The 56,052-nt window shown below is 69.7% G+C and carries 54 protein-coding genes and 1 tRNA gene (1 of these 55 only partly in view); 15 read left to right on the top strand and 40 right to left on the bottom strand.

The features are described 5' to 3' along the window. A protein-coding gene (locus ACTIE9_RS03345) for a ribonucleoside-diphosphate reductase subunit alpha (protein ID WP_439564158.1) crosses the window boundary here: on the bottom strand, positions 1-381 show its start. The gene continues 2,103 nt to the left of window position 1, outside the view; the window shows 381 of its 2,484 coding nt (coding positions 1-381); its start codon is at positions 379-381; its stop codon lies off the left edge, out of view. Positions 382-728: 347 nt separating this feature from the next. On the opposite strand from ACTIE9_RS03345, the gene ACTIE9_RS03340 reads away from it, so the two are divergent. Beyond that, entirely contained in the window at positions 729-1,934 is a 1,206-nt protein-coding gene (locus tag ACTIE9_RS03340; RefSeq protein WP_439564157.1) for an MFS transporter, read from the top strand. On the opposite strand, the gene ACTIE9_RS03335 is transcribed toward ACTIE9_RS03340, so the two are convergent. Beyond that, positions 1,931-2,488 carry an NADPH-dependent FMN reductase gene (locus tag ACTIE9_RS03335; RefSeq protein ID WP_439564156.1) on the bottom strand — a complete coding sequence of 186 codons (558 nt, stop codon included), beginning with the start codon at positions 2,486-2,488 and terminating at the stop codon, positions 1,931-1,933. The two genes, ACTIE9_RS03340 and ACTIE9_RS03335, sit on opposite strands and share 4 nt — an antisense overlap. 104 nt (positions 2,489-2,592) lie before the next feature. Between ACTIE9_RS03335 and ACTIE9_RS03330 the strand changes: the two genes are divergently transcribed. After that, a complete protein-coding gene (locus tag ACTIE9_RS03330) occupies positions 2,593-3,363 on the top strand; it encodes an alpha/beta fold hydrolase (protein WP_439564155.1) in 771 nt (256 codons plus the stop codon). A 148-nt stretch (positions 3,364-3,511) separates the two neighbouring features. On the opposite strand, the gene ACTIE9_RS03325 is transcribed toward ACTIE9_RS03330, so the two are convergent. Genes ACTIE9_RS03325 through ACTIE9_RS03310 form a run of 4 tightly spaced genes read right to left on the bottom strand, consistent with a single transcriptional unit; the run spans position 3,512 to position 7,444 of the window. Beyond that, positions 3,512-4,288: a siderophore-interacting protein gene (locus ACTIE9_RS03325; RefSeq protein WP_439564154.1), complete on the bottom strand. Its 777-nt coding sequence runs from the start codon at positions 4,286-4,288 to the stop codon at positions 3,512-3,514. 11 nt (positions 4,289-4,299) lie between these two features. Further along, positions 4,300-5,619 (bottom strand): MFS transporter, encoded by a 1,320-nt coding sequence (locus ACTIE9_RS03320; RefSeq protein WP_439564153.1) that lies wholly within the window; start codon positions 5,617-5,619, stop codon positions 4,300-4,302. A 10-nt stretch (positions 5,620-5,629) separates the two neighbouring features. After that, the gene (locus ACTIE9_RS03315; RefSeq protein WP_439564152.1) at positions 5,630-6,616 is read right to left on the bottom strand and encodes an aldo/keto reductase; all 987 of its coding nucleotides are present in this window, start codon (positions 6,614-6,616) and stop codon (positions 5,630-5,632) included. Positions 6,617-6,625: 9 nt separating this feature from the next. After that, positions 6,626-7,444 carry an alpha/beta fold hydrolase gene (locus ACTIE9_RS03310; RefSeq protein WP_439564151.1) on the bottom strand — a complete coding sequence of 273 codons (819 nt, stop codon included), beginning with the start codon at positions 7,442-7,444 and terminating at the stop codon, positions 6,626-6,628. A 293-nt stretch (positions 7,445-7,737) separates the two neighbouring features. Between ACTIE9_RS03310 and ACTIE9_RS03305 the strand changes: the two genes are divergently transcribed. Beyond that, positions 7,738-8,616, top strand: a complete 879-nt coding sequence (locus ACTIE9_RS03305; RefSeq protein WP_439564150.1) for a DUF4349 domain-containing protein — start codon at positions 7,738-7,740, stop codon at positions 8,614-8,616. Between the two features lie 69 nt (positions 8,617-8,685). On the opposite strand, the gene ACTIE9_RS03300 is transcribed toward ACTIE9_RS03305, so the two are convergent. Both ACTIE9_RS03300 and ACTIE9_RS03295 read right to left on the bottom strand, forming a co-directional pair. After that, entirely contained in the window at positions 8,686-10,059 is a 1,374-nt protein-coding gene (locus tag ACTIE9_RS03300; protein WP_439564149.1) for a sulfatase-like hydrolase/transferase, read from the bottom strand. Positions 10,060-10,159: 100 nt separating this feature from the next. Continuing rightward, positions 10,160-11,200 (bottom strand): LacI family DNA-binding transcriptional regulator, encoded by a 1,041-nt coding sequence (locus ACTIE9_RS03295; protein WP_439564148.1) that lies wholly within the window; start codon positions 11,198-11,200, stop codon positions 10,160-10,162. 201 nt (positions 11,201-11,401) lie between these two features. Between ACTIE9_RS03295 and ACTIE9_RS03290 the strand changes: the two genes are divergently transcribed. Next, positions 11,402-12,301: an ROK family protein gene (locus ACTIE9_RS03290; protein ID WP_439564147.1), complete on the top strand. Its 900-nt coding sequence runs from the start codon at positions 11,402-11,404 to the stop codon at positions 12,299-12,301. 60 nt (positions 12,302-12,361) lie between these two features. Here the strand turns inward: ACTIE9_RS03290 and ACTIE9_RS03285 are convergent, their stop codons facing one another. The 7 genes from ACTIE9_RS03285 to ACTIE9_RS03255 all read right to left on the bottom strand — a co-directional run bounded on the left by ACTIE9_RS03285 (position 12,362) and on the right by ACTIE9_RS03255 (position 20,022). After that, positions 12,362-14,791, bottom strand: a complete 2,430-nt coding sequence (locus ACTIE9_RS03285) for a glycoside hydrolase family 2 protein (protein ID WP_439564146.1) — start codon at positions 14,789-14,791, stop codon at positions 12,362-12,364. Between the two features lie 80 nt (positions 14,792-14,871). Then, a complete protein-coding gene (locus ACTIE9_RS03280; RefSeq protein ID WP_439564145.1) occupies positions 14,872-15,699 on the bottom strand; it encodes a carbohydrate ABC transporter permease in 828 nt (275 codons plus the stop codon). Beyond that, entirely contained in the window at positions 15,696-16,670 is a 975-nt protein-coding gene (locus ACTIE9_RS03275) for a carbohydrate ABC transporter permease (RefSeq protein WP_439564144.1), read from the bottom strand. Before ACTIE9_RS03275 ends, ACTIE9_RS03280 begins: the two co-directional genes overlap by 4 nt. Before the next feature lie 65 nt (positions 16,671-16,735). Beyond that, positions 16,736-18,076: an ABC transporter substrate-binding protein gene (locus ACTIE9_RS03270; protein WP_439564143.1), complete on the bottom strand. Its 1,341-nt coding sequence runs from the start codon at positions 18,074-18,076 to the stop codon at positions 16,736-16,738. Between the two features lie 382 nt (positions 18,077-18,458). Continuing rightward, a complete protein-coding gene (locus tag ACTIE9_RS03265; protein WP_439564142.1) occupies positions 18,459-19,361 on the bottom strand; it encodes a formylglycine-generating enzyme family protein in 903 nt (300 codons plus the stop codon). Continuing rightward, positions 19,358-19,699, bottom strand: coding sequence for a DUF202 domain-containing protein (locus ACTIE9_RS03260; RefSeq protein ID WP_439564141.1), 342 nt, complete (start codon positions 19,697-19,699; stop codon positions 19,358-19,360). The genes ACTIE9_RS03265 and ACTIE9_RS03260 overlap by 4 nt, the downstream gene beginning before the upstream one ends. Next, complete coding sequence (locus tag ACTIE9_RS03255) at positions 19,696-20,022, bottom strand: YidH family protein (protein WP_439564140.1); 327 nt, start codon at positions 20,020-20,022, stop codon at positions 19,696-19,698. Before ACTIE9_RS03255 ends, ACTIE9_RS03260 begins: the two co-directional genes overlap by 4 nt. A 231-nt stretch (positions 20,023-20,253) precedes the next feature. Between ACTIE9_RS03255 and ACTIE9_RS03250 the strand changes: the two genes are divergently transcribed. Continuing rightward, complete coding sequence (locus ACTIE9_RS03250) at positions 20,254-20,688, top strand: nitroreductase family deazaflavin-dependent oxidoreductase (RefSeq protein WP_439564139.1); 435 nt, start codon at positions 20,254-20,256, stop codon at positions 20,686-20,688. 13 nt (positions 20,689-20,701) lie between these two features. Here the strand turns inward: ACTIE9_RS03250 and sufU are convergent, their stop codons facing one another. From sufU to ACTIE9_RS03235, 3 genes are read right to left on the bottom strand one after another with little or no spacing between them, the layout of a single operon-like run. Further along, positions 20,702-21,163 (bottom strand): Fe-S cluster assembly sulfur transfer protein SufU, encoded by a 462-nt coding sequence (gene sufU, locus ACTIE9_RS03245; RefSeq protein WP_439564138.1) that lies wholly within the window; start codon positions 21,161-21,163, stop codon positions 20,702-20,704. After that, positions 21,160-22,467: a SufS family cysteine desulfurase gene (locus tag ACTIE9_RS03240; protein WP_439564137.1), complete on the bottom strand. Its 1,308-nt coding sequence runs from the start codon at positions 22,465-22,467 to the stop codon at positions 21,160-21,162. The genes sufU and ACTIE9_RS03240 overlap by 4 nt, the downstream gene beginning before the upstream one ends. A gap of 34 nt (positions 22,468-22,501) precedes the next feature. Further along, on the bottom strand, positions 22,502-23,497 hold the full coding sequence (locus tag ACTIE9_RS03235) for a DUF389 domain-containing protein (RefSeq protein ID WP_439564136.1): 996 nt from the start codon (positions 23,495-23,497) through the stop codon (positions 22,502-22,504). 51 nt (positions 23,498-23,548) lie between these two features. On the opposite strand from ACTIE9_RS03235, the gene ACTIE9_RS03230 reads away from it, so the two are divergent. Together ACTIE9_RS03230 and ACTIE9_RS03225 are read left to right on the top strand one after the other, a co-directional pair. Further along, the gene (locus tag ACTIE9_RS03230) at positions 23,549-23,848 is read left to right on the top strand and encodes a Dabb family protein (protein ID WP_439564135.1); all 300 of its coding nucleotides are present in this window, start codon (positions 23,549-23,551) and stop codon (positions 23,846-23,848) included. A 10-nt stretch (positions 23,849-23,858) separates the two neighbouring features. Then, entirely contained in the window at positions 23,859-24,419 is a 561-nt protein-coding gene (locus tag ACTIE9_RS03225) for a hypothetical protein (RefSeq protein ID WP_439564134.1), read from the top strand. Positions 24,420-24,434: 15 nt separating this feature from the next. Here ACTIE9_RS03225 and ACTIE9_RS03220 read toward each other — a convergent pair whose 3' ends face one another. The 7 genes from ACTIE9_RS03220 to ACTIE9_RS03190 form a co-directional block, all read right to left on the bottom strand. Beyond that, a complete protein-coding gene (locus ACTIE9_RS03220) occupies positions 24,435-24,974 on the bottom strand; it encodes a YbaK/EbsC family protein (protein ID WP_439564133.1) in 540 nt (179 codons plus the stop codon). After that, a complete protein-coding gene (locus ACTIE9_RS03215) occupies positions 24,971-25,159 on the bottom strand; it encodes a hypothetical protein (RefSeq protein ID WP_439564132.1) in 189 nt (62 codons plus the stop codon). The genes ACTIE9_RS03220 and ACTIE9_RS03215 overlap by 4 nt, the downstream gene beginning before the upstream one ends. A 48-nt stretch (positions 25,160-25,207) precedes the next feature. Next, on the bottom strand, positions 25,208-25,906 hold the full coding sequence (locus tag ACTIE9_RS03210; protein ID WP_439564131.1) for an ABC transporter ATP-binding protein: 699 nt from the start codon (positions 25,904-25,906) through the stop codon (positions 25,208-25,210). Beyond that, positions 25,903-26,826: an ABC transporter ATP-binding protein gene (locus ACTIE9_RS03205; RefSeq protein WP_439564130.1), complete on the bottom strand. Its 924-nt coding sequence runs from the start codon at positions 26,824-26,826 to the stop codon at positions 25,903-25,905. The genes ACTIE9_RS03210 and ACTIE9_RS03205 overlap by 4 nt, the downstream gene beginning before the upstream one ends. Then, positions 26,823-29,609 (bottom strand): FtsX-like permease family protein, encoded by a 2,787-nt coding sequence (locus ACTIE9_RS03200; RefSeq protein ID WP_439564129.1) that lies wholly within the window; start codon positions 29,607-29,609, stop codon positions 26,823-26,825. The genes ACTIE9_RS03205 and ACTIE9_RS03200 overlap by 4 nt, the downstream gene beginning before the upstream one ends. After that, positions 29,606-32,638: an FtsX-like permease family protein gene (locus ACTIE9_RS03195; RefSeq protein ID WP_439564128.1), complete on the bottom strand. Its 3,033-nt coding sequence runs from the start codon at positions 32,636-32,638 to the stop codon at positions 29,606-29,608. The genes ACTIE9_RS03200 and ACTIE9_RS03195 overlap by 4 nt, the downstream gene beginning before the upstream one ends. Positions 32,639-32,752: 114 nt before the next feature. Further along, positions 32,753-35,131 carry an ATP-binding cassette domain-containing protein gene (locus ACTIE9_RS03190; RefSeq protein WP_439564127.1) on the bottom strand — a complete coding sequence of 793 codons (2,379 nt, stop codon included), beginning with the start codon at positions 35,129-35,131 and terminating at the stop codon, positions 32,753-32,755. Between the two features lie 41 nt (positions 35,132-35,172). Between ACTIE9_RS03190 and ACTIE9_RS03185 the strand changes: the two genes are divergently transcribed. Both ACTIE9_RS03185 and ACTIE9_RS03180 read left to right on the top strand, forming a co-directional pair. Beyond that, positions 35,173-36,651, top strand: coding sequence for a phytoene desaturase family protein (locus ACTIE9_RS03185; protein WP_439564126.1), 1,479 nt, complete (start codon positions 35,173-35,175; stop codon positions 36,649-36,651). Beyond that, positions 36,644-37,546 carry an EamA family transporter gene (locus ACTIE9_RS03180; protein WP_439564125.1) on the top strand — a complete coding sequence of 301 codons (903 nt, stop codon included), beginning with the start codon at positions 36,644-36,646 and terminating at the stop codon, positions 37,544-37,546. Before ACTIE9_RS03185 ends, ACTIE9_RS03180 begins: the two co-directional genes overlap by 8 nt. Here the strand turns inward: ACTIE9_RS03180 and ACTIE9_RS03175 are convergent. The 3 genes from ACTIE9_RS03175 to ACTIE9_RS03165 form a co-directional block, all read right to left on the bottom strand. Further along, positions 37,496-38,488, bottom strand: a complete 993-nt coding sequence (locus ACTIE9_RS03175) for a squalene cyclase (RefSeq protein ID WP_439564124.1) — start codon at positions 38,486-38,488, stop codon at positions 37,496-37,498. The two genes, ACTIE9_RS03180 and ACTIE9_RS03175, sit on opposite strands and share 51 nt — an antisense overlap. Positions 38,489-38,626: 138 nt before the next feature. After that, a tRNA-Ala gene (locus ACTIE9_RS03170) sits at positions 38,627-38,702 on the bottom strand. Positions 38,703-38,762: 60 nt separating this feature from the next. Continuing rightward, on the bottom strand, positions 38,763-39,695 hold the full coding sequence (locus ACTIE9_RS03165; RefSeq protein WP_439564123.1) for a hypothetical protein: 933 nt from the start codon (positions 39,693-39,695) through the stop codon (positions 38,763-38,765). 102 nt (positions 39,696-39,797) lie between these two features. Here ACTIE9_RS03165 and ACTIE9_RS03160 point away from each other — a divergent pair, with 102 nt between their 5' ends. Beyond that, a complete protein-coding gene (locus ACTIE9_RS03160; protein WP_439564122.1) occupies positions 39,798-40,505 on the top strand; it encodes a hypothetical protein in 708 nt (235 codons plus the stop codon). 24 nt (positions 40,506-40,529) lie between these two features. On the opposite strand, the gene ACTIE9_RS03155 is transcribed toward ACTIE9_RS03160, so the two are convergent. Both ACTIE9_RS03155 and galU read right to left on the bottom strand, forming a co-directional pair. Next, positions 40,530-41,192 carry a GNAT family N-acetyltransferase gene (locus ACTIE9_RS03155; protein WP_439564121.1) on the bottom strand — a complete coding sequence of 221 codons (663 nt, stop codon included), beginning with the start codon at positions 41,190-41,192 and terminating at the stop codon, positions 40,530-40,532. A 3-nt stretch (positions 41,193-41,195) separates the two neighbouring features. Continuing rightward, positions 41,196-42,086, bottom strand: coding sequence for a UTP--glucose-1-phosphate uridylyltransferase GalU (galU, locus tag ACTIE9_RS03150; RefSeq protein WP_439564120.1), 891 nt, complete (start codon positions 42,084-42,086; stop codon positions 41,196-41,198). Between the two features lie 63 nt (positions 42,087-42,149). On the opposite strand from galU, the gene ACTIE9_RS03145 reads away from it, so the two are divergent. From ACTIE9_RS03145 to mscL, 3 genes are read left to right on the top strand one after another with little or no spacing between them, the layout of a single operon-like run. After that, positions 42,150-42,749: a 5-formyltetrahydrofolate cyclo-ligase gene (locus tag ACTIE9_RS03145; protein ID WP_439564119.1), complete on the top strand. Its 600-nt coding sequence runs from the start codon at positions 42,150-42,152 to the stop codon at positions 42,747-42,749. Between the two features lie 57 nt (positions 42,750-42,806). Then, on the top strand, positions 42,807-43,127 hold the full coding sequence (locus tag ACTIE9_RS03140; RefSeq protein ID WP_439564118.1) for an FmdB family zinc ribbon protein: 321 nt from the start codon (positions 42,807-42,809) through the stop codon (positions 43,125-43,127). A 37-nt stretch (positions 43,128-43,164) separates the two neighbouring features. Next, the gene (mscL, locus tag ACTIE9_RS03135) at positions 43,165-43,599 is read left to right on the top strand and encodes a large conductance mechanosensitive channel protein MscL (RefSeq protein ID WP_439564117.1); all 435 of its coding nucleotides are present in this window, start codon (positions 43,165-43,167) and stop codon (positions 43,597-43,599) included. A gap of 31 nt (positions 43,600-43,630) precedes the next feature. Here mscL and ACTIE9_RS03130 read toward each other — a convergent pair whose 3' ends face one another. Genes ACTIE9_RS03130 through ACTIE9_RS03120 form a run of 3 tightly spaced genes read right to left on the bottom strand, consistent with a single transcriptional unit; the run spans position 43,631 to position 48,004 of the window. Further along, positions 43,631-44,044 (bottom strand): ACT domain-containing protein, encoded by a 414-nt coding sequence (locus ACTIE9_RS03130; RefSeq protein ID WP_439564116.1) that lies wholly within the window; start codon positions 44,042-44,044, stop codon positions 43,631-43,633. Beyond that, on the bottom strand, positions 44,044-44,214 hold the full coding sequence (locus ACTIE9_RS03125; RefSeq protein WP_439564115.1) for a hypothetical protein: 171 nt from the start codon (positions 44,212-44,214) through the stop codon (positions 44,044-44,046). The genes ACTIE9_RS03130 and ACTIE9_RS03125 overlap by 1 nt, the downstream gene beginning before the upstream one ends. Before the next feature lie 31 nt (positions 44,215-44,245). After that, entirely contained in the window at positions 44,246-48,004 is a 3,759-nt protein-coding gene (locus ACTIE9_RS03120; RefSeq protein ID WP_439564114.1) for an AAA family ATPase, read from the bottom strand. Positions 48,005-48,177: 173 nt separating this feature from the next. On the opposite strand from ACTIE9_RS03120, the gene ACTIE9_RS03115 reads away from it, so the two are divergent. Further along, on the top strand, positions 48,178-49,431 hold the full coding sequence (locus ACTIE9_RS03115; protein ID WP_439564113.1) for a hypothetical protein: 1,254 nt from the start codon (positions 48,178-48,180) through the stop codon (positions 49,429-49,431). Between the two features lie 3 nt (positions 49,432-49,434). Here the strand turns inward: ACTIE9_RS03115 and ACTIE9_RS03110 are convergent, their stop codons facing one another. The 3 genes from ACTIE9_RS03110 to ACTIE9_RS03100 form a co-directional block, all read right to left on the bottom strand. Beyond that, positions 49,435-50,085 carry a response regulator gene (locus ACTIE9_RS03110; protein WP_439564112.1) on the bottom strand — a complete coding sequence of 217 codons (651 nt, stop codon included), beginning with the start codon at positions 50,083-50,085 and terminating at the stop codon, positions 49,435-49,437. A gap of 10 nt (positions 50,086-50,095) precedes the next feature. After that, positions 50,096-51,478 (bottom strand): sensor histidine kinase, encoded by a 1,383-nt coding sequence (locus ACTIE9_RS03105; protein WP_439564111.1) that lies wholly within the window; start codon positions 51,476-51,478, stop codon positions 50,096-50,098. A 140-nt stretch (positions 51,479-51,618) separates the two neighbouring features. Further along, positions 51,619-52,464 carry a putative RNA methyltransferase gene (locus tag ACTIE9_RS03100; protein WP_439564110.1) on the bottom strand — a complete coding sequence of 282 codons (846 nt, stop codon included), beginning with the start codon at positions 52,462-52,464 and terminating at the stop codon, positions 51,619-51,621. 106 nt (positions 52,465-52,570) lie between these two features. Here ACTIE9_RS03100 and ACTIE9_RS03095 point away from each other — a divergent pair, with 106 nt between their 5' ends. Continuing rightward, complete coding sequence (locus tag ACTIE9_RS03095) at positions 52,571-53,422, top strand: EamA family transporter (protein WP_439564109.1); 852 nt, start codon at positions 52,571-52,573, stop codon at positions 53,420-53,422. Here the strand turns inward: ACTIE9_RS03095 and ACTIE9_RS03090 are convergent. The 4 genes from ACTIE9_RS03090 to ACTIE9_RS03075 all read right to left on the bottom strand — a co-directional run. Continuing rightward, complete coding sequence (locus ACTIE9_RS03090; RefSeq protein WP_439564108.1) at positions 53,419-54,108, bottom strand: CDP-alcohol phosphatidyltransferase family protein; 690 nt, start codon at positions 54,106-54,108, stop codon at positions 53,419-53,421. The two genes, ACTIE9_RS03095 and ACTIE9_RS03090, sit on opposite strands and share 4 nt — an antisense overlap. A gap of 61 nt (positions 54,109-54,169) precedes the next feature. Continuing rightward, positions 54,170-54,643 (bottom strand): SRPBCC family protein, encoded by a 474-nt coding sequence (locus ACTIE9_RS03085; protein WP_439564107.1) that lies wholly within the window; start codon positions 54,641-54,643, stop codon positions 54,170-54,172. Positions 54,644-54,727: 84 nt separating this feature from the next. Next, on the bottom strand, positions 54,728-55,075 hold the full coding sequence (locus ACTIE9_RS03080) for an iron chaperone (protein WP_439564106.1): 348 nt from the start codon (positions 55,073-55,075) through the stop codon (positions 54,728-54,730). Between the two features lie 131 nt (positions 55,076-55,206). Continuing rightward, positions 55,207-56,052: Glu/Leu/Phe/Val dehydrogenase family protein (locus ACTIE9_RS03075; RefSeq protein WP_439564105.1), on the bottom strand; the 846-nt coding region annotated here is incomplete at its 5' end.

Here is a 56,052-nt window from a genome sequence, read left to right as displayed (position 1 = left end):
GAACCGCGGGTCGAGCAGCGCCTCGTCGACGCCGCGGTGGATGTACTCCGCGAAGTGCGCGCGGTGCAGCTCGCGCAGCTCGGCGGTGTTCTCGTAGTCGCCGAGCACGCGCTTGTAGATGGTCTTGAGGAGGAGACGGGCGGCAACGACGTCGAACGCCGGGTCGTCTTTCACGTTCTGCAGGGCGACCTGGATGACCGCCTCGTCGAGCTGCTGGGTCGAGATGCCGTCGAAGAGTGTGAGCTCGAGCTCGCTCGCGATCTGCGTCACCCACGCGATCGAGTCGTCGAGACCCTCGGCCGCACGCTCGATCGCCAGGTTGATCTTGTTGGCGTCGTACGCCTCACGGCTTCCATCGCGCTTCACAACGGTGATGCTCACGTGGCCACTCTCCCTCTCGCGCCTCCATCGGCGCCCTGCTCATTGCGGTGCTTTCGCGACCGGTGGTGGTGAATAGAACTGGTCAAAAAAGCCCGGATATCCGGGCCGTTCGCGCTGTTCCCCTCGCGCGGTTCCATCACTATATATGCGGGGTCTGACAAAGTTCACACCCAAGATGTAGTGGGCGTGTCGTCCACAACTGTGCATAAGTCGGGCGACTTATCCCCAGCCTGTGGGCAAGCACCGACACGCCGTGCGCAGCCGCGAGATCGCCGTGAATCGGGAGGTGAGCATCCCCTTCTGCACCCGTCAGACGCCCGTGCGGCACGCCGTAGGCTGGAGACCTTGTGAGTGGATACGTCGACCTTCTGAAGACGCCTGGCGTCGCGCGCATCATCGGCGCACAACTGACCGCGCGCATTCCCTCGGGCATGATCTCGCTCGCCTTCCTCATCCACATCGAGAAGATCTTCGACTCCTACGGCGCCGCGGGGCTCGTGCTCGCCGCGACGAGCGTCGGCCAGGCCATCGCCGGGCCGCTCACCAGCCGCTGGATGGGGCGCTTCGGCATGCGCCCCGTGCTCATCACGACACTCGTCATCTGCAGCACGGGCATCGGCCTCATCGCCTTCGCGCTCATGCCCCTCTGGCTGTTCATGGTCATGGGCTTCATCGTCGGCATCTCGACCCCGCCCATCCAGCCCGCTGTGCGCACGATCTACCCGAAGATGGTCACCGGCAAGCAGCTCACCCCGCTGTTCTCGCTCGACGCCTCGGCGCAAGAGATCATCTGGGTGACCGGCCCCGTCATCACCGTGCTGCTCGCCACCCAGGTGTCGAGCGTTGCAGCCATCGCCGTCGCCGGGCTCTTCCTCGTCGGCGGCGGAATCTGGTTCATCGCGAGCCCCGAGGTCGGCAAGGTGCGCATTCCGCTGAGCCGGCGCCGCATCGGGGTCGTGCTCAAGAACCGCGCGGTGCTGCTCGCCACCGTGTGCGGGTTCCTGCTCATCGGCTCGGCCGCCTCGATCGAGGTCGGCGTCGTCGCGGTGTTCGGCGAGGGTGGCACCGAGGCGGGCATCCTGTTCGGCATCTGGGCCGTCGCCTCGCTCGTCGGCGGCCTGTCGATGGGGCACCTGCCGATCGGACCGTGGGCGCTCGCCCGCCGCTTCGCGATCGTCGTCGTCGGCATGGCGGCCGCGCCGTTCTCGCTCGAGTTCTGGTGGCTCGCGCTCGCGCTCGTCATCGCGGGCATCGGCATCGCCCCCGTGCTCGCCGTCATGTTCGCCATCGTCTCGGCGAGCGTCAAGTTCAGCGAGACCGCCGAAGCCTACGGTTGGCTCGGCACGGGGCAACTGATCGGTGCGGCCCTCGGCTCCGCCATCGCTGGCTTCCTCATCGACGGCATCGGGCCCATCGGCGGGTTCTACGCCGCGCTCGCCTTCGCCGCGGTCGGCATGCTCGTGGCCGTGCTGTTCCGCAGCTGGCACCCCGACCTGCGGGGGCGCGATGCGAGCCCGCTGCCCGACACCGAGCCGGTGCAGGTCGTCAGCTAGCCGCGCAGCGGGCGCAGCGCCTCGGCGTACCGGCCAAGACCGTCGATGAGCTTCGCGAGCGTCGCATCGTTCTTCGCGTCGGGCGCGAACGCGCCGTCGACGAGCTGGCCGTGCGGGTTGTTGATCGCGACGTCGACGGGAACCCGCACGAGGCCGATCGTCGTCAGCACCGCATCGAGGGCGGCGGCACCGCGCAGGCCTCCGGATGCTCCGCCGTAGCTCACGACACCGACGGGCTTGCCCTGCCACTCGTGGGCGAGGAAGTCGAGGGCGTTCTTGAGCGCCGGGCTGTAGCTGTGGTTGTACTCGGGGCTCACGAGCACCACCGCGTCGGCCTGCTCGACGCGGGCGCTCCACGCGATCGTGTGCGGCTTCGTGTAGGCGCGCTTGGCGGGGTGCTCGGGCTCGTCCATGAACGGCAGGTTCAGCTCGACGAGGTCGACGAGGTCGACCTCGTGGCCGGAGGCCGCGACACGGTCGCGCACCCAGTGGGCGACAGGCAGGCCGATGCGGCCGGGGCGGACGGAGCCGATGATGATCATGATGCGGGTCATGCTCAGGGCTAACCGGGGTGCTACGCGTTCGATTCCCGTGCCCAGCCGATTCGCGGGCCGGCCCGGCTCGGCGGGCCGGCGACGGCGCGACTAGGCTCCTGCGCATGAGCACGGTGACGCTGCCCCGCTGGCACTGGGGCGACCCCGAGAGCCCCCGACGCGCGCTTCTCGTGCACGGTCTGGGGTCATCCGCCCAGACCACGTGGCGCCTGAGCGAGAGCCTCGCCGACGCCGGGTGGTCGGCGACGGCCGTCGACCTGCGGGGGCACGGCGACGCGCCGCGGGCATCCCGCTACCGCATCGAGGACATCGCCGGTGATCTGCTCGGCACGCGGCCCGAGGGCGACGGCCCCTGGCAGCTCGTCGTGGGGCACTCGATCGGCGCGGCCGCAGGGGCGCAGGCGGCGGGCACCGACGCCGGCTGGACCGAGCGGCTCGTGCTGCTCGACCCGGCCCTGCAGCTCGACGAGGCGGCGCGCCAGGCCGTGCTGGCCGGGCAGCTCGCCAACTTCGATGCGGCGACCGTCGAGAGCATCGCCGCGCAGTTTCCGCACTGGCACCCGCTCGACATCGAGTTCCGGGTGCGCGCGGTGAAAGCGGCCTCGCGCTTCGCACTCGAGCGCATGGTGCTCGACAACCACGACTGGGATGCGACGGCGTTCGTGCCGCACATCGCCGCCCCGACGCTCGTCATCGCCGCCGACCCCGACAACGGGTCGATGTTCGCGGGCGAGCACGCCGCCGCAGTGCTGGCGCTGAACCCGCTGCTCGAACTGGTCGTCGTGCCGGGCGCCGGCCACAGCGTGCATCGCGACGCGCCCGACGCGACCGTGCGGCACCTGCTCGACTGGCTGCGGGCGGGCGAGACTCCCTAGGCAGAGCCTCGACACGGCCAGGCGAGCTGAGCCGCGTGCGCAGCGGCGCCAGCGGCGCGCGGCGACCGGCTCGCTCCCGGCCCCTTCCACAACTTCGGAGGGGGAACACGCGCTCCCACTCCGAAGTTGTGGAAGGGGCGCGCGGCCGTCAGCGCTTCCAGTAGCCCTTCACGACGGCGCGCTCGACGTCGATGCCCCAGCCCGCGAGGGTTGCGCGCGCGGCGGCGACGAGCGACTGCTCGCCGCACGCGAACACGAACCGCTGGAGCGGATCCACCGCTGACGGCACCGACTCCAGGGCGGCGATCAGGCCCGTGCTGGGAGCCCCGCCCGGTTCCAGGATGCGCACCCTCAGCCCCGCCGGCGGCTCGACCTCGAGCGCCGCCAGGTCGAAGCGGGTCTCGAGCAGCAGGTGCCCGGTGACGTTCGGGCCGAGCATCCGCAGGTAGCGGCGCACGGCCGGCAGCGCGCTGTCGTCGCCCGCGAGCACGACCTCGCCAGGTGCGCCGGACATCACGACCGAACCCTTGGGCCCCATCATGACGGCGGGCGACCCGAGCGGTGCCCGCGCCGCGCACGCGCCGATCACGCCGAGCTCGGAGCCCGGCTCGCCATGAACGAGCACGTCGAGGTCGATCCACCCCTCGTCGACCGAGTGGTCGACCACCGTCTCGGTGCGGGCCTCCCCGATCGGCGCCCCCGAATCGTCGAGGGCGATCGGCCCGCCATCCGGCGACCCCACGACGACGCGCACGTGGTCGCCTCCGCCGGGCGCGACGAACCCGGCGAGCTCGCCGGGCGACGACTCGACGAGCCGCAGGCGCACATAGGCATCACCGCCCGCGACAGCGAGCACCGTGCGCGCGGCGAGCTGCAGCCGCCGCACCGCGGGCGGGAAGGGGTGACGGGCGAGCGAGTACGGCACGGCGGCTCGATTCAGGCGGCGGGCACGACCGGCACGGTGCCGGTCGGCGGGGGTGGGGCATCCCCGTTGTCGATGTCTTCGGGATTCGGAAGCGTCATCAAGAATCGGTAGAAGACCAGGCCGAGCACGGTGATGCCGGCGCCCCCGACGATCCACGGCACCGTGAGGTCGATGAGGGCGAGCGCTCCGCCGATGAGCGAGCCGATCGGCATCGTGCCCCACAGCAGCGTGCGCCACGTGCCGTGCACGCGGCCGAGCAGCCGGCCCGGGATGATCGCCTGGCGGAACGACATCATGAGCACGTTCCAGATGGTCGTTGTCGCGGCGCCGAGCGCGAACAGCACAATCGCGGCGATCGGCACCGGGAACAGCCCCGTCAGCAGCACGAGGATGCCCGCGAGCAGGTTCATCGCCGCCATCACGGGCCCGAGCCCGAAGCGACGCGCCAGCCGCGAGGCGACGACCGAGCCGAGCAGCCCGCCGACGGCGCCGGAGAGCAGGAAGAGCCCGAATCCTGCCTCGGGGATGGCGAGGGTGTCGAGCACGAAGAGCACGAGCGTCGCGCTGGAGGCCGAGAACAGGATCGCGACAGGGATGCTGACGAACCACAGCGTGCGCAGCATCCGGTTGCCCATGATGAAGTGCCAGCCGTCGGCGAGCTGCCGGCGGAACGGCACGACCGGCTCGGTCGACGCCGCATGGAACTGCCGCCCCGAGGCGATCGCCGGCAGCAGCACGGCGAGGAGGGCCGCGAGGCCGAACGCCGCGACGAGCCCACCGATGGGGATGAGCACGGCGACGGCGAAGAGTGCCGAGGTGAGGGGCGCGGCCGCGAAGTTCTGCACGACGAGTTCGGCACCCTCGATGCGCGCGTTGGCCCGTGGCAGCTGCTGCTTCGGCACGACGCTCGGCACGACAGCGCGAATGGCCCCGTCATAGAGCGTCTCGCACACGCCGTAGACGAAGATCACGAGGTAGAGCCACCAGATCGTGAGCGCGTTCATCGCGACGAGCACGAGAAGCACGACGGCGAGCAGTGTGCGCACGCCGGCGGCGAGCGCGAGAGCTCGGCGGCGATCCATGCGGTCGACCAGGATTCCAGCCGGCAGGGCGAAGAACAGCCACGGCAGCATGGCGACGGCGCCGATGCCGGCGATGAGCACGGGGTCGTCGGTGAGTCGCGCGGCGAGCAGCGGGGACGCCGTGCGCGCGATGCCGTCGCCGAGGCTCGAGGCGAGGTTCGCCGTGAAGACGTTGGCGAAGGTGCGGCCGAGCCCCCGACGCGGGGTCGGGCCGGTGGATGCTGCGCCCGGGGTGGTGCCGGAGGTCACGTCGCGCTCGCTACCAGCGCTCGTGCACGGCCGCGCGGAAGCGCCGGTCGTAGAGCTCGACAACGCGGGCGTGGAACTCGGCGCCGAGCTCGTCGACCTCCCCCGCAGCGGCATTGCCCCGCGCCTGCTCGGGCGAGCGGGCGCCGGGGATCACCGTGCTCACGCCGGGCAGCTGGGCGAGCCAGGCGAGCGCGGCCGTGGCTGGCGCGAGACCGTGCTCGGCGGCGAGCGCCGAGAACTCCTGCGCCGCCTCGACACCCGTGGCGTAGTCGACGCCGGCGAAGGTCTCACCCTGGTCGAAGTGCGAGCCGTCGCGGTTGTAGGTGCGGTGGTCGTTCTCGGCGAAGACCGTGTCGGCGGTGTAGCGACCGCTCAGCAGGCCCGAGGCGAGGGGCACGCGCGCGATGATGCCGACGCCCGCGGCGATCGCGGCGGGCAGCACCGCGTCGAGCGGCTTGAGGCGGAAGGCGTTGAGCACGATCTGCACGCTCGCCACGTTCGGGCGGGCGATCGCCGTGAGCGCCTCCTCAGCGGTCTCGACGCTCACGCCGTAGTTCTTCATGACACCCTCGGCGACCAGCTGGTCGAGGTCGTCATAGACGCGGTCGATCGAATAGACGGGCGTCGGCGGGCAGTGCAGCTGCACGAGGTCGAGCGTGTCGACGCCGAGGTTGCGGCGGCTGCGGTCGCTCCAGGCGCGGAAGTTCTCGGTCGAGTAGTTCCCGACCGTCTGCGGCACGCGGCGGCCCATCTTGGTCGCCACGAACACCGAGACGTCGGGGCGCGACTGCAGGTAGCGGGCGATGAGCTGCTCGCTGCGCCCGTCGCCGTAGGCGTCAGCGGTGTCGAAGATCGTGACGCCCGACTCGACGGCCGCGTCGAGCACGGCGTGGGCATCCTTCTCACTGACGTCACCCCAGTCGGCGCCCAGCTGCCAGGTTCCGAGGCCGATGGAGGAGACGGTCGCACCGGTGCGGCCGAGAGTCGAGGTCTGCATCGCTCCAGCCTATTCGCCGTTCGACGCACCCCAGGGTGCGGGCGGCTGCGTGACCACCCGCGCGACAGCCTGCGCAAGCTTGGGCCGGATGATGTGGGCGACCCCCGACACGCGGTGCGCGCGCACGTGCCGCAACTGCTGCACGATCGCGAGCCCGCCCGGAGCGAGGAAGGGGTCGAGGGCGCCGTAGACGAGGTCGATCGGCACCCGCACGCGCGAGAGATCGGCGAGCGTCGTCTGCGACTCGATCGCGTTCTGCAGCGAGAGCATGAACGGCTGCCAGTTCTTCTCGGTGAGCTCGAGCACGTTCTTGATCGGAGCGATCGCGGCGAGCGCGGCGGCCGTGCGCTGCGTGAAGCTCGGGTTCAGGCGCAAGAACTCGTAGACCGTGAAGTACGCGCCCATGCTGGCCCGGTCGACCGAGTCGCCGATCATCGCGGGGGGCAGATAGATGGGCGAGCTGACGAGCACCAGCCGATCGAGCTCGCGCCGGTGGGCCACCGCATATCGCGCCGCGATCAGGCTGCCGAGCGAATGGCCGACGAGCGTGAACGTCTCGCGCAGCCGCAGCGAGCGGATCGTGCGATCGAGCGCGGCGGCGTGCTCGTCGAGCGAGTAGGTCGCCCCTTCCGGGCTCGGCGATGAGCCGAAGCCGAGGATGTCGATCGTGATGCAGCGGTGCGTCGGCTCGAGCAGCGGCACGAGGTGGTGAAACGTGACCGACGACGAAGCGATGCCGTGAATCATGACGACGACCGGCCCGCTGCCGGTGTCACCCGTGACCGACAGCAGCGGAGAATTCCGCCGGAACCACGACCATCGCGCCATGGCCCGATTATGGCGGATGCTCACGACCGCCGTGCGAGACCGGGAACGAGAGAAGGGGGCCGGCTGAGCCGACCCCCTTGACCTACGCGTCCACCCCTAGTCGCGGAGGAATAGTGAGAATCTATGCGTGCGGAGGGGTTCAGAACGGCCTTCTCGCCCTTCCCTCTGCGTTCTCTCGGCACAGGCACAGGGTCGAGGCCCGATCACGAGCGTCATCGCGGCAGGTCACGATCGCGTTGCGGCCGAAAACGTTGGGTGGTGAGGCGCGGCGGCACAGGTCTAACGTGAGCGCCATGCGCACCCCTCGACTGCTCGCGGCTCTCCCCGCCCTCGCCCTCACCGCGCTGCTGCTGAGCGGATGCGCGGCGAACGAATCGTACGAATCAGCCACCGACTCGGGCAGCATGCCGGGGTTCGATGGAGGCGCCGAGGTGCCGATCAGCGAGGATTCGGCGAGCGACGTCGTCGATGCCGATCGCTCCGTCATCACGACGGGCTACCTCTACCTCACGGTCGACGCCCCGATCGACGCGGCGGCCGAGGCGACGACGATCGTCGAAGCGGCGGGGGGACGGGTCGACGGTCGCACTGAGTACGGCCCGCAATCGCTCTCGTCGCGCATGGCGACCGACGCGGGCGGAGCCGAGCTCGTGCTGCGCATCCCCGCCGATCGTCTGACCGCCACGCTCGAGAAGCTGAAAGCGCTCGGCGAGGTGGAAGAGCTGCAGCTGAGCTCGAGCGACGTCACGCGCGAGGTGCAAGACATCGACGCGCGGGTGACCGCACTGCGCTCGTCGATCACGCGCCTGCTGGCACTGCAGGATGCGGCGGCGACCGTCGAGGATCTCATCGCCCTCGAGACCGCCATCAGCGACCGGCAGGCGCAGCTCGAGAGCTACGAAGCGCAGCAGCGCTACTACGCCGATCAGGTCGACCTGTCGACCCTGACCCTCACGCTCGGATCACTCGCGATCGCCCCGGTGGACGAGCCCGACACCTTCCTCACCGGCATCGCCACCGGCTGGGAGGCGCTCGTCGCCTTCGGCTCGGGGCTGCTGGTCGTGGTCGGCGTGCTGCTGCCGTGGCTGCTCGTGCTCGGGCTCATCGGGCTCGTCGTGCTGCTCATCGTGCGCGCCGCCGTGCGCCGAGGATCGTCGCGGGCCGCGATATAGCAACCACGACATCGAACCCCGGTGATCCGTCGTGAGCCGTCACGACGACATCGCGCAAGGGCGACCAGCTCACGCGGGAGGGTGATGGACCCCGTTACGCCTCCATGCCGCCAGCATTGCCTGCCAGGTCTCAAGTTCGCGATCAAGACGATCAAACACGTCCGGATGCTCGGCCACGAGGTTGCAGCTTTCTGCAGGGTCAGCGCTCAGGTCGTACAGTGCAGACTCCTCAGCTACATCTGATCCAAGATCCTCCGCGACGTTTCGCAGTGCTTTCCAGGTGCCTCGACGAACTGACACTTGACCTGTGTACTCCCAGAAGATGGCTCGTTCCGGTGCGGCGCTACCGACGCGCAGGTGACTCAGCAATGACACACCGTCGCACACGACCTGCCCGCCTTCCGGCAAGGGCTCACCATCGACGGCCTCAAGCAGTGTGGGAACGATGTCCATCATGAGGCCGACAGACTCGTTGTCTTCTCCGGCCGGAAGAACGCCCGGCCACGAGATGATCGCGGGAACCCGAACACCGCCCTCAAACAGCGAACCCTTGTGACCGCGAAGGCCTCCGGTCGACCCCCCCGGATAGGCGATCTCCTCTCCGCCAAGCCAGTTACGGTTCTCGTTGGAAGGGCCGTTGTCGGACGACATGAAGACGATGGTGTTGTCTCGGAGCCCCAGCCGATCGAGTGCATCGAGGATGTTCTGCACGCTGTCGTCCATTGCTTTCACCATCGCCGCCATCACCTGCCGACTCGGATCAAGATGATTGAACTGGTCCATGTAGTGCTGGGGAGCGTGCATCGGGTAGTGCGGAGCGTTGAACGGCACATAACAGAAGAACGGTGCGTCGGCGTTCTGCTCGATGAACTCGACGGCCTTCTCGCCCAAGAGCGTGGTCAGATAGTCGCCATTGGCCCAGACCTCGTCGGTGTCATGCCACAAGTCGTGGATCGGGTTGATATCACCCCAATAGAAGATGTGCGAGTAGTAGTCGACGCATCCGGCTCGAAACCCGAAATGGGTGTCGAACCCAAACTCAATGGGGCCTGAGGCCGGGTCGGCACCAAGGTGCCACTTGCCGAAGATCCCTGTGGCGTATCCGCGGTCTTTCAGCAGTTGCGCGAGAGTCACCTGAGCGGGCAATCCGGTGGTCGTGCGAGATCCTCCGAGGATTTTGTCGACGCCGGCGTGGGATGGATACTTCCCCGTCAATAGGGATGCGCGAGATGGTGAGCACACCGGCGAGTTGGAATACCAGTTCGGCAGTCGCACCCCTGTGGAACACAACGCATCAAGTGCGGGAGTCTGCACGTCGGTTGACCCGAAGCATCCCACGTCTCCGTAGCCGAGATCGTCGGCGTAGATGACGACAATATTGGGAGAACGCGATTCTCGAGTGGGTAATACGGGATATGCGTCATCACGTTCGCGATCGGTCAACGGGGCGATCCTCTCTCGGAGATGTTGGACGTGAGCGACGGCACCCACATCAGAGTGCCTGCGGACGGGCGTGCGACGTTATCGGCCACGCAGTGGTCGGTCACCCGGCTGCTCGGGCGTGTGAGTGCCGAAGAACCAGCGTGGTCGGAAGCACGATGTGCTCGAGGGGACCGTTGATCGAATCCAACCGACGGAAGGCAAGATCTGCTGCGACACGCCCCATCTCGACCGGCGAGTGCGCCACAACACTGATTCCCAGAGCTTCAGCGAACTCAAAATCATCAAATCCGATCAACGACACATCGGCGCCGCTCTGGGCGATCGCCAAGTGGACACCGACCGTAGCGCGGTTGTTTCCCGCGAAGATGGCGGTTGGCGGGTTCTCAGAGCGCAGCAGTGTCATCGTCGCAGCCGTCGCACTGTCGACGGTCGGCGCATTCGTCATCACCAGTTGTTCATCGAACGGGATTCCCGCCCCTTCCAGGGCATCTCGATATCCACGGGCACGTTCTCCGTGCGTGTATAGGTGCTGTGAGCTCCCGACGAATGCGATGCGCCGATGACCGGCGACAATTAGGGCTCGTGTTCCGTCGCGCGCTCCAGTCCTGTTGTCGAACACGACACTGTCACTCGCGGCATGCGCAAGAGGCCGGTCGACCGCGACGATGGGCGTGCCCAGCTGTCGTTCACCCTCGAGATACGAGTGGTCTTCGGCAATCGGAACCAGCAAGAGAGCGAGCACGCGACGCTCCAGCATGCTGGTCACTGTCGGCCTCTCGCGCCCCGGGTCGTCATCAGACGCCGCCATGACGACGGTCACCCCTCGCTCGTTTGCCTCTTGGCTGACGCCGGTAGCGACGAGCGCGTAGAAGGGGTTCGTGAGATCGCCAATCACGAATCCCAAGGTTGTCGCCACTCCCCCGCTGCGCAGGTCCCGAGCGAGCGAGTTCGGGCGGAATCGCAGTGCGGCAGCAGCGTCAAGCACCTTCGTGCGCGTTGATGCCTTCACATTGGGGCTATCACCAAGAGCACGCGATGCCGTCTTGAGACTGACACCGGCCAACCGAGCAACGTCGGCGATCGTGGCCCGAGCCGGAGCGCCCCGATGCGCCACGGCCCGAGAATTGTCGACGTTGGTCATGCTGCAGAGCCTAGCGGAATCCAGGTTTTATCTGATTATTTGGCGGGGCGTATCGAGACACCTGGAGACAAATTGACAACGTAAGACAATCTTGAAATGATCAGCTAACTGTCGACTCAACAAGGAGCTTCATGCCACGCCGCCCGTCATCGACGGCTTCCCCAGCCGCTGTGGCGTCGCTCCCCCATCAGGAGCCGGCTCGTGATCGTCGGAATTGAGACCGGCGGCACCAAGGTGCTGTGCGCCTTCAGCTCTTCCGACGACCCAGGAAACCCGACGAGGGTAGAACGGATAGCGACCACTTCTCCTGCAGAAACGTTCGAGCAGATCAACTCCCTCATCCGGAAGACCATCGACAAACGCGGTGTCGAAGCAGTCGGCGTTGCGTCGTTCGGGCCGCTCGTGACGGATCCGACCAGCGCGCAGTTCGGCACGATTACCGGCACGACGAAGCCGGGTTGGTCGAACGTTGACGTGTTCGAGTGGCTCGACGTTGACCAGACGACCCCGCGCGCCCTGGCAACCGATGTCTCAGGTGCGGCCGTGGGAGAAGCGCGGTGGGGAGCGGCACAGGGTCTCTCTCGTGTGGCCTACGCCACGGTGGGAACCGGTGTGGGTGTGGGATTCCTTCATGACAGGCAGGTGTTTGCCGGTGACGGATTCCCCGAAATGGGAAACATCTTGGTCCGCAGACATCCCGACGATTCATTCGCGGGCGTGTGTCCCTTTCACGGCGACTGCGTGGAAGGTCTCGCATCGGGACCTGCAGTTGCGGCGAGATGGGGCAGACCGGGCTCCGATCTCGACCCTGCCCATCTCGCCTCGATGGTCGATGTTGTGGGGTACTACGTCGCACAGCTACTGTCGACCGTCAGCTACACCCTGGGTCCCGAGCGCATCGTCCTGGGCGGTGGAGTGATGAAGACTCCCGGACTCCTGCAGTCAGTGCATGAACACTTCGAGTCGATCACCGGCGGGCGTGGCGCCGGCCACGGGCTTTCACTCAGCGCAAAGGAGCTCATTGTCGAGCCAGCGCTCGGTGACCGCGCGGGCGCCATGGGGGCACTCGCTCTTGCCAACCAGGCACTCACCGGGAGGTGAGTGGCAAAGGAGCGACGCGGCCAGCGCCCCGTCACCCCTCCGACCCAGAAGGATCCCCGACTAGCGGCCTACGAGATCATTCGCCGTGCGCACAACCCCATCCACATCGAGCGCCGACACCACGGTGGCACGCGGAACCATGAGAGGGATCCGCACCGACTCGCCGGGGAGGAGTGTCACCATGCCGTCGTATGCTCGTGCGCGGAGATCGATCCGATCGGCTTCCAGGCACAGATCACGAATGAGATTGGTCGCCGTCACCGACACCACAACCTCGACTATGTCGTCGGCCGATTCGTTCAATGAAGACTCGACGCGGGCCGTCCATTGGGCCGGTTCCAAGAGAGAGTCCCGGTAGTCCGTGAAGAACCAGAGCGCTCGCTCACCCGACCATTCCGCCACCACAAGCTCTTCTCGTGCGGCAGCGGCGCGAGCCACATGCTCGGGCAGGGTGACCGACGTCGAGGAATGCGCCTCGACCGCGACGGGCACCTCCCACTGCTCAAGCACGACGCCCTCATAGGTCCGTCGAGACACGCGAAGAGCATCCTGTCGTGACTGAGGTGAGTCGTTGATCAGTGCCACACGAAGTCCCTCGCCGTCTGGTTGCACGGTGAGCAGGACGTCGGCATGACAGCGACGTAGCGCATACAACAACGGCTTCGGCCGACCATCACCGTCGATCGCTGACCACGACGTCACCGGCCAGCAGTCGTTCAGCTGCCACACGATCGTGCCCATGCAGTGAGAGGCCAGAGAGCGGTACCACTCGATTGCCGTCCGGATGGCGACGGCCTGATTGAGTTGCATCGCCCAGTGCCACGTCCGCATGTCGTCAGGAAGGGGAAAATGCGAGACCAGACCGGCCGTGAGCTTCCCGTTGCCGTCAATCGCTTTCTGATGCACCAGCATTCCGGGAGACTCTGGGGTCAACGGATCATCGTGCACTGCCCGCACCAAGGTCGACCACGTGGGTGGCGCCTGCCACCCGAACTCCGCCACGAAGCGAGGTCGATAGTCGCGGTAGTGAAGGTAGTCACGCTCGTTCCACATGTCCCAGATGTGCATCGACCCGTGCATTTCCGCGTTCTGCGCAGGACCACGATCGTCGGCAACGGTTCCCGGGCTGAACGGGCTACCGGGCGTGTAGGCAATATGAGGCGCCAATTCTGCAACAACGTCGGGGAAAAGCGAGTAGTAGTAGCGCGCTCCCCACGTCTTCCCGTCGAGCTTGTGTTTCCAGTTCCACTCTTCGAAACCCCAGAGGTTCTCGTTGTTTCCGTTGAAGATGATCAATGACGGATGACGGCCGAGGCGTGCCACGGCTTCACGAGCCTCAGCCTCGATTTCTGAATACAGAGGGTCCTCTTCGGCATACGCCGCGCAGGCGAGCAAGAAGTCTTGCCACGTGAGAACGCCCCTCCGGTCGGCCTCGGCGAAAAAGTCATCGGATTCGTAGATGCCCCCTCCCCACACGCGCAGGAGGTTCACTCGGGCGAACTCCGCCTGGTCAAAGCGCTCGGAGTATCGAGTTCGATCGACTCGGTGGGGAAACGCGTCGTCGGGGATCCAGTTGGCCCCCCGAATAGCGATGGGCTGACCGTTGAGCACAATGGTGAACGGGTTGCCCGCGCCGTCGGGTTGGGTCTCCAATTCCACCGTTCGAAAGCCGATCTCGCTCGACCAACGATCAAGGAGGCTCCCGTCGCTGCCGACGCTCCTCAACTCCAACTCGGTGGAGTACAGGTCTGGTGATCCGTAGCCGCGCGGCCACCATCGGCGTACGTTGCTGACCTCGACGCGAACCGTAGCGGACGTCTGATCGTGAGCAACCGGCACGGTGATCGTCTGTCCATCAACACTGACCACTAACTCGAGCTCGACGTCGCGCACGCGTTCGAGGTCAACAAAGAGATCAAGGATCCCGAGGTCACCATCCAGGGTCGGCACCGGCCGAACCGCAGCGAGGCGCGCGACCGACCAGGACTCAACGAAGGCCGGCTTCCAGATTCCGGATGTCGACGTGTCAATGCCCCAATCCCACCCGAAAGAACAGGCCATCTTCCGAATGGCGTTATACGGGTGGTGATTGACATGCGGACGATACCCCAGCGCGAGACTCGCAGCGTCGGCGCCGGGAATGGGTGCGGAGAAGGCGACCTCGACATCGAGGTCGCCTTCTCGAAGGCGCTGGTCAATAGGTATCCGGTGTGACCGATGCTGATTGACGGATGTCGCGACGACCTCGCCGTTCACACGAACCGTGGCCAAGGTGTCGAGCCCCGCAAATACAAGGTCAACACGGTCGTGGTGCAGCGCGGGGGCGGGGATGCGCGTTCGGTACGTCCAGTCGGTGGAGCCGATCCACGCGGTGCGGCTTTCGTTGTCGTCGAGGTAGGGGTCGTCGATCAGCCCTGCCGCCATGAGATCGGTGTGCACAACCCCAGGAACGGAGGCCGGGAACTGCACGCCGAGAATGTCGTCGGGCACGTGTCGACTCGGCTCGGCCGAGACCACCCAGCCGTCCGTGAGAGTTCTCACGTCGCGCATCATGGCCGTTGCCCGTGTGTTCACTTCGTTGCTCCCGCCGTCACTCCGTTGTAGATGTATCGCTGAAGGATGAGGAAAAGAACCAGCGTGGGGATGATGACGATCATCGCCCCCGCCCCAATGACCTCCCACTGTGACCCGAACGGCCCCTGGAAACGAAACAGCGAGGTCGAGACCACACCGAGCTGCTGCGACGGCATGTAAAGAAAGGGAATGTAGAACTCGTTGTAGATCGCTATCCCTCGAATGATCACGACCGTCGCGATGGCGGGCTTCAAGAGGGGGAGTATGAGACGCCAGTAGATGGTGAAGCGGTTGGCGCCGTCAAGCATTGCGGCTTCGTCGATTGACCGCGGGATGGACTGCATGAACTGCACGAAGATGTAGATCGAAATGATGTCCGTTCCCAAGAAAAGAACGATGGCAGCCCAGTGTGAGTTGAAGAGTCCCAGTTGGTTGACCACCTGAAACGTGGCGACCTGCGTCGTCACGCTGGGAACGAGGGTCGCCACTAGAAATGCCGCGAAAACAAGCTTCTTGAACCGGAAGTCGAATCGGTCGAGTGCATACGCGGCCATCGTCCCGATGATGACGGTGCCGGTCACTGAGACAGCAAGAATGAAGGTCGTGTTCGCAAAGCCGAGCAACATCTTCCCGCTCTCGAACGCGGTGACGAAATTGGCCACGTTCAGCCAGTTCGCCGGAGGCGTCAGGGGTGTCGTTGTTGCATACTCTTCGCTGGTCTTGAAGGCGGCGAAAAGAACCACGACCAGAGGCAACACGGCAACAATCGCTGCCAGCACGAGAGTGACGTACTTGGCAGTAGTCGCGAATACACGGGCGATCATGACAGCGTCACCTTCTCGTCAGGAACGATTCGTCGCTGCAGCCAGGTAGTCAGCAGAACAATCACCAAGAGAATGACCGCCAGCGCCGACGCCAACCCAACGCCTCGGAAGACGAACGCCGTCTGGACGGTTTGAATGACGAAGGTCGACGTACCGTTGGCGCCACCCGTCATGATGTACGGGATCTCAAAGACAGACAGGCTTCCGGCGATGGCCAGAATGAACGAGAGTCCGATGATGCGCTTGATCCCAGGAGCAATGATGTAGCGGAACTGCTGCCAGCGGTTCGCGCCGTCGAGTTCGGCGGCTTCATACAGCTCACCGGGAATCGACTGGATGGCCCCCAGGAATAGGACGAAATTGAGGCCCATGTAACGCCACACTGAGGTGGCCGCAAGGGAGATGTTGGCGACGTCCGGATCACCCAACCAAAAAGGAGTATCGACGATACCGAACACGGCCAACACGGAGTCGAGTGTTCCCCCCGGTTGGTACAGATAGAGAAAGACGAACCCGATCGCCACGCCGTTGAGCAAGTACGGGAAGAAGATGACACCCTTGAAGAAGTTGCGGAACCGCGTTCGGAAACTCAAGAGCGTTGCGAAGTACAGAGCAAGCGCCATCTGCACAAACGATGCAGCAAAGTAGTACAAGCTGACCGCGAAGACCTGCCAGTACCGAGGGTCGGTGAACGCCTTCACATAGTTGTCGAGACCGACGAACTCCTTGACCGGGTCAAGTCCGTCCCACGACGTGAAGCTGTACCAAATCATGTTGCCGACGGGTACGTAGGTGAACACGACAAGTAAGAGCAGAGGGACTGCGAGGTACATCCACGGCTGGATTCGGCGCAACACGCGCTGACCAACAGGCAGAGTGCGTTTCCGCGTCGTCAGGGTGCGCGACGAGGACGACGCGTCGGGGGAGTCCGTCTTCACATGGCGGGGATCGGTGGGTGTCACGGTTGACATCCTCTCGGTCTCTCTCCCCCGACGCACCGTCACGTCGGTGGTTCCGTTACTCGATGATGCGTTGCCTAGTTGGAGACTTGAGCGCGAGCATCGGCCCACCGCTGGTTCAGTTGCGCGAAGAACGACTCTTTGTCTCCGTCAGCTGCCCCCCGAGCAACGTCGATCATCTGCCGACGGTAGATCGGGCCGAAGAGATCGATCTCGGCGGTGTTCGCGATGTCGCTCTCCAGGCTTTCCTCTCCGGCGGGAGCAGGAGCGAGCTGGATGAACTCCACACCGGCCGCCACGAAGTCATCAAGGGTGTCGGGGATCTCGCCCTCCAGAAGCGGAGACAGTCCACCCTGTGACTGCGCGAATCCTGACTCGGAGGCGAACCACTCGATCCACGCACGCGCGGTCACCTTGTTGTCGGAGTTCACGTTGATCGCGTTCTTGCGGTCGCCAAACACGGTGGAGTGGAAGGTGCCGTCAACTTGAAGCGGGAACGGCATGTACCCGATATCGTCGGCGGACCCGCCGGCCGTCTCCGCAGCGGCGCGCATCTGCGAAACCGCCCATGACCCGAGCACCATGCTCGCCACCTGGCCCGTGCCCAGAAGGGTCTTCGACTCTTCCCAGTTCGTCGTCAGAGGGTCAGGTTCGCTGAGACCGGCGGCCACGATGTCGTACAGCAGGCCATCGGTGATGCCGTAGTACTCGTCGTCGGCCCACGGGCTGTCGAGCTGAGTTAGGTTGATCGAGTAGCTCTCATCGGCCATGATCCCGCGGTTACGACCCCAGTTAGTCAGAGGCCAGCCATCTGCGTAGTTGGTGTAGTAGGGAATCGCGTCGGTGTTCTCGTCGATTGCCTGAAGTGCTTCGAGGAACTCGTCCGGAGTCGTCGGCAACTCCGTCACGCCTGCCGCTTCCCACACCGCCTTGTTGTAGACGATTCCACCCGCGTTTCCAACAACGGCAATACCGTATCCCTGGCCTTCGTAGGCGGTCTCCGGAATGAAGCGATACGTCTGGCTGAGCTCGTCCACCGTGCCGAGAGGCTCGAAGAAGAGCGGGTACTGATCAGGTGTCACCGAGTTCGGGACAATAAGAACGTCGCCGTAGTCGTCAGTGTTCAGACGAATCGACACTTCGCCGTCGTAGTCGGTGATGGCCTCGAAGTTCACCTCCGTGCCCGGGTACTTCGCCTCGAAGCTGGCCTTGTATTCCTGGAACAACGTGTCAACCAGGTCGGTGCGGTTCGTGAGAACAGTGATCTCACCGGTGATCTCGTCGCTCGGTTCGGGCTCAGCCGGAGTCGCGGCGCATCCCGTCAGCGCGACGGCGATGACCGCCAGCCCTGCGATGTGCTTCATTGCCATCTCGTGATTCTCCCTCTTGATGTCGTCGTTGACTGGTGCGAGTTCCATGGGTAAGTCACTGTCCGTGGGACCTCGTGATGTCGACGGTACTAGCAATGACAACGTACGTCAATTTGGAAGATTGGCGAACAACTACGAGAAAAATGGCGCCGAATCCAGCCCTTCGATGACGGAGATGCACGTTTGTCTTTCGATGTCAATCATCTCCGCCACGCGCGGGTTGTCGCCCGTGCTGAGAGATGCGCTGTGCCAGCTGCCGATCTCGACGCATGCCGCTGACCGGAGAATACGCACCGAGCACATCCACCTGGGCCCGCGAGCAAGCCGAGCCGTGCGAACTACAGGACGTGGCGGTGAAGTGCGACTACCGCACACGGCGTTGGAGAAGGCCCCCGCGGTCCAGCGGCAGCCGACATTCGGTCTTCGCGCTTCAGGCGTCGCGCGCTACCCGGAATCCCATGTGAGTCGTCGACGAGTCGCGGGACTGCCGCGTGCGAGCGGCTGGCCGATAACGGAGGCAGTACTCGGGTGCGCAGAGATGCGACCCACCCTTTGCGACCCACCCTGAGCTGGTCGCGTCACCAGTCTGCGCGAGGTCGGCCTGCGGGGAGCACTCGCACGCCGGGCTGTGCCGATCCGTCCACGGGGTCGCCGTCCACTCCCAGACGTTGCCGACGACGTCGACGAGTCCATAGCCGTTCGGCGGGAACGTGCCAACCGGGGACGTCCCGTGCCAGCCGCGGGCACCGGTGTTCGACCACGGAAAACTTCCCTGCCACGTGTTAGCCCGGAGGTCGTCGGCGCGCTGCGGTTCATCCCCCCAGGCGAACACCGCACCGTCGATCCCTCCGCGCGCGGCGAACTCCCACTCCACCTCCGTCGGGAGGCGGCCCCCTGCCCACGCGCAGTATGCCTCCGCGTCGTCGAGCGACACCTGCACCACCGGATGATCGCCTTTGTCCCGGATGTCCGAGCCCGGGCCGAAGGGGGTGCGCCAGCACGCCCCCGGCTCCCACGACCACCACTGCCGCCAATCAGAGAGATCCACCGGCCCTGCCGTCATTGTGAAGACGAGGGAGCCGGGGAGCCGCGCCGCGTCATCGAGGCCGGGGAAGTCGTCCTCCGGCAACGGCCGCTCCGCGGTCGTGACGTATCCGGTCGCATCGACGAAGGCCCCAAACTGCGCGTTCGTCACGGGGGCCCGTGCGATGCGGAAACGGTCGACCAACCGCCGGCGCACCGGGGCCTCTTCCGGATAGAACTCGGTCGAACCCATGGCGAACTCTCCGGGCTCGATCGTGACGAGGTCGAGGTTGACGACCGCATCGGTCATGCGACGCCTCCCAACGCGCCCAACACGAACGCGAGCGACACCACCCCAAGGACAACCGCCACCACTGCCACCCCGGTCACCGTGCCGCCGCCAGTTGTCAAGAGGTTCGGATCATCGGCGAGCGCCCGGCGGAAGGCGCGGTAGCGCAGGGCCGTTGCCGCGTACGCAAGCCCAATGACGAGGAGAGCGGGGAGCGCGATCACGGCGGTGACGGCGATCGGAGCATCCGCGCCGTAGCGCACCGCGAGCGCGATGCCAACAGCCAGTGCGAGGCAGGTCCGTCTCCAGGCCAGCAGCGTGCGCTCGAGCTGCAATCCGACGTCGTAGATCGCGCTCACGCCAGGAATGTCCCGATCACGACGAGGAGGATCGCCACTGCCGTGCCGCCCGTCAGGACAGCCCCCACGGCGAACCCCGGGAGAGGGCGCGCGTTGCGCATCGAGCGCTCGGTCGCCGCCCAGGAAAGCCAGCCGTGCACGATCGCGATGAAGGCGATGGCGATGAAAGCGAGGCTGGCGGCGAGGCGGAGCCTCGCCTCGATCGGAGCGTCAAGGGCCTCGAGTGCTACCCCTGCGAGGAGGAGGGCGAGCGCGGTTCTGATCCAGGCGAGGAAGGTCCGCTCGTTGGCGAGCGTGAACCGCGGGTCTGGCTCCTCACCCACGCCGAAGACGGACCGCGGAAAGCGCACCCTCATCGTTACCGGCCCGCCGGCATCAGCGGATTGGGGTGCGGGACACAACCTACAGCCGGTCTAGCGTGTTCGCCCAGAGAGAGCGATTGATCGTTGGTAGGCACCAGGCGAGTCTCGTCGAATGTATTGCGGTCTGGCAAACCGACAGTTGACACGATGAGCGAGTCGACCGCATCGTCGCCCGCTCGCTAGCCTCGAGGCATGCCGTTGACAGGGGAATACGCACCGAGCACCTCCGACTGGGCCCGCGAGCAGGCCGAACTCTACGAGCGCACGAACGGCGCCGAGGGCAACGACCTGCGCGGTCGCCGCATCATCGTGCTCACCACCCTGGGCGCGAAGACGGGGATGCTGCGCAAGACGGCCCTCATGCGCGTCGAGCACGACGGCGACTACGTGGTGGTCGCGTCGAAGGGCGGCGCCCCCGAGAACCCCGTCTGGCACTACAACCTCACGGCGCACCCGCTGTGCGAGCTGCAGGACATGGCCGAGAAGCACGACTACCGCGCGCGACTCCTCGACGGTGATGAGCGTGCCGTGTGGTGGGAGCGGGCGTGCGAGAGCTGGCCCGACTACGCCACCTACCAGCTGAAGACCGAGCGGCAGATTCCGCTGTGGGTTCTCGAGCGGGCGTAGTTCTCGAGAAGGTCTAGCTGGCCTTCCGCTGCAGCAGGTCTTCGGCGGCAACCCAGGCGAGCATCGCGCACTTGACGCGCGCCACATACTTCGAGACCCCACTGAGGGCGGCCGCGTCGCCGAATCGCTCCTCATCGAGCGGCGTCGCGCCGCGCGACCGCAGCGCCTCGCGGAACTCCTCGATGAGAGCCGCCAGCTCCTCCGGCGTCCACGCTGAACCCTCGTCGACCGACTCCTCCGCGAGCGTGGCGAGAAGCGAGGCACTCGCCTGCGAGATCGAGCATCCGGCGCCCTCCCAGGCGACGGCCTCGATGCACTCCCCCGCGCCATCCCATCGCAGGGCCAGGGTGATCTCGTCACCGCACACGGGGTTGCGCTGGTGGCTCGTGATCTCGCCCTCGACGAGCCCGACTCCGTGCGGGTGCTTCGAGTGGTCGATGATGATCTGCTGATACAGCTGCTCGAGGCCGCTCACGATGTGCTCCCGTCGTCGAACCCGAAGAACGGGCGGATGCTCGCCACAGCCTCGAGCGCCCGATCGACCTCGTCGGCCGTCGAGTGCACGCCGAGGCTCAGCCGCAGGCTCGCGGTGACGCCGAAGCGGCGGTGCAGGGGCTGCGCGCAGTGGTGGCCGACGCGCGCGGCGATGCCGGCCTCGTCGAGCACCTGACCGGCGTCGTGGGCGTGCACCTCGTCGACGACGATGCTCGCGAGCCCGACGCGCGGTGCGGGGTTGTCGGCGCCGAGAACGCGCACGTGCGGGATGCGCGCGAGGCCCGCGAGCAGGCGCTCGGTGAGGGCGTGCTCGGTCGCCGCGATGCGGTCGAGGCCGATCTCGGTGACGAAGCGCACGGCCTCGGCGAGCCCGATGGCCTGCGCGATGCGCGGCGTACCGGGTTCGAACCGCTGCGGTGCGGGCAGATACTCGGCGCGTTCCATCGTGACCGTCGTGATCATCGACCCGCCGTAGAGGAACGGGGGCAGCGCGTCGAGCAGCGCTGCGCGGCCGTAGAGCACGCCGATGCCGGTCGGCCCGTAGAGCTTGTGGCCGCTGAACACGGCGATGTCGACGTCGAGCTCGCGCGGGTGCAGGGTGAGGTGCGGCGCCGACTGGCAGGCGTCGAGCACGACGAGCGCGCCGACCGCCCGGGCGAGCGGCACGAGCACCTCGAGCGGCGTGATCGCGCCCGTGACGTTGGAGACGTGGGTGAGCGCGAGCACGCGCGTGCGCTCGCCGATGATCGTGGCGGCGGCATCGAGGTCGAGCGCGCCGTCGTCGAGCACGGGGATGAAGCGCAGGGTCGCTCCCGTGCGGGCCGCGAGCTCTTGCCACGGAATGAGGTTGGCGTGGTGCTCGAGCTCGGTCACGACGATCTCGTCGCCCGCGTGCAATCCGTAGGGTGCCGCCGCCGCACTCGCCCCGGCCCCGCGGCCGATGCTCGCGTTACCGAGGGCGTAGGCGACGAGGTTGAGGGCCTCGGTCGCGTGGCTCGTGAACACGACCTCGTTCTCGTCGACGGCAAGGAAGGCGGCGATCGTGCGGCGGGCATCCTCGTACAGCTCGGTCGCCTCGCCCGCGAGCGTGTGGGCTCCGCGATGCACGGCCGCGTTCGACTGCCGGTAGAAGTCGCTCTCGGCCTCGATGACGCGCAACGGCTTCTGCGCCGTCGCGGCCGAGTCGAGGTAGGCGAGCGGATGCCCGTTCACCTCCCGAGCGAGGATCGGGAACTGCGCGCGGATCGCCTCGATCTCGGCAGGAGTCAGGGGCGCAACAGTCACCCCTCCAGGGTATTGCCCCGCGCTGTACAGCGACTCAGCCGCCGAGCTCGACCTCGTAGACGGGTGTCAGCACGACCGTGACGAGCTCGGGGTCGACGCCGCGATCGGCGAGCGCTGCCTCGAGCGATGCGGTGTCGGGCACCGGCAGCGGCCCTTCGAGATGGAGTGTGAGCTCCGCGCTGCTGTAGTCGATGTTCTGCACGCGCCAGCCCGCCTCGGCGCTCCAGTCGTCGACCACCTCGACGACCGCTCGTTCGATGATCGACTTGGCGCCGATCTCGACGCTCGTCAGCGAGAGCGGGATGCCGATGATGATGAGCATCGAGATGAGCAGCACCGCGGGCTTGCGCAGGCTCGCCGCCCGAGAGCCGCCCGCCGCCACGGCGTCGGCGCCCACAGCGCTGAGCTTGTTGACGCCGTAGAACGACATGACCACGATGCCCGTCGCGATGATCGCCACGACGTTCGTGACGAACAGCAGCAGAGCTCCGAAGGCCTCGTCGACCGCACCCGCCTCGAGGGTGAGCCCTACGACGGTCAGCGGCGGAACAAGCGAGATCGCGATCGCGACCCCCGGCAGCGTGTCAGAGATGTCGCGGCGCACGAGCGCGACCGAGCCGACGACACCCGTGCCGAGAGCGGCGAGCAGGTCGATGAGCCGGGGGCTCACGCGCCCCGCCACTTGCGAGTTCGTCGCCGCGACGACGTCGCCCGTCACCGTGAGACCGATCGCGAAGCCGATCGCGATGGCCACCGCCGCCCCGGCCACGACGAGCAGCAGAGAGCGGATGAGGTTCGCGCGATCGCCGAGCACCGTCGCGAGCATCGTCCCCTGGATGGGCCCGAGCAGCGGAGCGACGATCATCGCGCCGATGACGGCGGCCGTCGAATCGGCCACGACGCCCGCCGAGGCGATGATCGCCGACAGCACCAGCAGCATCCAGAACCGCGAGTAGCGTGCGGGGGCTTCGGGGCCGTCGAAGAACACCGAGGCCCGCATGTCGACAGGGGTGGCGAATCTCGACTCCATGGCGCGAATCTAGCCCCTGCGAGGCCTCCCGCCCATCCCTATAGTGAGAGCATGATCCGCCACATCGTGCTCTTCCGCCTGGCCGCCACCGACGACGCCCAGCGCCGCGACGACGCCCACGGCATCGCCGAGCGGCTCGAAGCGCTCGAGACGCAGATTCCGGGCATCCAGAGCATCCGCGTCGACCGCGACCTCGGCCTCGTCGACGGGCACTGGGATGTCGCGCTCGTCTCCGAGCACGACGACAACGCCGCGCTCGAGGCCTACCAGGTGCACCCCGCGCACAAGGAGGCCGCCGCCTACATCGCCAGCGTGATCAGCGACCGCGCGGTCGTCGACTACTCGGTCTAGCGAGACCCGGATGCCGGCCGACGAGGAGATCACGACGACGGCCTCGCGCATGCCGGGATGGATGATCGCGCGAGCGGGTGAGCAGCTGTCCGTCGAACGCCTGCGCGTCCGGCTGGCCGCGTACGTCTACGGCAACATCCTCGTGCTCACGGCGATCGTGATCGCCACCGGCAAGTCGATCGCCGGCGGCGAGGCGGCCCTGCTCGTGACCGTGACCGCCCTCACGACCTACAGCGCGCACATCCTCGCCCACGATGTCGGCCAGCAGCTCGGCCGCGGGCACGGAGAGCACCGTCCGCACATGGCGCACGAGATCCGCGACGCGCTGCCGATCCTGGTGTCGGGCCTCGTTCCGGCCGTCATCCTCTTCGTCGCCACGTTCAGCTTCATTCCAACGCAGCTCGCGCAGCTGACGGCCGCCGTGTGGGTCGTCGGCCGGCTCGCCCTCATCGGCTTCATCGTCGAGCGGCTCAGCGGCCGACGACCCACCTGGCGCACACTCTCGGGCGGCATGCTGCTCGCCCTGCTGAGCGCGGTCGTCGTGGTGCTCAAAGTGGTGTTCGCGCACTGAGCGCGCGTGGCGCGATCAGCGCTGCGCGATGGGCACGACCCGCGCCCCCGGCAACGTGGCGAGGTACTTGCCCGTCACGAGCAGCTTCGCCCCGCGGATGCCCGCCCCCACGATGAGCGGCCCGCTCGCCGCGACGGCCTCGTCGACCAGGATCACCCACTCGGGCGGCAGGCCCAGCGGGGTCACCCCGCCGTACTGCATGCCGGTCGCCTCGATCACGGCGTCGAGGGGTGCGAAGGATGCCCGACGTGCGTCGAGCATCCGCCGCACCGCCCCGTTCACATCGATGCGATCGCTGCCGAGGATCATGCAGGCGACGAGCGTGCGGGTCTCACCGCGCTTGGCTTCGACGACGACGCAGTTCGCGCCCTGCGACGGGTCGACGCCGTAGTGCGCGCAGAACGCGGCCGTGTCGGCGAGCTCCGCGTCGATCGCCCCGACGAGCACGCGATCGTCGGGGTGCGCGGCGAGGAAGCCGCGCACGGGCGCCGCGAGCAGCTCGGGGTGCTCGGCCGCGGGCGCGAGCTCGAGGGTTCCGAAGCGGGTCGTGCTCACACGCCGAGCGCGGTCAGCCCGCCGTAGACGGCGTAGGCCGGCCAGACGATGGCCTGCAGCAGCCCGACGATGACGCCCCAGAAGCTGCCGTCGCTCTGGCCGATGAAGTAGATCGCCGCGCCGATGTAGGCGAGCAGGCCGGCGAAGCCCCACGTCGCACCCTGCTGCACTGCTTTGCCTGCCATGGTGTTCCTCCCGATCGGTGCACCAGGAGTGCGGTGCAAGCCCCGAATCTACACCTGCGCCGCGTGCCGCCCTCGGCGCGAGAGCCGCCCGTCATGAAGCTCGACCACGCGATCAGCGAGGGCCGCCACCGCGGGATCGTGAGTCGAGACGAGCGCCGCGACGCCCTCGGAGCGCACGACCGAGACGATGAGCGTCATCATCGCGGCCCCTGTGCCGCTGTCGAGCTGACCGGTGGGCTCGTCGGCGAGCAGGATGCGCGGCTGGTTGGCGAGCGCACGCGCGATCCCGACCCGCTGCTGCTGCCCGCCGGAGAGCTCGTACGGCCGCTGCTCGCTGTGGGAGCTGAGACCGACGCGATCCAGCAGCTCGGCCACCCGCGCCTCGCGCTCCGCGGCGGGGGTGCGCAGGATCCGGAGCGGGATCTCGATGTTCTCCGCGGCCGAGAGCACGGGGATCAGGCCGAAGCTCTGGAAGACGTATCCGATGCTCCGCGCGCGCAGATCAGCGGCCGCCGGCTCGCTGAGAGTTCCCAGGTCGGTGCCGTCGATGACGACACGACCAGCGGTCGGCACGTCGAGACCGCCCAGCAGAGTGAGCAGCGTCGTCTTGCCCGATCCCGACGGGCCGCGCAGCACGACGAGCTCACCGGCGTCGATGCTGAGATCGACGCCATCGAGTGCCGTGACGGCGCGGTCGCCCGAACCGAACGTGCGGCTGAGGCCCTCGGTCTGCAGAACGACAGTCATGACGGCTCCTCGGCGCTCGGGCTCGGCGTCGTCGTGGGCGGCGCGGCAGAAGGCGCAACGGCATCGAGCCCCGGCCTCACCTCGACATGCTCGGGCTGGAGGCTGAGCCGAACCCGCTCTCTGAGGCCGAGGGCATCGACGTAGTCTTGCGGCAGCTGCAGTCGGCCGACCTTATCGAGCACCACGAACTCTTCGGCATGCAACTCACCGGTGTCGTCGGCCGTGCGTCGCAGCGTCTCGGTCGCCGTGCGGCCGTCGCGGATCTGAACCGTGCGCCGCACATGCTGCGAGACGCTCGCATCGTGCGTGACGATGAGCGTGGTGACGCCCAACTCGCGGTTGACGGCGCGCATCGCCTCGAGCACGTCGGCGGTGCTGTCGTCATCGAGCTCTCCGGTCGGCTCGTCAGCGAGCAGTACGGTCGGGGTGTTGGCGAGCGCCACGGCCATCGCGACGCGCTGCTGCTGCCCGCCCGAGAGCTCGGCGGGCAGTCGATCGGCGAGCTCGGCGACGCCGACGAGCTCGAGCAGCTCGGCCGTGCGTGCGGCCCGCTCGCGACGCCGCGACCCGCCGATCGACAGGACGAGCTCGAGGTTGTCGGTCGCGCTGAGATAGGGCACCAGATTGCGACTCGTCTGCTGCCAGATGAAGCCCACCGTGTGCCGCCGATACAGCACGCGCTCACGTTCGGTCATGGTGAGCAGATCGTGGCCGGCAACCCTCGCCGCACCCGCGGTAGGAGCATCCAGCCCCGAGAGGATCGTCAGCAAGGTCGACTTCCCCGACCCGCTCGCGCCGACGACGGCGGTGAGCTCACCGGGCTCGACGCGGAGACTGAGGCCTTGCAGCGCCTGCACCTCGACGCCCTGAGCGATGAAGATGCGCACCAGGTCGGTGCACAGGATGTGCGGTTCGGTCATGGTGACTCCGTTCGCAGGGCGGTGAGCAGCGGGGGCCGGCGGTCGATGGCGGTCGCGATGACGATGAGGGCGATCATCGCAGCAAGCGTTGCGGTGACGACACCACCGACGAGGGCGAGATCGATGGATGCGCCCACCGGGTCAGCCGCACCCGTCACGAACCGCAGGTCGATCGCGGCGGTCGCGAGCGGCACGAGGCCGACGCCTACGAACCCGCCGACGAGTGTGCCGAGGATCGCCGGTGGCGCGAGTTCCCACGCCACGAGGGATGCGGATCGCCGGGCACCGAGGATGTGCGCGAGCGCTTGCACGCGCTGGCGTCGCGGACGACCGACGAGCGCGGCGACGGCGAGCGCGGTGATCGCGAGGGCGACCGCGAGAACAGCGGCAGAGGACAGCGTGACCCGCAGTGCAGCGGTCAGCGGCACGGCGCGCTGCTCGGCCGCGAGGGACTCTGCGATCGCGACCCGCGCATCCCCTACCGGCACGTCGGCAGTGAGGTCGCGGAGCGCTGCCCCGAGCTCCGCCGGGCTCACTCCCGGCGCCGGTTCCGCGATCACGGTGTCGATGGCGGGACGGCTCGCGAACAGCTCCGCATCCGCCTCGCCGACGAGCACCCATGAACTTGGAGCGCCGAAGCCCGCTGACACGCGGCCCGTGGCGACGACGGTGACGGGCACTCCCCCGACCGCGATGTCGGCATCGGGTGCGGGAAGACCATCGGTGTCGGGCAAGAGGTCGTCGCTGAGCATCACGGGCACGCGGTCGCCCTCGGCTGTCGGTGATGCCGGAGGCCAGTCGGACGGCGCGTCGGAACGCAGTCGGGCGGTGGTGTCGTCGATCGTGATCACGGTTGCGTTCTCGCGCACTCCGTCGATGCCGAGCACGGCGGGGCCGACGATGTCGATGCCGCCGGCAGCCGCCGCCTCAGGCAGCTCACGGACGGCGGTCAACAGTTCGCCGCTCACCGCCGGACCGGTGATGCGCACGGCAGCCCCGAGCTCATCGCGGGCGGATCGGTCGAGCCCCGCGTCGAGAACAGCCAGCAGCGAGAGCGACGAGACGGCGACCGACGCCGCGATCACGGTGGCGACGACGACAGGAACGCCGACTGCTCGGTCGCGGGATGCTCGGCGCGAGCCGATCATCGACACCGCTGTCCCGGTCCGGCCGATGACGCGGTGCACGGCGGTGAGCAGCACCGGGTACACCCGCACGGTGATCGCGCTCGCGGCGAGCGCGACGAGGAGCGGCATGGCCGCCAGGAGCGGATCAGCCCCCACCGCGGAGGCCGACGTGACGATGCCGCGCTGCAGCACGAGCGACACCGAGACCGCGGCGAGCGCGATGATGACCAGCTCCGCGAGCTGGCGCACTCGACCTGGGCCCGCGAGGTCGGCCCGCCGCTCGCGCACATCGGCCGCGCGCGGGACGAGGCTAGCGAGCATGGCGGCTGGCACGAGGGCGATGAGCGCCAGGGCCGTGACGAGCGCGGGCGAGAGCAGACCGGCGATGAGTGCGCTGGGGCTGTCACCGATCAGCGAACCCGAGAGCAGCGCGCTCGCGACGGCGCCGACGAGCGTGGCGGGAACGGTGATGAGCAGCGAGTCGACGACGACGCCCCACCGCAGTCGCGTGCGTGAGGCACCGCGCGCGAGTTGCAGGGCGAGCACCGATCGACGTCGGTCGATCGTGGAGCGGGACGCGAGCAGCAGCACGACGGCGAGTGTGCCGAGCGGACCGGCGACCATGAGGGCGAGCACCGCAGTCGTCACCGACGCGCGATCGAGCACATCGTCGGCGGCGGCGGAGATATCCGAACTGAGCGTCGCGGTGATCGAGAGGGAGTCATCGCCGACGATCAAGGGAACAGTCACGCCCGTCGACACGAACGCGCGGAGCTGGGGCAGGAACACGTCGATCGAGCGCGCATCGAGGCGGGAGACATCGAGCGGGTACCTGACGATGATCGGGCCGAACGCCGTCGGAGCGCCGACGCTCAAGGGGTTCACGAAGGCCGCGGCGGTCTCGCGCGGTTGCTGATTGCCATCGTCGAACCGCTCGGATTCGGGAGCGCCCGGGATTCCGATCCAGTAGGGGTCGTCCGCATCAACGGGTTCGACGATGCCGACGAGCAGGAGGTCGATAGCCGACACACGGTCTACCCGGCGTTCTCCGATTGACCAGCGCAGAGCATCCGCTCCCTCGGCAGTGAGCACCAGCTCGACGGGCGCCGCCTGCCCGGCTTCCGGCTCGGGTTGCACGAGCGTGCCCGGCGGCAGTGCCGACGCGCCCGCGACCCACGGGTCAGGGAACCGGCCCTCGATGATGGCGACGCGTTCATCGAGAAGGGGATCGATGACGGTGCGAACACGGAAGAGGGGGTCAGCGGGCTCCGGAGTCTGCGCCGGCACCGTGACCGGCTCGTTGATGATGACGATCTCGGCATCGCCGAGCGACGACCGCAGCGGCTCCGGTTGCGATTCCCGCGCCTCCTGCAGGGTGCTGAACAGGCTGCCGTACGCCTCCTCCTCGGTCAGAGGCTCGGAGGCGAAGATCGGCAGGTCGATGACGGTGAGGTCGAGGATCTCACCGGTCGGGTCGCGTCGGTCGTCGGGAAGGTCCGCGATCGCGGTGCGCAACTCTTGCGAGGTGGCGTGGGTCACCCCGATCGGTGCGGCCACGACGATCGCCGCCGCGAGAGCGACCACGATGCCGAGCAGCACGAGCGTGGCTCCGGCCGAGCGCAACTGGGCGAGAGGGATGCGGAGAGGGTGCGTCATCGCAGCACCTCCCGGGCCGAGAGCGTGCGCGCCTGACGAGCGGCATGGCGTCCGGCGCCGAGGCTGAGGGCGGTGATCACCACGACCATCAGCGTCACGACTGCCGCGGCGGGCACCGGCTCGATGATCGCGATCACCGGCAGAGCCGGCGGAACATCGACGATGAGGGCTCGAGAGAGGTCGCCCACGAGAAGCAGCGCGGCACCAGCTCCGACCAGGATCCCGCCCACCGTCGCGACGGTCAGCAGGGCGGCGAACTCGAGGGCGCGCGCGCGGGCCTGCACGCGCTCGGCGACCCCGATCGCTCGAAGCACCACCACATCCCCATCACGAACTCCGCCGATCGCCCGGGAGACGATCGCGGAGGCGACGATCGCGAGCAGCACGGCGCCGAGCGCGGCCACCCACAGAGCGACGCGGGCTCCTTCGGCGAGCACCCCCGTGGGCGCATCAGCAACGACCTCAACCGACGACCCGGCGGGCGCGAGACCCCGCAGCTCGTCGGCCGCCCTCCTCTGAGACGCCGCGTCGACTCGGGCGCCACCGACCGGCGCCACCCACACGGCGGAGACCGGCAGGGGGCTCTCAGAGACAGCGAGCTGCGACTGCGCGAGTGCGACCAGTTCGACGGCGACGGCGGCGGCGGTCACCGCGCCGGGCACGGCGGGCACGATGTCGGTCACGACCCCCACGATCTGCCGCCCCGACCCCGCGACGGTCACCGTGATGCTGTCACCCGTCTCGGCCCCGACACGATCAGCTGCGGGCGCCGTGACCGCGAGACGCAGGGTGGTCGGTTCGGGCATGAGGCGAACGACCCCCGTGACGCCGGGGCGCGCATCCCACTGCTCATCGACAGCGACCACGCTCTCTGCTCCCACGGCGTCGGTCGCGATGATCCCTGACAGCACGACGTCGAGTTCGCGCTCGCTCGCGACCGCTTGCACGTCGACGGCGAGGAGCCGCCACGGGCCGCCGACCGCAGGCAACGAGGCCACCCCGCCCTCGTTCGAGGTGACGCGCGTGAGACCGCCCTGCGCGTCTGCGATCCAGAACGCGGCACGCATCCCCTCGTCGGCGAGCCGGATGGTCGTGGCCGGTGCGCCGATCTCGACACCCGGCAGCGGTTCGACCCCGATCGCCGCGGCGAGCCGTTCGCGGTCGACGGCGCCGCCCGCACTCGCGGTGACCTCGGTGAGCGTCGACGGATCGATCGCGACCAGGGTTGCCGGTTCACCGGCGACCGAAAGTTCCACTACGGAGACGGGTGCGCCCATCCAGGCGACCCCGGCCAGAGTGACAGGAGTGCCCATCGCCCCCACCGATGCACGCGCGTCGGCGTCGAGCACTCCCCCACTGACCACGAGCTCCGCGCCGAGCGTGAGCTCGCGACTCGCGCTCTCCGATGATCGTGTCGTCGTGTCGACCGTCGCGGCGATGACCAGGCCCCCGACGGTCAGCGCGATGAGCAGCACGGGTGCAGTGACGATCGTTGCCGAGCGCGCGAGCGGTCGCGCGACGAGCACCGGGGTGAGACGATCGCCGAGCGCCGCCACCTTCGATGCGAGCCGAGCGAGCGGTTCGACGAGCACGACGATGAGCAGCGCCCCGGCGACGAGGACGAGCACGGGGGTGAGCGCGACGAGCGGGTCGACAGCGATGCCCGCGTCTGCCGTCGGCGCGACGGGTCCGCGATAGAGCAGGAACTGGCTCACGGCGACGCCGGCAGCGATGACGCTCACCACGAGGGCGGCGGCGCTCACGGAGCGCGACGGGCGGCCGGAATCGAGGAGCGTGTCGCGGCGCAGGGCGGTTCGGGCGCTGCGTGCGGTGATGACGACCGCGAGCAGCACGGTCACCACGATGACCGCCAGCGCGCATCCGCCGGTGACGGCGATCAGCGGCGCGGGATCAGCGAGCGCCCGTTCGACAGCCCCGGGGCGAGCGGTGAGGGTGATGGCCGCGCCGACGAGCGCGCCGAATACGCCAGAGGGCAGAGCGATGATGAGCGACTCGACCGCCGCGCTCGATGCGAGCCGCCGCGGCGAGGCTCCTCGCGAGCGCAGCAGGGTCGTCTCCTCCCGCCGCACGGTCGTCAGGAGGCGTTGCAGTTCGAGCAGGGTCGTCAGCGCGGTGACCCCGACGAGCGCGAGCGCCACCGGGATGATGGCCCCGACTCCCGCGGCCGCGCGCTGCACCTCGGCGACGGTGCTCCTGAGCCCGCCGTCGACGACGATGCCGGTGCCCTGGCTGCGGGGGTCGTCGTCGATCAGCTGCGCCAGCAGCGGTAACCCGGCCGCGATCTCGTCGAGCGCGACGGGCTGCGCCCTGCGCGGATCGAGCGCCGAGACCCACTGGGCGATCGGCCGAGTCGAGAGGCCGCGCCAGAGCCCCTCGTCGACGACGAGCGGGCCGACGGTCGAGCCCACCACCCCGTTCTCCACAAGTGGGTCGCCCGCCCAGGCCGGGTCGCCGCTGTCGAGGGGCAGCCACAGCGCGGTGACCGTGACCTCGATCGGTTCATCACTCGTTCCGGGCAGGGTGATGCGGTCGCCGACCTCGAGGTCGAGCGCGTCGGCCGCCAGGCGGTGAAGGGCCGCTTCTCGCCGTGTCGCAGGCCATGTGCCCCCGACGATCTCGACCCGGTCGAGCACTCGCTCATCGCTGAGGAGCACGACGGGATCGTCAGCCTCGGCGACCTCGAGAGGCTCGCTCCGAATGCTCGGCTGCGGCGCGAACGCCGCCGTCGGCATCAGGCTGTCGAGCGCGTCGCGCACCGCCGCATCCTGCTCCTCCGCCGCGCGGAGCGCGGCGGACTCGCTCGCGGCGCCCTGGCCGGCCCAGCGGATCGCGACCCGCACGACGGCATCACCGCCCCGTGCCGCGCTGATGACGGCACCCGCGCCGTCGATGACGGTCGCCTGAGCGAGGCTGCCGAGCCCCGCTCCGAGCCCCGCAGACAGTGCCACGACGCCCGCGGTCGCGAGCAACAGTGACTGGCGACTGCGCAGTCGGCGAACGAGCATCATGAGCGGTGGATGCTCGTCGTCAGTGCCGAGGAAGCGCTCATCGGGCGAGGCTATCAGTGGCGAGAATTGCTCGATCAGGACGCGCGGGCACGACCCACCTGCGGGCGCCGACGCTCATGGGGCGACGACGTAGTCGGCGAGGTGCTGGCCCGTGAGGGTCGACCGCGCGGCGACGAGCTCGGCCGGCGTGCCTTCGAACACGACCCGGCCGCCGTCGTGGCCCGCGCCGGGCCCGAGGTCGATGATCCAGTCGGCGTGGGCCATGACGGCCTGGTGGTGCTCGATGACGATGACCGAGGTGCCGCCGTCGACGAGCCGGTCGAGCATGCCGAGCAACTGCTCGACGTCGGCGAGGTGCAGGCCGCTCGTCGGCTCGTCGAGCACCAGCACGCGGCCCGTGTCGGCCATCGCCATGGCGAGCTTGAGGCGCTGCCGCTCACCGCCCGAGAGCGTCGAGAGCGGCTGCCCGATCGTGAGATAGCCGAGTCCGACGTCGACGAGGCGCTGCAGGATGGCGTGCGCGGCGGGCACGCGCGACTCCCCCGCGGCGAAGAAGTGCACGGCGTCGCTCACGGGCATCGCCAGCACGTCGGTGATGCTCGCCGCACCCAGGCGGTACTCGAGCACGGAGGCCTGGAAGCGGCGGCCGCCGCAGTCTTCACAGGGCGAGGAGACCGAGGCGAGCATCCCGAGATCGGTGTCGATGACGCCGGCGCCTTTGCACGTGGGGCAGGCGCCCTCAGAGTTGGCGCTGAAGAGCGCGGGCTTGACCCCGTTGGCCTTGGCGAACGCCTTGCGAATCGGCTCGAGCATGCCCGTGTAGGTGGCGGGGTTGCTGCGGCGCGAGCCGCGGATCGCGCCCTGATCGACCGCGACGACCCCCTCGCGCGGTGCCCCCGCGGCATCGTGCGCGACCGAGCCGTGGATGAGCGAGCTCTTGCCCGATCCCGCCACGCCCGTGACGACGACGAGCACGCCGAGCGGCACGTCGACGTCGACCGACTGCAGATTGTGGCTGGATGCTCCGCGCACGCTGATCGCCCCCGTCGGCGTGCGCACGCCCGGCTTGAGGGCCGCGCGGTCGTCGAGGTGCCGCCCGGTGAGCGTGCCGCTCGCGCGCAGCCCGGCGAGGTCGCCCTCGAAGACGATCTCGCCGCCCGCCGACCCCGCGCCGGGGCCCAGGTCGACGACGTGGTCGGCGATGGCGATCGCCTCGGGCTTGTGCTCGACGACGAGCACGGTGTTTCCCTGGTCGCGCAAGCGCAGCAGCAACTCGTTCATGCGCTGGATGTCGTGCGGGTGCAGCCCGACGGTGGGCTCGTCGAAGACGTAGGTCACGTCGGTGAGCGACGAGCCGAGGTGCCGGATCATCTTGGTGCGCTGAGCCTCGCCGCCCGAGAGGGTGCCCGCCGGCCGGTCGAGGCTCAGGTAGCCGAGGCCGATCTCGGCGAACGAGTCGAGCGTGTGCTGCAGCCCGGCGACGAGCGGCGCGACGCCCGGGTCGTCAATCGCGCGCACCCACGCGGCGAGGTCGCTGATCTGCATGGCGCACGCCTCGGCGATGTTCACCCCGGCGATGCGCGACGACCGCGCGGCTTCGCTCAGCCGCGTGCCCTCGCACTCGGGGCACGCCGTGAACGTGACCGCCCGCTCGACGAAGGCGCGGATATGCGGCTGCATCGCGTCGACGTCTTTGCTCAGCATCGATTTCTGGATGCGCGGCACGAGCCCCTCGTAGGTCATATTGATGCCCGTGATCTTGACCTTGGTCGGCTCTTTGTAGAGGAAGTCGTTCAGCATCTCGGGGCTGAAGTCGCGCACCGGCACGTCGCCGTCGACGAAGCCCGACTCGGTGAAGATGCGGATGTACCAGCCCTCGGCTGTGTAGCCGGGCACCGTGATGGCGCCCTCGTTGAGCGACCTGCTCTCGTCGTAGAGCTGGCTCAGGTCGATGTCGGTGATGCTGCCCATGCCCTCGCACCGCGGGCACATGCCGCCGAGGTAGATCTCGTTCTCGATGACCGTGCGCTCGCCTGTCGAGCTCTCGCGCTCGCCGCTGACGCGCGTCGTCGGCACGTTGAACGAGAAGGCGTTGGGCGGGCCGATCTGCGGCTGGCCCAGCCGGCTGAACAGCACGCGCAGCATCGCGTTGGCGTCGGTCGCGGTGCCGACGGTCGAGCGCGAGTTGGCGCCCATGCGCTCTTGGTCGACGATGATCGCGGTCGTGAGCCCCTCGAGCCGGTCGACGTCGGGGCGGGCGAGGCTCGGCATGAAGTTCTGCACGAAGGCGCTGTAGGTCTCGTTGATCATGCGCTGCGACTCGGCCGCGATGGTTGCGAACACCAGGCTCGACTTTCCCGAGCCGGAGACGCCCGTGAAGACGGTCAGTCGACGCTTCGGAAGGTCGACGCTGACGTTCTTCAGGTTGTTCTCGCGCGCCCCCTGCACCCGGATGAGGTCGTGGCGGTCGGCGGGGTGCCTCGCATCGGTCATCCGCTCAGTCTGGTGCACCAGCATGGGGCAGGATCAAGCCCATGAGTCCCTCCGTTTCCTCCGACGTCGACGCCGTCGTCGTGGGCGCGGGGCCGAACGGGCTCGTCGCCGCGGTGCGGCTCGCCGAGGCGGGCCTGCGGGTGCTCGTGCTCGAGGCGGCCGATCGCCCCGGCGGCGGGCTGCGCAGCGAACAGCTGACTCTGCCCGGGTTCGTGCACGACCTCGGCGCGACGGTGCACGCGCTCGGCCTCGCCTCTCCGGCGATGCGGGCGCTCGACCTGGGGCGCGAGGGTCTCGAGCTCGTGCATCCGCCCACCCCCCTCGGCCACGCGATCGACGCAGGCCGCTCGGCACTGCTGCACCGCTCGATCGACGCGACGGCCGAGGGTCTCGGCCGCGACGGGCGGGCCTGGCGCGGGATGCTCGCGCGCCTCTCCGCGAATTGGCCGGGCCTCGCCGCCTCGGTGCTCGACCCGACCCGGCTGCCGCCGCACGATCTGGGCGCGCTGCTCGGCTTCGGAGCGCGGGGGCTGTGGCCGGCGTCGCTCGTCGGCCGCACGGTCTTCCGGGACGAGCCGGCGCGCGCGCTCTTCGCGGGGCTCGCCGCCCACGCGGCCGTGCCGCTCGGGCAGCCGCTCACGACGGGCATCGGCCTCATGCTCGGCGGCCTCGCGCACGGAGTCGGCTGGCCCGTCGCCCGCGGCGGCTCGCAGTCGGTCGCCGACGCGCTCGTCGCCCGCTTGACCTCACTCGGCGGCGAGCTGCGCACGGGCCACCGCGTCACATCGCTCGCCGAGCTGCCGAGCGCGCGCGTCGTCGTGCTCGACCTCACGCCGCGGCAGGTGCTCGCGATCGCGGGCGAAGCGTTGCCCGCGCGCTACGCTCGCCGGCTGTCTCGGTGGCGGTACGGTGCCGGAGTCTTCGCAGCGCACTGGGCGCTCGACGGCCCCGTGCCGTGGGCCGACCCCGCGCTCTCCGGCGCCGGAACCGTGCACATCGGCACGGCCGAACAGGTCGCGCGCACCGAGCGCGAGGCCGCGCGCGGTCGGCACGTCGACGACCCGTGGGTGCTCGCCGTTCAGGCCACCGTCGCCGACCCGTCGCGCGCGCCCGCCGGCAAGCACACGCTCTGGGCCTACTGCCGCGTGCCCAACGGGTCGACGGTGGATGCCCTGCCCGCCCTCGAGGCGCAGCTCGAGCGCGTCGCCCCGGGGTTCCGCGAGCGCGTGCTCGGTCGGCATGTCATGGGCCCGGCCGCCCTCGAGTCGTGGAACGCGAACATCGTCGGCGGCGACATTGGCGGCGGCGCGACCGACTGGCGGCAGCTCGCCGCCCGGCCCTCGCTCTCGCTCACGCCGTGGGCCACGCCCGTGCCGGGGCTGTACCTGTGCTCGTCGTCGACGCTGCCCGGCGGCGGCGTGCACGGCATGGGCGGCTGGAACGCCGCGGGCGCGGCGCTCGCCCGGCTCGGCGCGGGCAGCACGGGCGTCACCGGCGCGAGCGGAGCGTCCCGTGGCTGACTTCGCAACCGCCCGCGCGACGCCGCCCGCCTGGTCGATGGCGGTCGCCGCGATGCTGCTCATCCAGGTGTCGAACGCCCTCTCGGTCACCGTGATCGACGCGGTCGGCGCGGCCGGAACCTCATGGTTGCGCATGTGCTTCGGCGCGGTCTTCCTGCTGCTCATCGTGCGGCCGAACGTGCGCAGCATCCGTCGCGCCGACGTTCCGACGCTGCTCATGCTCGGTGCCGTGACCGGCCTCATGACGACGTTCTTCCTGGCCGCGCTCGACCGCATCCCGCTCGGCACGGCCGTCGCGATCGAGTTCCTCGGCCCGCTCACCGTCGCCGCGGTCATGAGCCGCCAGCGCCGAGCGCTCGTCTGGCCGGCCCTCGCGCTCGTCGGCGTGGTGCTGCTGACCGAGCCGTGGCAGGGGGCGACGGATGCTCTCGGCATCGTCTTCGCCCTGCTCGCGGGCATCTGCTGGGGTCTCTACAACCTGCTCACCCAGCGGGTCGGCGACCGCTTCAGCGGCATCACGGGGCTCGCTTTCACAATCCCGATCGCGGCCGTCGTGACGACCGTCATCGGGCTGCCGCAGGTGATCGGCGGCGCGCCCACGGTGCCGATCATCCTGCTCGCGGCGGGCATCGCGCTCATCACGCCCGTCATTTCGTTCGGGCTCGAGATGCTCGCCCTGCGCCGAATGACCCATACGGCCTTCGGCACGCTGCTCGCGATCGAGCCCGCGTTCGGGTTGATCGTCGGGCTCATCATCCTGAGCCAGCTTCCCGGACCCCTGCAGATCATCGGCATCGTGATCGTCATCGTCGCGGGCGCCGCGGCTCAGCGCGACGGCACCCGCTCACGAGCCGTCGACGATCCCGTCGTCCCACCACCGCAGCACGCGGAGTGACAGGAACGTCAGCCACGGCGACGGCTCGCCGACCGGCACGTCGAGCTCGAACCAGACGCGGCCCGGGTGGCGGCGCTCTTGCACCCAGGTGTTGTCGGGCTGCTGGGCGTCACGGATGATCCCGATCGCGTCGGATGCCCGCTCGTCGGGCGGCGTGCCCTCGAGCAGTGACGCCCGTCGCAGGTAGTCCATGACGTTGAGGGCGCTGTAGACGTGGCGGAACGGGTAGCCGAAGTGCGTGGCCCAGGGCGCCACGAGCTCGCCGGTCGACGCGCGGTAGAGCATCCGTCGCCGCAGCAGGTACTCGTGCGCCGCGTGACGCGCCGGGCGCAGACGGGTGTCGCCCGTGCGCTCCTCCCAGTCCAGGATGCCCTTCAGCGAGTTGAGCGTCGAGTGGAAGCTCGACCGCGTCGAGCCCTCGACCCACTCGCAGTTCCAGCCGCCCTCGGCCATCTGGTGCTCGGCGAACCACGTGGCGATCGCATCGACGTCGGCGCCGAGCCAGGCGCCGTTGGCGAGGGTGAAGCCGTTGATGCACGCGTCGACCTCGCCGCCCCAGTAGGGCAGGTCGTCGTACTCCCACCGCGCGTTAGCGGCGAGCTTCTCGGCCGTGCCCGCGAGCGCCGCGGCGTCGAGGCCGAACTCGCGCAGGGTGTTGAGGGTCCAGGTGGTGGCCGTCCAGGGCTGACCCTCCTGCGCCTCCTCGCTGTCCCAGTCGAACCCCGCCGGAAAGTACGCGCCACCCGCCCACTGGCCGTCGGCATCCTGATGCGCGAGCAGCGCGGCGCCCATGCCTTCGGTCGCGACGCGCGCGCGGGTCGCCTGCCACACGTGCTCGGGCTCATCGGCGAGGTCGCGCTCGACCTGCCAGCGCAGCGCCGGGTCGGTGTCGAGCATCCACTGCAGCAGCGCGGGCTCGATCGGGGATGAGCCGTTCACCATGCCGCGAGCGTATCCCCGCGTGCCGACGGCGTCACGAGTCAGAAAGGAAGAGATGGTGGACCTGAGGGGATTCGAACCCCGCGACCGCAGGTGATGCGGTTGCGCGTCGAGCGAGAGCCGAGCATCAGAGCGGTGGGATGGTGGACCTGAGGGGATTCGAACCCCTGACCTCCTCGATGCGAACGAGGCGCGCTACCAACTGCGCCACAGGCCCGTGGTGCGTCGTCCACATTACCATTCGCGCGCGGAGCGCTCGACCGAGTGCCGCGCGGGCTCAGCCGGCGGCGCGACGGCGCTCGAGCACCTCGTCGAGGTCGGGCGCGCGCGTCGGCAGCCCGTCGACGAGGCCCATGCCGGCGAATCGGCTCGCGGCGGGCCGAGCGACCTCGGGCGCCTTCCACTCCGAAGTTATGGAAGCGGCCGCGGCGACGTCGGGGGATGCCGCACGGGCTGCCGCCCGCTGCGTCCGCTCAGCCTCGGCCGCGGCAGCGGCGAGCGCGGCCGCGTGGTCGAGAGCCGGAGCCGCAGCTCCGGTCGGCACGACCGGCGCGCTGAGGTAGCTCGGCTTGGGCAGCGGCACGGGCGTCCACTCGCGGCGCGCGACCGCGGGAGCCCGGCGAAGCGGGGGCGCCAGATCGACGAACTCGGGGGCGGCCACGCCCGCGACAGGAGCCGTGCGGCGGCGCTGGGCGCGCGCGAGACCCGTGAGCAGCATCCCGCCGCTGATCGCGACGAAGGCCGCGAAACCGGCCCAGGCCCAGGCCGAGAACGCGATCGCGACACCGATGCCGACGAGAGCGAGCAGGGTCGTGAGCGAGGTGAGCGCGCGCGAGCGGCGCAGGCGGCGCTGACCGAGGCGTGCGGCATCCATCTCGGCCATGAGGCCCGGCGCCGACTCGGTGAGCCGAGCCCGCAGCGCGCGCTGGGCGGCGGCCTCACGTGCGCGCTCGATCGCCGCGAGCTCGCGCTGCCGGGCCGCGAGCGAGCGCTGCTGCGCCGCGACATCGCGCGCCGTCAGCTCGGCGCGCACCGACTCGGGCACCTCGGCGGCGTGCGCCATGATGCGCAGCGTCTGCTGCAGGCGGATGGCGTTGCGCTCGGTCGCGAGGTACTCGCGGCGCCGGCGCCACATGGGCACCAGATAGAGCAGCCAGAGGGCCGCGGCGATGACGATGAGGATCGCCGTGCCGCCGCCCGTGGACTCCATGCCGGAAGGGTACGATTCACGAGCCGGTGCGGTCGGCAGGTCGGCGGAGTGTTGGCAGACCCGAGGCCGCATCCCCTCCCCTCACCCCTCTCAAAGGACACCATGTCGTCGACCCCTGCCCCCGCGCCCGCCTCCGAGTCCCCCACCGAGGGTGCAGAGAAGACCGGACTGCGCGGCTTCTTCGGCAACGCCGAACTGCTCATCGTGATTCTGCTCGGCATCGTCTCGGTCGCCACCGCCTGGGTCTCGTTCCAGGCCGCGCTCTACGACGGCCAGACCGCCAAGGCGCTCTCGCTCTCGCAGAGCACCACCGCCGAGGCCGAGTCGCTCTACCTCGAAGGCAACCAGGAGTACGTGCAGGATTCGCAGACCCTCGCGCGCCTGACCGAGCTGCAGGCGCAGATCGACGCGGGAGACCCCATCGCCGCCGAGGTCTATGACGCCCTCTACTTCGTGGCCGTGAGCGAGCACTTCGGCGCCGCCATCGAGCGCACCGACGCCATCAACGCCGCCGACACCGAGTTCTACACGAGCCCGCTCGACGACGAGGAGTACCAGAGCGTGCTCTTCGGCGCCTACGCCGAGAAGAGCGACGAAGCGGTCGCCCTCATCGCCGAGGCCGACGAGCTCGACGGTCGCGGCGACTGGCTCACCCTCACGACCGTGCTCATGGCGATCTCGCTGTTCCTGCTCGGTGTCGCCGCCGTTGTGCGCTCGCGCCGCGTGCAGTACTCGCTCATCGTGATCGGCTCGGCGATCTTCGTGTTCGCCGCCGCGATCATGCTGACGATCCCCGTCACCTGGGTCTAGCGGCGCATCGCCTGCCGCTCGCGCTCAGCGCGCGGGCGGCAGGCTAATGCCGCGGCGCGCGGCGATGAGATCGAGCTCGGGCACGGTCGCCGCGCCGGGGGGAACGCGCCCCGCCTTCCAGCGCTGCAGCACGCCCTGCGGCACCTCTTCGACCGTCAGCGCGAAGCAGAAGTGGTCGCGCCAGTAGCCGTTGATGTGGATGTAGCGGCGACGCAGCCCCTCGTAGCGGAACCCGAGCTTCTCGACGACCCGCAGGCTCGGCCCGTTCTCGGGGCGGATGCAGATCTCCATACGGTGCAGCCCGACGGTGAAGAAGACGTGATCGGTCGCGAGCGCCACGGCCGTGGGAGTGAGCCCGCGCCCCGCGAAACCCGCCCCCACCCAGTAGCCGCACGTCGCGGAGGCGAGCGAGCCGTACGTCATGCCGCTCACGTTGAGCTGACCCGCGAGACGCCCCTCGGTCTCGATGATGAACGGAAGTCCCGTCCCGGCGCGCGCGGCGCTCAGCAGGTTGCGGATGCTCCCCCGGGTGTCCCAGTGCAGGGGTGCCGAGGGGCTCGTGGCCTCCCACGGCCGCAGCCAGCTGCGGCTGTCGATGAGCTCGGCCTCGAGGGCCCGCGCATCGCGGACGCGGATGGGCCGCAGCACCGTCGCGCCATCGCGCAGTGTGGGGATGATCGATGCCACGCCTCAGTCTAAGCGGGAGGCGAAATCTCTCAGCCACGGGCGCAGCTCGGGGCCGAGATCGGCGCGCTCGACGGCGAGCTGCACGATCGCCTTGATGTAATCGAGGCGATCGCCCGTGTCGTACCGTCGGCCGCGGAAGATCACGCCGTAGACGCCGCCCGCCTCGGCGTCGCCGGCGAGCTCGAGCAGGGCATCCGTCAGCTGGATCTCTCCGCCCTTGCCGGGTGCCGTGTGCTCGAGGATGTCGAAGATCTCGGGCTTCAAGACGTAGCGGCCGATGACGGCGTAGTTCGAGGGCGCGGTACCCGGTGCGGGCTTCTCGACCAGGTCGACGACGCGCACGACATCCGGGTCGTCGGTGGGCTCGACCGTCGCGACGCCATAGAGGTGCGCCTGCGCCGGATCGACCTCGAGCAGCGCGATGACGCTCGTATCGCGCGCCTCGTGCACGTCGATCATGCGCTCGAGCAGGGGGTCGCGCGGGTCGATGATGTCGTCTCCGAGCAGCACCGCGAAGGCCTGCCGACCCACGTGCATGTGGGCGCGCAGCACGGCGTGACCGAGGCCGAGCGGGTCGCCCTGCCGCACGTAGTGCATGTCGGCCAGGTCGGTCGAGTACTCGACCTTCGCGAGCTTCTCGGTGTCGCCCTTGGCCTCGAGAGTGGCCTCGAGCTCGCCGACGCGGTCGAAGTGGTTCTCGAGCGCGGTCTTGTTGCGCCCCGTGATCATGAGTACGTCGGTGAGACCGGCGCCCACAGCCTCTTCGACGACGTACTGGATGGCCGGCTTGTCGACGACGGGCAGCATCTCCTTCGGCATCGCCTTGGTGGCGGGAAGGAACCGGGTGCCGAGCCCCGCGGCGGGGATCACGGCCTTGCTGATGCGGCGGGTCATGGCGTCAGCGTATCGGGAGGCCTCCGCAGGGCTCGGGGGTTGCCTCGGGCCTACGATGGCGGTATGCCACCCCACGCGCCCGACGGTGACGCGATCGCCGCGAAACGCGCTCTGCGAGCCGAGTTGCGCGAGCGGCGGCGCATCCGCCCGCAGCACGAGCGCGACCTCGCCACCGAGAGCCTGACGCGCCAGCTCATCGCCCTCGCCTCGACGCTCGGGCCGCGATCGCTCTCGTGCTACCTCGCCACGCGCGACGAGCCCGAGACCCGGCCGTTCCTCCGCTGGGCGGTCGAGCAGGGAATCCGCGTGCTGCTGCCGGTCTCGCGCGACGACGGCCTGCTCGACTGGGCTCCCTACGACGATGCCGACGAAGGGCTCGACCTCATCGGCATGCCCGTGCCGACGACCGAGCTTCTCGGCCCGATCGCCATCAACGACGTCGGGCTCATCGTCGTTCCGGCCGCGGCCGTCGACCGATCCGGCATGCGCATGGGCTGGGGTCGGGGCTACTTCGATAAGACCCTGGGGTCGATGGACCGCCGCCCGCCCGTGTTCGCGGTGGTCTTCGAGCACGAGGTGCTCGACGCGCTGCCCCGCGAACCGCACGATCAGGGCGTCGACGGCGTCGTCACCCCGTCGGGCATCACGCGCTTCTCCTCCTGACCGCGCGGTGCGGGGGAATGCTCCGCCCGCCGTATCCTGGAGGGTGGAGGTTCGCCCATGCCCACGTACTCGTACCGCTGCACGGAATGCTCGACGGCGTTCGACATTCAGCAGGCCTTCACCGACGACTCGCTCACCGAGTGCCCGACGTGCCAGGGCCGGCTGCGCAAGGTCTTCTCGGCGGTCGGCGTGACCTTCAACGGCTCGGGCTTCTACCGCACCGACAGCCGCGCCGGAGGGTCTAGCAGCGGTGCGGGATCGTCGTCGGGCTCGGATTCGTCGAGCGGCACCTCGTCAAGCGGCTCCTCTAGCGTCTCACCTGCCACGCCGAGCTCGACCCCCGCCAAGAGCTCCCCCGCGCCGGCCGCCGCGGGCTAGAGTCGGGGCATTCCGCCCCCTCCCTGAAGGAGTCTTCATGCTCGCCGGTTTTAAGACGTTCATCCTGCGCGGCAACGTCATCGAGCTCGCCGTGGCTGTCGTCGTCGGCACCGCGTTCACGGCGCTCGTCAACGCGATCGTTGCCTCGATCATCAACCCCGCTATCGGTGCGCTGCTCAATGCCGAGTCGCTCAGCACTGCCCTCGTCGTGAAGATCCCGACGGTATCCGGAGGCACCGCGGATCTGCTGTTCGGTGCCGTGCTTGCCGCCGTGTTGAACTTCGTCATCGTCGCCGCCGTCGTGTACTTCGCGCTCGTCGCGCCCATGAACTACCTCAACCGCCGAGCGGAAGAGCGCCGGAAGGCGGGCCTGCCCGCTGGCGAGGAGGCGGCGCCCCCGACCGAGCTCGAGCTGCTCGCCGAGATTCGCGACCTGCTCGCGAAGCGCGACAGCACGCCGCCCGCTCCGTAGCGCTCGACGACGACCGAGCGCCGAGCCGCCGTCAGTGCCGCGCGCTCAGGGCGGCGAGAGCGCGCATCGCCTCGTCGGCGCGCGCGGCAGGAACCAGCAGATGATCGTGGAACGCCCCGGCGATCACATTGCAGCTGATGCCGTGCGACGTCAACGCGGCGCTGACCGCGGCCGTCAGGCCCACCGCCTCGAGCGAGGAGTGCACGCGCAGCGTGATCCAGCGGTACGCCCGGCTCGTATCGGCGCCGATGCGCTCAGCCTCGGCGCGGTCGAGTACGACCGAGATGCCCTCCGGTTCGAGCACGGTCGCCGCGGCATCGACACCCTCGAGCGATTCGACGGTCGAGAAGAACCAGTCGCCGGCCACCGGCTCGGGTCGCATCGTTCTGAGCAGCACGTCGAGGTCGGTCTCGCCCCGAGCCCGCGTCGCGTTCGCGCTCGTCATCAGTAGTGCGGCGGCTTCTCGGCCGTGAGGCGGGCGTCGTTCTCGTCGAGCCGGTGCCGCGCAGGCGCCGGGCTCGGAGTCGGATCCGACCCCGGCGGTGGTGGCGTCGTGACCCGGCGCGAGCCGCGGCCTCGCACGCGCGGGGCGCGCCCCGCATCCGTCTCGCTCATGCCCTCAGCGTACGCGCGCGACGACGCGGCGTCAGCGCGTGATCGCGAGCTCGTCGGTCGGGTGATCAGAGCCGCGGCCGGGTACGGGGCCCGCGCCGCTCGACGCCGCCGGCACCCCGCCCGCGAGGGCCTGGATGCGGTCGGCCACCGCCTCCGGGTCGCTGAACAGCTCGAACACGTGCACGCGCGCATAGTGCCAGCCGAGGCGGCGCATGAGGTCGGGGCGCAGGCGCAGCGACTCGCGCAGGCTCAGGTGCGCGAGCGCGGCATCCGTCTCGACGGCGACGCAGTAGCCGCCGCGGCTCGCCACGAGCGGAAGTTTTCCGCGATGCCCCAGTGCGACCGTCATGCCGCGCGCCTCGAGACGCCGAGCAAGGTCGATGAGCATGGGGTCGCTGTCGTCGGGCAGCTCGACGGCCGTGCGGCGCGCCTCGACGTCGGCGAACAGGTCGGCGAGCGCCCGGGCGCCGTGCGAGAGCCGGTCGTCGTCGAGATCGCTCGGGCGGATGCAGCTGACGATGCGCACATAGCGCCGTGCCCGCGTCATCGCGACAGCGAGCAGACGGTCACCGCCGGGGCGGCCCAGCGACCCGAACTCGGTGAGCACGCGGCCGTGCGGCGTGCGGCCGAAGCCGATCGAGAAGATGACCCGGTCGCGCGACTGCGCCACCGACTGCTCGATCGTGAGCACGGCGAACGGCTCAGGCCGATCGCCGAGCAGCACGTCGTGCAGGTCGGGGCGGTGCGTGAGGGCCTCGAGCACGGCGGTGTGCACGCGCGCGGCGTGCTTCGCGCTCGCCGTGATGACCATGAGCGACTCGTTCGGGCGCGCCGTGGCGTGCTCGATCACCAGATCGACCGCGCGGCGCACCTCGGCATCGACGCTCTCGATCGCTCCCGTGACCTCGTCGGGCATGCCGTGACCGTCGTCGAGGTAGTCGACCGCGATCGAAGGATGCCCGAGGAACGAGCCGGCCCACGGCAGCGACTCGATGCGGCCGGCGTAGAACCGCCGGTTCACGAGCTCGGCGAGGTCTTCGCCCCCCGCGCGATACGAGCGCGTGAGAGACAGCGCCGGCAGCAGCTCGCTGAGCTGGAAGAGGGCGGAGGCGGCGTGCAGGGCATCCACGTCGCCGTCGTCGTCGGGGTCGCCGACCGCGATCGTGAACGGTGCCGGAGCCTGCGTGACGGGGTCGCCGACGGCGACCACCTGGCGGGCACGACGCACCGAGCACGCGACCTCGGCGACCGTCACGGCGCCCGCGTCGAGCAGCAGCACGGTGTCGAACGGGATGTCGTCGCTGATCTCGTGCACGTCGTAAGGCGAGGCGAGCCAGATCGGCGCGACCGGCCGGCTCAGGTGCGGGGCCTCGCGCTGCAGCTGCGCGGCAGTAATCGCGCCGCTCTTCAACAGGGTCTTGAGCGCGGCGGCCTCGTCGGGCCAGTCGGTGATGCCGATCGACCAGTTCTCGGCGAGCTGCCACGCCAGCAGCTGCGCGCTGCCCGCGGCGTGCGCCTCGTCGACGAGCCGGAAGTCGGCCTCGAGGCGCTCGAGCACCTCGGGCTCGGCGCCGAGCAGGGCGCGATCGTGCTGCAGCAGGCTGTCGAGGGCCGAGCGCCACCAGGCGAGTTCGAGCTCAGCCGCGACCTGCGCGTGCGGAACATGGCGCGCCGCCAGATCGCTCAGCAGCGGCCCGACGTCCCAGCGCTCGAGGTGCTGCAGCAGGGTCGTGCGCTCCTGCAGGTTGGCGAGCACGTCGCTCTCGGCGGCGAGGCCGGCGAGCAGGGCGTGCAGCTCGGTCAGCGGGCGGTGGGCGAGCTGCTGGTCGCGACTGTGGTGGTTGAGCGGAGCATCCAGCGCCTCGAGATCCTGCTCGACCTGCTGGTAGGCGACGGCCACGTCGGCGATGCCGACCGGCACGGCGGGGGTGATGCCGCTGGGCACGAACCGCTGCCAGAGCACCCGCTGCTGCTGGATGCGCTGCAGGGCCTCGTGCATGTCGCCGACGGCGACGCCGGGCCGCAGATACTCCTTCGCGAGGGCTTTGAGGCGCCGACGCGTGGTCGCCGGCATCGTGCCCGCCTCGCGGCGCGGGGCGGTCGCCGCGATGAGCTCGCTGAGCGAGCGGTCGAACACGGCGGGCTGGAACTTGTCGAGCGTGTCGCGCAGATCGGCGAGCAGCCGCAGGTACACGCCGAGCTCAGCGATCGACTCGAAGGGCCGCAGCGGGGTCGCGGCGATGAGCAGGCGCCCGCGCTCGACGAGGCGCGGCACGAGATCGTGGTGAAGTCGACGCGCGAGCTCTTGGGCGTGCGCCGCGTCGTCGCCCGTGCGGAATCGGGCTCCGTACCACGGCGAGTCTCCCGGGCCGTAGCTGAACTGCCCCAGCTCGGCGGCCTGAACCATGGCGTCGGCCGCCTCACGGCGGTCGGCCGCCAGCAACTCGACCGCGGCACGACTGAGGCGCGCGCGCGTCGTGGGCGGCGTCGGCAGCAGCTGCAGGCGGCTCAGCTCGGCGATGCAGTCGAGCACGCTGATGCCGAGCTCGGCATCCGGCCGCGAGAGGGCCTCGCGGTACTCGATGAGCACCGAACGCAACCGGATGAGCGCATCGTTCACATCAGCGACGCGCGGGCGCTCGGCCTTCTCGTTGCGGCCGATCGCGCGGATCAGGTCGCGGCGGAGGGTCGAGGCCGACACGGCCGCGCCGGGCAGGCCGATGTCGGTGAGGCGTCGCGCGATGGTGCGCAGGCTCGCGCGACGCGGGCTCACGACGAGCACGCGCTTGTTCTGCGCCACGAGAGTGCCGAGCGCATTGACGATGGTCTGCGTCGCGCCCGTGCCCGGCAACGTCTTGACGACGAGCGAGTTGCCGGCGGCGATGCTCGCGATCACCTGCTCCTGCTCGGCGTCGGCGTCGAGCAGCAGAAGGTCGGTCTCGGGCGGGCGCTGATCGGCGGGGACGGCGTCGACGGGCGACTGGCTCTCGGTGACCGCCCAGCGCGCGCTCGTGTTGCCGGCGAGCGCATCGAGCACCGGGTGCGCGAGATCGTGCGCGTCGGCCACCATCGCCGGGCCCACCTCGGCGAAGGTGCTGACCACAAGACGCGGGCTGATCGTGAAACCGTCGAGGTGGGCGGTCAGGCCGCGCAGCCGATCGAGCGGCGGGTTCGGCTTGAACGCCTCGCCGTCGTGGGCGAGGGCGACGAACGCCGCCTCGTCGAGGTGCAGCGAGAACTGCTCGGCGAGCACCCGCACAAGGGCCGGGTTCACGGCGACGACTCCGGTGAGCGTGAGCTCGACATCCCGGCCCCGACGGCGCATGCGCAGCGGGCGCAGCAGCAGCGGCGCGCAGTGATCGACGCCCTGATGGTGCCACGACACGAGGCCGATGCCGAGCGCCACGGCATCGATGCCGCGCACACTCGCGAGCTCTGCGCCCGCGTCGGCGATGCGCTCGGCGGCGATTCGCGCCTGACGCAGGGCCACATCGTCGCGCACGAGGTTGCTCAGCAGGGTCGGGCTGCCGGCGATGAAGCGCGCCAGACCGCCAGGGTGGCTCGTGCCGAGCTCGATGCGACCGCGCGGGTCGTCGTCGAAGTGCAGCAGGGTGCTGGTGCCGCCCACGCGGGCGAGCTCGGTGCGCCAGCGATCCCAGATGGGCGCGGCGACGTTCATCGGCACGACGCGGGGGTCGTCGAACCGCACCGTCGAGGGCGAGAGCGGGTTGGCCCCGCTCCCCTCATCGGCATCGATCTCATGATCGTCGTATCGGTCGGCACGCCACACGCGGCCACTGTATGTCTGCTCCGGCTGAATCCCTGGGATTTCTACCGGTCTGCCCCCGAACCCGACCGCCGTGTTCACAACTCAGGCTGAACTGCCGTGGGAGCGTGCACAGCGCAGCACATCGGGCACGTCAGCCTGAGTTGCGAACAAGATTGCCGTTCTAGGATCGGGGCGTGGAGCTCGTGGGCGGAGTCGTGTCGGCGCTGGTCGCGGGCGGCGTCACGCTGCTCGTCGTCGTGGCCGCGGTACTGATCGGCGGCATCGTGATCGTCGCCCGGCGTCGCGGCCGCTCCGGCCGGCTGCTGCGGGCCCCCGACGACATCCGCCGCCGCGCCGGTTCGGCCCTCGTGCGCGCCGACGACCGCATCGGCGAGGGCGAGGCCGACGTCGAGTTCGCGATCGCCCAGTTCGGCGAGCGCGCCGCGCAGGACTACCGTGGCGCCGTGCGCCGCGCGCGCGCCGACCGCGACGAGATCTTCCGCCTGCACCGCCTCATCGACGACGAGCCCGACGCCGGCCTCGCCAACCGCGAGCGCACCGACCGCATCGTCATGCTCGCCGACCGCATCGACCGCACGCTCGGCGAGCAGGCCGCGGCCTTCCGCGACCGGCGGTCGCTCGAGTCGACCGCGCCCGAGCGTCTGGAACGACTGCGCACGCGGGTGACCGAGGCGCGAGCCCGACTGACCGAGGCGACGCGGCAGCGGGATGCCCTGCTCGCCCAGCACGCCCGCACCGCGCTCGGCGCCGCCGCCGACGCGCCCGAGCGCGCCGCCCGCGAGCTCGATCGTGCCGAGGGTCTGGCAGCGGATGCGGCCCCGGGCAGCACGGCCCCCGCGAGCAGCGTCATGGCGACGATCAGCGAGGCCGAGCGGCTGCTGTTCTCGGCCGAGGAGGCGATCGAGTCGGTCGCGGCCGCCACCGACCGGCTCGACGACGCCGCCGAGGCTCTGCGGCGCCTGCGCGACGACGCCCGAAGCGCGCGCACCGAGGCACTCGAGGCAGCGCAGACCGCGCCCGACGGCGACACGGGTGTCGCCATCACGGAGGCCGTGGCGCAGCTCGACCGGGCGGCGGGCGACGGCGCGGCGAGCGCCGCCGATCCGCTCGAGCAGCTCGCCGACCTGCGCGAGGCGATGGACGCCGTCGAGGTGTCGCTCGCCTCGTCGCGCACGCAGGCGCAGCGCCTCGCGCACGCGCGCGAGGCGTACCACGCCGCACGCGTGCAGGCCGAGGCGCAGCTGCTCGTCGCGCGCGATGCCGTCGGCTCAGGCGGCTCGGCGGGCGCGCGGGCGCGGCTGGAGGATGCGGTCGACGAGCTGCGGGCATCCCGCACGATGCTCGATACCGACCCCGTCGGCGCGCTCGATGCCGTGCGCCGCGCCCTGACGCACGCGCGCGACGCCGAGGTGCTCGCGCGCTACTGAGCGCTACTGAGCCTGCAGCCAGGCGAGCACCGCGAGCACGCGGCGGTGGTCGCCATCGGCGGCGTCGAGGCCGAGCTTGGCGAAGATCGCCGAGATGTGCTTCTCGACGGCGCCGACGCCGATGAACAGCGAGCCGGCAATGGCCCCGTTGGTGCGGCCCTGCGCCATGAGCTCGAGCACCTCGCGCTCGCGCGTCGTGAGCGACTGCAGCGGGTCGACCCGGCGGGCCATGAGCTGCGTGATGACCTCGGGGTCGAGCACGGTGCCGCCCGCGGCGACCCGCTCGAGAGCATCGCGCACCTCGTCGAGCGAGACGACGCGGTCTTTCAGCAGGTAGCCGACCCCGCCCGTTCCGGCCGCGAGCAGCTCTTGCGCGTACGCCACTTCGACATACTGCGACAGCAGCAGGATGGCGATGGCGGGGTGCCGGCGCCGCAGCTCGATCGCGGCGCGCACGCCCTCGTCGCGGAACGTCGGCGGCATGCGCACGTCGAGCACGACCGCATCGACCTCGAGCGCGGGCACCGCGGCGAGCAGCGCCTCCGCATCGCCGAACGCCCCGACGACCTCGACGCCGGCATCGCGCAGCACGCGAACCAGCCCTTCGCGCAGCAGCACCGAATCATCGGCGACCGCGACGCGAAGGGCTGACATGCCCTCCAGATTAGGCACTCGGCTCGCTATCGGCGGCCGGGGCGGTGGATGCTGCGCCGACGCCCGCGAGCGGCAGCGTGACCGTCACCGTGGTGGGGCCGCCCCCGGGGCTCGAGATCGCGAACGTGCCGCCCATGCCCGCCGCGCGGTCGCGCAGCCCGGCCAGGCCGTGCCCGACCGACTCGACCGCTCCGCCCACGCCGTCGTCGGTCACGGCGACGACGAGTGCTCCGTCTGCCGTGGTGACGCTCAGCGTGATCGTGCTCGCCTGCGAGTGCTTGGCGGCGTTGGCGATGAGCTCGCTCGCCACGAAGTAGGCGTTGCGCGCCACCTCGTCGGGCAGGTTCGCCGTCGCGCCGAGCTCGGTCTCGAGCGTCACGGGGATGCTCGACCGGGTCGCGAGCGACTCGAGCGCGGCGAAGAGTCCGCGGTCGAGCAGCAGCGGCGGCGCGAAACCGCGCGACAGGTTGCGCAGCTCGTCGAGGGCGTCTTGCGCCTGACGCCGGGCATCCTGGATCAGACCGGCGGCCTCGTCGGGGCTCGCCTCGAGACGGCGCTCGGCGGCGGCGAGGTCCATCTGCAAGCGGATGAGGCGCTGCTGCGGGCCGTCGTGGATGTCGCGCTCGATGCGGCGCAGCGCCGAGCCCTCGGCGGCGACGGCCGCCTGACGCGAGGTGAACAGGCTCGACACCTGCTGCTCGAGCTGCTCGTTCGTGAAGCGGCCGAGGAAGGGGCGGGCGATCGCCGCGTGCAACCAGGTGAGGCCGCGCAGCACGTAGGGCAGCGTGACGAGGGCGATGACGCCGAGCACGATGAAGATCGTGGCCACGACCGGAGCCGCCGTCGCGATCCAGGCGTCGGGGAAGCGCACGCCGGGGCCCGTGAACCAGTCGTCCGGCCCGCGCAGGGCGAGCGTGATCGGCAGGGCGATGGCGCCGCCGATGAGCGACACCCAGACGACGAGCACGACGAAGCTGATCGTGGCGATGATCGGCGCGATGATCGCGCCGTGCAGCAGGCTCAGCCAGTAGCGGCCGTTGGCGAGCGGCCGCAACCAGCGCTTCCACCACACCATGGTCGGGTCGGCCGGCCACTCGGGCTCGGCGATCGGGGCCTCGCCCGACCAGCGAAGCCGCGCGATCTCGAACGATCCGGCATACCGGGCCAGCAGCAGCGTGAGCGACAGCAGGAAGATGCCGCCGATGATGATGAGCAGGCTCACCGCCGTCGAGAACAGCGAGGTGAGGATGGTCATCACGGCGATCGCGATCGCGAAGGTCGGCACGAGGTAGCCGAGCGCGCGGGGCACGCGGCGCCACAGGGCGCCGTAGCTCCAGCTGTCGGCGACGGCCGGCGCCGCGGCGGGGGCCGGGGCGGCAGGGGTGGTGGTCATGGTGTTCTCCTGAGGTCAGACTGCCACGGCGCACCTCGCGCCGGGATGACTCCAGCCTCGCGACCGGCGTCGCGCCGCGGCATCCGAGCCACCCCCGAACCGTGCGGGGGGTATCCCCCCCTTGCCCGATGCCTCAGATCTCAGGCCTCGAGCCGCAGCGCCACCACGGTCACGGCGATCGTGACACTGATCGGCGCCTGCCACTCGAGCAGCACCTTCTCGACCTTCGCGCGATCCTGATGGAAGGCGTTGGGCCCCATGAACACGGCGTCGAGAGCCTGCTCGACACTCAGCTGCACGCGCTGGCGCACCTCGACCGAGCTCACGAGGGTCGCCTCGGGGATGCTCGCCGCAACCTCCTCCGCCTTGCCGGCGGGCACCCTCATGAGCTTGAGGCCGTGTCCTAGCTCGCGCATGTGGTCGGCGTGCGGCACGGCGAACACCGCGGTGCCGCCCGGGGCGAGGATGCGCCGCACCTCGCCCGCGGCGCCGGGCGCGAAGATGCGCAGGGCCACATCGACGCTGGCATCGCGCAGCGGGATTCCCGTCCACACATCGGCGCTCACCCCGGCCAGCCGATCATGCGCGCGGGCCGCGATGCGCACCGCCGGAGCCGAGGCGTCGAGCACGACTCCGCGCAGCCCCGGGCGGGCATCCAGAATCGTCGCGGCGTACCAGCCGGTGCCGCCGCCGAGGTCGGCGAGCCAGCCGCGAGCGTCGGTCGGCACGGCTGCGAGCACGGCGGACGCGATGTCGTCATGAAACCCCGCGGCCTGGAAGCGCTCACGCGCCTCGAGCATCTCGGGGGTGTCGCCCGTCGCCGGAGCACCCTTGCCCTTGTGGGCGGCGCGCAGGCTCAGATAGCCCTGGCGGGCCCGGTCGAAGTGGTGGCGGTTGGCGCACGAAGCGCCGCCATCGGCCGCGCTCAGCGGCTCGCCGCAGCTCGGGCACTGCAGGATGTCGAAGGCCGCGTCGAGGGTGCTCACGTGCGCAACCGTACAGGGCGGGGCGGGCGAGGTCGCGCTCGATAGGCTGGCGGCGGCGACTCCCGAGCAGGTTCGGCGGCCATCCCCTCGGCACGAAGGTCATCTCATGGCGGTCGTCTACACGCTCATCAACGCGCTGTTCATCTCGGTGAGCAACGTGATGGGCGGGGTGGCGGCCCGACGCCTGCCGATCGCGATCGTCGTCGCGATCGCTGGCCCGACGACGATCGTCATCGCGCTGCTTCTGGCCCTTGTCCTGCCCGGAACGCCGAGCTGGCCCGGGTTCTGGCTGGGCTTCCTCGCCGGGCTCTTCGGCGGCAGCGGCCTTCCCGTCGCTTACCGCGCCTTCGCGATCGGGCCGGTCGGCATCGCGGGCGCCGTGCTCGCCGTCGTGGGGACGGCGTTGCTCGTGCTCGTCGGCGTCATCACGGGCGACGCGATCACTCCCCTGCGCGGCGCGGGTCTCGCGCTTGGCCTCATCGCCATCTTGCTCGTCACCTATCGCCCGCCCGTCGACGGCGTGCGGCCGAGCCTGCGCGGGCCGCTGCTCGCCGCAGTCGCCGCGACGCTCTTCACGGGCTTCATCGTCACCATCAACGCCGCCCCGCAGGCCGACGGACTGTGGCCGATCGTCGGGGCGCGCTTCGGCATCACGACGGTCGCGATGGTGCTGCTGGGGTGGATGCTCTGGCGCGAGGGTGCCCGCACCGTCGGTTCGCACTTCCGCACCCGGTACGTGCTGTTCCCGATGATCACCGGAGCCGCCGACATCCTCGGCAACCTGTTCCTCGTGCTCGCGCTGCAGACGGGCGACCTCGTGCTGCTCGCGATCCTCGCCCCCGCCGCTCCCGTGTTCACGGCGATCATCGGCCGCGTCTTCCTGCGTGAGCTCATGACGCGCTGGCAGGTGCTCGGCCTCGTCGTGGCCTCGGCCGCTCTCGTGCTCGCGTCGCTCTAGCCGCGGCGTCGAGCCGCCAAGCGGGCCAGCACACGCGCCCCGATGAGCACCTCGACCGCGGCGGCCGGGCGCAGCCAGCGCGAGCGCGGCACGTCGACCATGCCGCCCTTCGCGAAGCTCACCACCGTCAGCCCGGCGACCGGGATCGCCCATGCGGCGAAGGTCGCGAGCTGCCAGCCGCGGCTGTGCTCGTGCTTCAGCGTGAACCAGGTCCAGAGGGCGGCATCGGCGAGGTAGTCGCCCTGCGTGCCGAAGCGCGTGACCGTGCCCGTGCGGCGGGCCAGCTTTCCATCGACGAAATCCGTGGCCAGCGCCAGAACCGGAACTGCTGACCCGAGTCGCGCCGCGGCGGCGGGCAGATTGGCCCGGGCGACCGTGAGCAGATTGGGCAGGCCCATCGTGCGGCGCTCTTCGAGCATCCCGAGATGGGTCACGGTCATGAGCCAGCTCGTGAGCACCCACGCGCGACCGTGGGGATGCGCGAGCGCGGCCATGCCGGCGTGCACCGCGGTCGCCTCGGCGAGCGCGATGGGGCGCTTGCGGGCTTCGCGGATGCTGCGCAGCGTCGCGTCGGCGATGAACGCCCCGAGGGCGCGGCCGCCGAAGCCCCCGCGCCGGAGCCCGCCGAGCAGTTCGTTCGTCGCGGCGCGCGAGTTAGCGCCGTCGAGAATCGCCCGTCGGCTCACGGCCCCACCTCCTCGCTCGTCACCCTATTCGGAGCGAGCGAGGCGATGGTGGGAGCCCTCGTCAGCGGCCGGTCGAGTCGGGCGCGCGGTCGACGTCGCCCCGCCAGGCGCCGGTCTCGAAGCCGTTCGTCTCGACGAGGTGCTTGAACTTCTTCAGGTCGCGGTCGATCTGGATGTCGTCGACCTGCAGCAGTGCGCCGATCTTCTCGACGATGCCCTGCGGGGTCCAGGTGAGCTGCAACGAGACGCGGGTCGTATCAGCATCGAGGCGGTGGAACGTGACGACGCCGGAGTGCTCCTCGCCGACGCTCGAGTTCCAGGCGATGCGCTCGTCGGGGTGCTGCTCGACGATCGTCGCCTCGAACTCGCGCGTGACGCCGGCGATCGAGACGGTCCACTCGGTGAGGATGTCGCTCGTCTGAACGATCGTGTCGACCCCCGACATGAACTGGGGGAAGCTCTCGAACTGGGTCCACTGGTTGTAGACGGTCGAGATGGGTGCGTCGATGTCGATGCTGGAATTCACGGTGGCCATGGTGGTCTCCCTGTTCGGTCGGTGGTGAGCCACGCTAGGGGGCTGCTCGATCGGCCGTCAGGGGTTGACTTCACAGGGTCGCGGTCACTCCTCAGAGGTTCGGCGCGCGGCGAGCGCGGTGGCGATGAGCTCGACGACCTCCAGCGGCAGGGGCTGCGTGTGCGGGAAGTGCACCGAATCGGTCTTGGCGCGATACGGCCCGACCGCGGCCTCGAAGGCATCGTCGCCGCGGTAGATCGGGTAGAGCGCGAGGTGCTTCGTCCAGTTCGCGTAGTGCAGGCCGTGGCGCGCGCCGACCATGACGGCGGGCATCCCGTACCGGAACGCCTCGGTGCCGCCCGGCACGCAGCGCAGCAGCGTCTCGCGCACGGCGAGCAGGCGCTCGCGCGCGGCCTCGGGCGCCGCCGCGATGTAGTCGTCGATCTCGCTCATGGGCCCATCCAACACCCGGGATAACACAAATGACGGAGTTCCGGACTGGTTGTGCCCCCAAGATGCCTGCGAGGGTCGCAAACTCCGTCATTTGCCACGAGCGACGCTGGGGCGGTGCAGACGAGCGGGGCTCAGCGGGCGGCGGCGACCCGGGCGAGCGCGATGCGGTCGGCGGCGTCGAGGGGCGTGATGCCCTCGAGCGTCGCGAGGGCGAGCACGTCGGCGAGCGTGCCGCCGATGCCGCGCAGGCGCGCGTCGACGGACTCGGGCGCCTCGCCGCGCTCAGTGAGGGCGAGGTGGATGACTCCCCCGGCGTTGACGACGTAGTCGGGGGCGTACAGGATGCCCCGCGCGGCGAGGGCGTCGGCCCCACTGCGCTCGGCCAACGGGTTGTTCGCCGGCCCGCAGACGGCGCGCACGGGCAGCTGCTCGATCACGGGGGCGGTCAGGATTCCGCCGAGGCCCGCCGGCACGAACACGTCGGCGGGGGTGGTGACGGCGTCGGCCGCGTCGATCCACGTGGCGCCGAGCTCGTCGGCGAGGGCGCGGGCCGCCGGGTTGATGTCGGTGACGGTCAGCACGGCTCCGGCCTCGGCGAGCCGCCGCGCCAGCCGCGAGCCCACCTGCCCGAGTCCGGAGATCACGAACGACCGGCCGGCGATGCCGGTCGAGCCGAAGGCGGCGAGCAGCACCTGCTCGATCGACGCGAAGACGCCGAGCGCCGTACCGGCGGCCGGCTCCCCCGCGCCGCCATCGGCGGCGGGCAGGCCGACGACGTGCTGCGTCCGCTCGCGCACGATGAGCATGTCGTGCTCGGTGACTCCGACATCTTCGGTCGTGATGTACGCGCCGCCGAACGACTCGACGAGGTCGCCGAGGTCGAGCAGGGCATCCCGTCGCTCGGCCGGGTCGAGGACGCGACCGGGAGGCAGGGCGATGACGGCCTTGCCTCCGCCCGCGCCGATGTCGGCGAGCGC

Source organism: Microcella sp. (assembly GCF_051860105.1).
GTDB lineage: Bacteria > Actinomycetota > Actinomycetes > Actinomycetales > Microbacteriaceae > Microcella.
This window is presented reverse-complemented; position numbering and strand designations above follow the sequence as displayed.

Bases quoted from the DNA above. Each gene is read 5' to 3' on its own strand.
- ACTIE9_RS03140 (WP_439564118.1), top strand. From the start codon at position 42,807: ATGCCCACGTACTCGTACCGCTGCACGGAATGCTCGACGGCGTTCGAC.
- ACTIE9_RS03270 (WP_439564143.1), bottom strand. From the start codon at position 18,076: ATGGAACTCGCACCAGTCAACGACGACATCAAGAGGGAGAATCACGAG.
- ACTIE9_RS03190 (WP_439564127.1), bottom strand. From the start codon at position 35,131: ATGACCGATGCGAGGCACCCCGCCGACCGCCACGACCTCATCCGGGTG.
- ACTIE9_RS03160 (WP_439564122.1), top strand. From the start codon at position 39,798: ATGTCGTCGACCCCTGCCCCCGCGCCCGCCTCCGAGTCCCCCACCGAG.
- ACTIE9_RS03105 (WP_439564111.1), bottom strand. From the start codon at position 51,478: ATGACCACCACCCCTGCCGCCCCGGCCCCCGCCGCGGCGCCGGCCGTC.
- ACTIE9_RS03335 (WP_439564156.1), bottom strand. From the start codon at position 2,488: ATGACCCGCATCATGATCATCATCGGCTCCGTCCGCCCCGGCCGCATC.
- ACTIE9_RS03200 (WP_439564129.1), bottom strand. From the start codon at position 29,609: ATGACGCACCCTCTCCGCATCCCTCTCGCCCAGTTGCGCTCGGCCGGA.
- ACTIE9_RS03095 (WP_439564109.1), top strand. From the start codon at position 52,571: ATGGCGGTCGTCTACACGCTCATCAACGCGCTGTTCATCTCGGTGAGC.
- ACTIE9_RS03295 (WP_439564148.1), bottom strand. From the start codon at position 11,200: ATGACCAACGTCGACAATTCTCGGGCCGTGGCGCATCGGGGCGCTCCG.
- ACTIE9_RS03250 (WP_439564139.1), top strand. From the start codon at position 20,254: ATGCCGTTGACAGGGGAATACGCACCGAGCACCTCCGACTGGGCCCGC.
- ACTIE9_RS03305 (WP_439564150.1), top strand. From the start codon at position 7,738: ATGCGCACCCCTCGACTGCTCGCGGCTCTCCCCGCCCTCGCCCTCACC.
- ACTIE9_RS03165 (WP_439564123.1), bottom strand. From the start codon at position 39,695: ATGGAGTCCACGGGCGGCGGCACGGCGATCCTCATCGTCATCGCCGCG.
- ACTIE9_RS03280 (WP_439564145.1), bottom strand. From the start codon at position 15,699: ATGATCGCCCGTGTATTCGCGACTACTGCCAAGTACGTCACTCTCGTG.
- ACTIE9_RS03265 (WP_439564142.1), bottom strand. From the start codon at position 19,361: ATGACCGATGCGGTCGTCAACCTCGACCTCGTCACGATCGAGCCCGGA.
- ACTIE9_RS03225 (WP_439564134.1), top strand. From the start codon at position 23,859: ATGCCGGCCGACGAGGAGATCACGACGACGGCCTCGCGCATGCCGGGA.
- ACTIE9_RS03330 (WP_439564155.1), top strand. From the start codon at position 2,593: ATGAGCACGGTGACGCTGCCCCGCTGGCACTGGGGCGACCCCGAGAGC.
- ACTIE9_RS03215 (WP_439564132.1), bottom strand. From the start codon at position 25,159: ATGGCAGGCAAAGCAGTGCAGCAGGGTGCGACGTGGGGCTTCGCCGGC.
- mscL (WP_439564117.1), top strand. From the start codon at position 43,165: ATGCTCGCCGGTTTTAAGACGTTCATCCTGCGCGGCAACGTCATCGAG.
- ACTIE9_RS03110 (WP_439564112.1), bottom strand. From the start codon at position 50,085: ATGTCAGCCCTTCGCGTCGCGGTCGCCGATGATTCGGTGCTGCTGCGC.
- ACTIE9_RS03210 (WP_439564131.1), bottom strand. From the start codon at position 25,906: ATGACTGTCGTTCTGCAGACCGAGGGCCTCAGCCGCACGTTCGGTTCG.
- ACTIE9_RS03145 (WP_439564119.1), top strand. From the start codon at position 42,150: ATGCCACCCCACGCGCCCGACGGTGACGCGATCGCCGCGAAACGCGCT.
- ACTIE9_RS03085 (WP_439564107.1), bottom strand. From the start codon at position 54,643: ATGGCCACCGTGAATTCCAGCATCGACATCGACGCACCCATCTCGACC.
- ACTIE9_RS03275 (WP_439564144.1), bottom strand. From the start codon at position 16,670: ATGTCAACCGTGACACCCACCGATCCCCGCCATGTGAAGACGGACTCC.
- ACTIE9_RS03205 (WP_439564130.1), bottom strand. From the start codon at position 26,826: ATGACCGAACCGCACATCCTGTGCACCGACCTGGTGCGCATCTTCATC.
- ACTIE9_RS03195 (WP_439564128.1), bottom strand. From the start codon at position 32,638: ATGATGCTCGTTCGCCGACTGCGCAGTCGCCAGTCACTGTTGCTCGCG.
- ACTIE9_RS03185 (WP_439564126.1), top strand. From the start codon at position 35,173: ATGAGTCCCTCCGTTTCCTCCGACGTCGACGCCGTCGTCGTGGGCGCG.
- ACTIE9_RS03125 (WP_439564115.1), bottom strand. From the start codon at position 44,214: ATGAGCGAGACGGATGCGGGGCGCGCCCCGCGCGTGCGAGGCCGCGGC.
- ACTIE9_RS03080 (WP_439564106.1), bottom strand. From the start codon at position 55,075: ATGAGCGAGATCGACGACTACATCGCGGCGGCGCCCGAGGCCGCGCGC.
- ACTIE9_RS03130 (WP_439564116.1), bottom strand. From the start codon at position 44,044: ATGACGAGCGCGAACGCGACGCGGGCTCGGGGCGAGACCGACCTCGAC.
- ACTIE9_RS03315 (WP_439564152.1), bottom strand. From the start codon at position 6,616: ATGCAGACCTCGACTCTCGGCCGCACCGGTGCGACCGTCTCCTCCATC.
- ACTIE9_RS03235 (WP_439564136.1), bottom strand. From the start codon at position 23,497: ATGGAGTCGAGATTCGCCACCCCTGTCGACATGCGGGCCTCGGTGTTC.
- galU (WP_439564120.1), bottom strand. From the start codon at position 42,086: ATGACCCGCCGCATCAGCAAGGCCGTGATCCCCGCCGCGGGGCTCGGC.
- ACTIE9_RS03175 (WP_439564124.1), bottom strand. From the start codon at position 38,488: ATGGTGAACGGCTCATCCCCGATCGAGCCCGCGCTGCTGCAGTGGATG.
- ACTIE9_RS03230 (WP_439564135.1), top strand. From the start codon at position 23,549: ATGATCCGCCACATCGTGCTCTTCCGCCTGGCCGCCACCGACGACGCC.
- ACTIE9_RS03310 (WP_439564151.1), bottom strand. From the start codon at position 7,444: ATGGCGCGATGGTCGTGGTTCCGGCGGAATTCTCCGCTGCTGTCGGTC.